The 57,456-nt window shown below is 64.2% G+C and carries 48 protein-coding genes and 2 tRNA genes (1 of these 50 cut by a window edge); 9 read left to right on the forward strand and 41 right to left on the reverse strand.

Going from position 1 to position 57,456, the window contains the following annotated elements; translation table 11 throughout:
• The 17 genes from H6A16_RS01585 to H6A16_RS01665 all read right to left on the reverse strand — a co-directional run.
• Positions 1–52, reverse strand: partial view of an amidohydrolase family protein gene (locus H6A16_RS01585; RefSeq protein ID WP_204615548.1) — the 5' end (the start) only. The gene continues 803 nt to the left of window position 1, outside the view; 52 of the gene's 855 nt are visible here — the first part of the coding sequence; it begins with the start codon at positions 50–52; the stop codon falls past the left edge of the window.
• An 89-nt stretch (positions 53–141) separates the two neighbouring features.
• Positions 142–969, reverse strand: a complete 828-nt coding sequence (gene frlD, locus H6A16_RS01590) for a fructoselysine 6-kinase (protein WP_204615550.1) — start codon at positions 967–969, stop codon at positions 142–144.
• A complete protein-coding gene (locus tag H6A16_RS01595) occupies positions 969–1,832 on the reverse strand; it encodes a PfkB family carbohydrate kinase (RefSeq protein ID WP_204615551.1) in 864 nt (287 codons plus the stop codon). Before H6A16_RS01595 ends, frlD begins: the two co-directional genes overlap by 1 nt.
• 187 nt (positions 1,833–2,019) lie before the next feature.
• Positions 2,020–2,985 (reverse strand): SIS domain-containing protein, encoded by a 966-nt coding sequence (locus H6A16_RS01600; RefSeq protein WP_204615552.1) that lies wholly within the window; start codon positions 2,983–2,985, stop codon positions 2,020–2,022.
• A gap of 62 nt (positions 2,986–3,047) precedes the next feature.
• The gene (locus H6A16_RS01605) at positions 3,048–3,890 is read right to left on the reverse strand and encodes a sugar phosphate isomerase/epimerase family protein (RefSeq protein ID WP_204615553.1); all 843 of its coding nucleotides are present in this window, start codon (positions 3,888–3,890) and stop codon (positions 3,048–3,050) included.
• Between the two features lie 5 nt (positions 3,891–3,895).
• Positions 3,896–4,738, reverse strand: a complete 843-nt coding sequence (locus tag H6A16_RS01610) for a sugar phosphate isomerase/epimerase family protein (RefSeq protein WP_204615554.1) — start codon at positions 4,736–4,738, stop codon at positions 3,896–3,898.
• An 18-nt stretch (positions 4,739–4,756) separates the two neighbouring features.
• Positions 4,757–6,301: an amidohydrolase gene (locus H6A16_RS01615; protein WP_204615555.1), complete on the reverse strand. Its 1,545-nt coding sequence runs from the start codon at positions 6,299–6,301 to the stop codon at positions 4,757–4,759.
• A 226-nt stretch (positions 6,302–6,527) separates the two neighbouring features.
• Positions 6,528–8,840 carry an S-layer homology domain-containing protein gene (locus H6A16_RS01620; protein WP_204615556.1) on the reverse strand — a complete coding sequence of 771 codons (2,313 nt, stop codon included), beginning with the start codon at positions 8,838–8,840 and terminating at the stop codon, positions 6,528–6,530.
• A gap of 274 nt (positions 8,841–9,114) precedes the next feature.
• Positions 9,115–10,647 carry a Mur ligase family protein gene (locus H6A16_RS01625; RefSeq protein WP_204615558.1) on the reverse strand — a complete coding sequence of 511 codons (1,533 nt, stop codon included), beginning with the start codon at positions 10,645–10,647 and terminating at the stop codon, positions 9,115–9,117.
• Between the two features lie 172 nt (positions 10,648–10,819).
• Positions 10,820–11,320 carry a 4Fe-4S binding protein gene (locus H6A16_RS01630; protein WP_204615560.1) on the reverse strand — a complete coding sequence of 167 codons (501 nt, stop codon included), beginning with the start codon at positions 11,318–11,320 and terminating at the stop codon, positions 10,820–10,822.
• Positions 11,321–11,327: 7 nt separating this feature from the next.
• Positions 11,328–12,422: a nickel-dependent hydrogenase large subunit gene (locus tag H6A16_RS01635; protein WP_204615562.1), complete on the reverse strand. Its 1,095-nt coding sequence runs from the start codon at positions 12,420–12,422 to the stop codon at positions 11,328–11,330.
• 2 nt (positions 12,423–12,424) lie between these two features.
• Positions 12,425–13,120, reverse strand: coding sequence for an NADH-quinone oxidoreductase subunit C (locus tag H6A16_RS01640; RefSeq protein WP_204615564.1), 696 nt, complete (start codon positions 13,118–13,120; stop codon positions 12,425–12,427).
• Complete coding sequence (locus H6A16_RS01645; protein ID WP_239458127.1) at positions 13,121–13,633, reverse strand: NADH-quinone oxidoreductase subunit B family protein; 513 nt, start codon at positions 13,631–13,633, stop codon at positions 13,121–13,123.
• 12 nt (positions 13,634–13,645) lie between these two features.
• On the reverse strand, positions 13,646–16,519 hold the full coding sequence (locus tag H6A16_RS01650) for a proton-conducting transporter membrane subunit (protein WP_204615566.1): 2,874 nt from the start codon (positions 16,517–16,519) through the stop codon (positions 13,646–13,648).
• Between the two features lie 389 nt (positions 16,520–16,908).
• Entirely contained in the window at positions 16,909–18,090 is a 1,182-nt protein-coding gene (locus H6A16_RS01655; protein WP_204615568.1) for an FprA family A-type flavoprotein, read from the reverse strand.
• 243 nt (positions 18,091–18,333) lie between these two features.
• Entirely contained in the window at positions 18,334–18,726 is a 393-nt protein-coding gene (locus H6A16_RS01660; protein ID WP_204615570.1) for a helix-turn-helix domain-containing protein, read from the reverse strand.
• A 515-nt stretch (positions 18,727–19,241) separates the two neighbouring features.
• The gene (locus tag H6A16_RS01665; protein WP_204615572.1) at positions 19,242–21,305 is read right to left on the reverse strand and encodes an elongation factor G; all 2,064 of its coding nucleotides are present in this window, start codon (positions 21,303–21,305) and stop codon (positions 19,242–19,244) included.
• A 523-nt stretch (positions 21,306–21,828) separates the two neighbouring features.
• Here H6A16_RS01665 and H6A16_RS01670 point away from each other — a divergent pair.
• The 3 genes from H6A16_RS01670 (at position 21,829) to H6A16_RS10705 (ending at position 25,616) form a co-directional block, all read left to right on the forward strand.
• Complete coding sequence (locus H6A16_RS01670; RefSeq protein WP_204615574.1) at positions 21,829–22,341, forward strand: DUF4430 domain-containing protein; 513 nt, start codon at positions 21,829–21,831, stop codon at positions 22,339–22,341.
• A gap of 78 nt (positions 22,342–22,419) precedes the next feature.
• The gene (locus H6A16_RS01675) at positions 22,420–23,289 is read left to right on the forward strand and encodes an energy-coupling factor transporter transmembrane component T (protein ID WP_204615581.1); all 870 of its coding nucleotides are present in this window, start codon (positions 22,420–22,422) and stop codon (positions 23,287–23,289) included.
• Complete coding sequence (locus H6A16_RS10705; protein ID WP_239458128.1) at positions 23,277–25,616, forward strand: ATP-binding cassette domain-containing protein; 2,340 nt, start codon at positions 23,277–23,279, stop codon at positions 25,614–25,616. Before H6A16_RS01675 ends, H6A16_RS10705 begins: the two co-directional genes overlap by 13 nt.
• 141 nt (positions 25,617–25,757) lie before the next feature.
• Here H6A16_RS10705 and H6A16_RS01690 read toward each other — a convergent pair whose 3' ends face one another.
• The 13 genes from H6A16_RS01690 to H6A16_RS01750 form a co-directional block, all read right to left on the reverse strand.
• A complete protein-coding gene (locus H6A16_RS01690; protein WP_239458129.1) occupies positions 25,758–26,183 on the reverse strand; it encodes a MarR family winged helix-turn-helix transcriptional regulator in 426 nt (141 codons plus the stop codon).
• A 49-nt stretch (positions 26,184–26,232) separates the two neighbouring features.
• Positions 26,233–26,673 carry a 3-hydroxyacyl-ACP dehydratase FabZ gene (fabZ, locus tag H6A16_RS01695; RefSeq protein WP_204615804.1) on the reverse strand — a complete coding sequence of 147 codons (441 nt, stop codon included), beginning with the start codon at positions 26,671–26,673 and terminating at the stop codon, positions 26,233–26,235.
• A gap of 9 nt (positions 26,674–26,682) precedes the next feature.
• Entirely contained in the window at positions 26,683–27,927 is a 1,245-nt protein-coding gene (fabF, locus tag H6A16_RS01700; RefSeq protein WP_204615583.1) for a beta-ketoacyl-ACP synthase II, read from the reverse strand.
• A gap of 243 nt (positions 27,928–28,170) precedes the next feature.
• On the reverse strand, positions 28,171–28,911 hold the full coding sequence (gene fabG / locus H6A16_RS01705; protein ID WP_204615584.1) for a 3-oxoacyl-[acyl-carrier-protein] reductase: 741 nt from the start codon (positions 28,909–28,911) through the stop codon (positions 28,171–28,173).
• Positions 28,912–28,914: 3 nt separating this feature from the next.
• Positions 28,915–29,859 carry an ACP S-malonyltransferase gene (gene fabD / locus H6A16_RS01710; protein WP_204615585.1) on the reverse strand — a complete coding sequence of 315 codons (945 nt, stop codon included), beginning with the start codon at positions 29,857–29,859 and terminating at the stop codon, positions 28,915–28,917.
• A gap of 4 nt (positions 29,860–29,863) precedes the next feature.
• Positions 29,864–30,793 (reverse strand): nitronate monooxygenase, encoded by a 930-nt coding sequence (locus H6A16_RS01715; RefSeq protein ID WP_239458130.1) that lies wholly within the window; start codon positions 30,791–30,793, stop codon positions 29,864–29,866.
• Positions 30,794–30,886: 93 nt separating this feature from the next.
• Positions 30,887–31,843: a beta-ketoacyl-ACP synthase III gene (locus tag H6A16_RS01720; protein ID WP_204615588.1), complete on the reverse strand. Its 957-nt coding sequence runs from the start codon at positions 31,841–31,843 to the stop codon at positions 30,887–30,889.
• Entirely contained in the window at positions 31,840–32,682 is an 843-nt protein-coding gene (locus tag H6A16_RS01725; RefSeq protein WP_204615590.1) for an acetyl-CoA carboxylase carboxyltransferase subunit alpha, read from the reverse strand. Before H6A16_RS01725 ends, H6A16_RS01720 begins: the two co-directional genes overlap by 4 nt.
• Positions 32,672–33,538 (reverse strand): acetyl-CoA carboxylase, carboxyltransferase subunit beta, encoded by an 867-nt coding sequence (gene accD, locus H6A16_RS01730; RefSeq protein WP_204615592.1) that lies wholly within the window; start codon positions 33,536–33,538, stop codon positions 32,672–32,674. Before accD ends, H6A16_RS01725 begins: the two co-directional genes overlap by 11 nt.
• A gap of 3 nt (positions 33,539–33,541) precedes the next feature.
• Entirely contained in the window at positions 33,542–34,942 is a 1,401-nt protein-coding gene (accC, locus tag H6A16_RS01735) for an acetyl-CoA carboxylase biotin carboxylase subunit (protein WP_204615594.1), read from the reverse strand.
• Between the two features lie 12 nt (positions 34,943–34,954).
• Positions 34,955–35,446 (reverse strand): acetyl-CoA carboxylase biotin carboxyl carrier protein, encoded by a 492-nt coding sequence (accB, locus tag H6A16_RS01740; protein ID WP_239458131.1) that lies wholly within the window; start codon positions 35,444–35,446, stop codon positions 34,955–34,957.
• 195 nt (positions 35,447–35,641) lie between these two features.
• Positions 35,642–35,872, reverse strand: coding sequence for an acyl carrier protein (gene acpP / locus H6A16_RS01745; RefSeq protein ID WP_066830438.1), 231 nt, complete (start codon positions 35,870–35,872; stop codon positions 35,642–35,644).
• Between the two features lie 293 nt (positions 35,873–36,165).
• Positions 36,166–38,838, reverse strand: a complete 2,673-nt coding sequence (locus H6A16_RS01750) for an ABC transporter ATP-binding protein/permease (protein ID WP_204615596.1) — start codon at positions 38,836–38,838, stop codon at positions 36,166–36,168.
• A 259-nt stretch (positions 38,839–39,097) separates the two neighbouring features.
• On the opposite strand from H6A16_RS01750, the gene rlmD reads away from it, so the two are divergent.
• Positions 39,098–40,372 carry a 23S rRNA (uracil(1939)-C(5))-methyltransferase RlmD gene (gene rlmD, locus H6A16_RS01755; RefSeq protein WP_204615599.1) on the forward strand — a complete coding sequence of 425 codons (1,275 nt, stop codon included), beginning with the start codon at positions 39,098–39,100 and terminating at the stop codon, positions 40,370–40,372.
• A 42-nt stretch (positions 40,373–40,414) separates the two neighbouring features.
• On the opposite strand, the gene H6A16_RS01760 is transcribed toward rlmD, so the two are convergent.
• From H6A16_RS01760 to tilS, 6 genes are all read right to left on the reverse strand, one after another.
• A complete protein-coding gene (locus tag H6A16_RS01760) occupies positions 40,415–40,993 on the reverse strand; it encodes an FmdE family protein (protein WP_204615602.1) in 579 nt (192 codons plus the stop codon).
• A 160-nt stretch (positions 40,994–41,153) separates the two neighbouring features.
• The gene (locus H6A16_RS01765; RefSeq protein WP_204615604.1) at positions 41,154–41,993 is read right to left on the reverse strand and encodes a phosphatase; all 840 of its coding nucleotides are present in this window, start codon (positions 41,991–41,993) and stop codon (positions 41,154–41,156) included.
• Between the two features lie 69 nt (positions 41,994–42,062).
• Entirely contained in the window at positions 42,063–43,244 is a 1,182-nt protein-coding gene (locus H6A16_RS01770; protein WP_204615605.1) for a pyridoxal phosphate-dependent aminotransferase, read from the reverse strand.
• 166 nt (positions 43,245–43,410) lie between these two features.
• Positions 43,411–45,555 carry an ATP-dependent zinc metalloprotease FtsH gene (ftsH, locus tag H6A16_RS01775; protein ID WP_428830072.1) on the reverse strand — a complete coding sequence of 715 codons (2,145 nt, stop codon included), beginning with the start codon at positions 45,553–45,555 and terminating at the stop codon, positions 43,411–43,413.
• 1 nt (position 45,556) lies between these two features.
• Complete coding sequence (gene hpt, locus H6A16_RS01780) at positions 45,557–46,105, reverse strand: hypoxanthine phosphoribosyltransferase (RefSeq protein WP_204615607.1); 549 nt, start codon at positions 46,103–46,105, stop codon at positions 45,557–45,559.
• 40 nt (positions 46,106–46,145) lie between these two features.
• Entirely contained in the window at positions 46,146–47,726 is a 1,581-nt protein-coding gene (gene tilS / locus H6A16_RS01785) for a tRNA lysidine(34) synthetase TilS (protein ID WP_204615608.1), read from the reverse strand.
• A 123-nt stretch (positions 47,727–47,849) separates the two neighbouring features.
• Here tilS and H6A16_RS01790 point away from each other — a divergent pair, with 123 nt between their 5' ends.
• Positions 47,850–48,716: an MBL fold metallo-hydrolase gene (locus H6A16_RS01790; RefSeq protein ID WP_204615810.1), complete on the forward strand. Its 867-nt coding sequence runs from the start codon at positions 47,850–47,852 to the stop codon at positions 48,714–48,716.
• Here the strand turns inward: H6A16_RS01790 and H6A16_RS01795 are convergent.
• Complete coding sequence (locus H6A16_RS01795) at positions 48,713–49,141, reverse strand: Hsp20/alpha crystallin family protein (RefSeq protein ID WP_204615610.1); 429 nt, start codon at positions 49,139–49,141, stop codon at positions 48,713–48,715. The genes H6A16_RS01790 and H6A16_RS01795 overlap by 4 nt on opposite strands.
• Positions 49,142–49,411: 270 nt before the next feature.
• On the opposite strand from H6A16_RS01795, the gene H6A16_RS01800 reads away from it, so the two are divergent.
• Positions 49,412–49,879: a hypothetical protein gene (locus H6A16_RS01800; RefSeq protein WP_204615613.1), complete on the forward strand. Its 468-nt coding sequence runs from the start codon at positions 49,412–49,414 to the stop codon at positions 49,877–49,879.
• Positions 49,880–49,924: 45 nt separating this feature from the next.
• Positions 49,925–51,160 (forward strand): cysteine desulfurase family protein, encoded by a 1,236-nt coding sequence (locus H6A16_RS01805; RefSeq protein ID WP_204615614.1) that lies wholly within the window; start codon positions 49,925–49,927, stop codon positions 51,158–51,160.
• A 133-nt stretch (positions 51,161–51,293) separates the two neighbouring features.
• Here H6A16_RS01805 and H6A16_RS01810 read toward each other — a convergent pair whose 3' ends face one another.
• A complete protein-coding gene (locus H6A16_RS01810; protein ID WP_204615615.1) occupies positions 51,294–52,988 on the reverse strand; it encodes a phospho-sugar mutase in 1,695 nt (564 codons plus the stop codon).
• 1,646 nt (positions 52,989–54,634) lie between these two features.
• On the opposite strand from H6A16_RS01810, the gene H6A16_RS01815 reads away from it, so the two are divergent.
• Positions 54,635–55,123, forward strand: a complete 489-nt coding sequence (locus tag H6A16_RS01815) for a hypothetical protein (protein WP_204615616.1) — start codon at positions 54,635–54,637, stop codon at positions 55,121–55,123.
• Positions 55,124–55,410: 287 nt separating this feature from the next.
• On the opposite strand, the gene H6A16_RS01820 is transcribed toward H6A16_RS01815, so the two are convergent.
• A tRNA-Ala gene (locus H6A16_RS01820) sits at positions 55,411–55,486 on the reverse strand.
• A gap of 64 nt (positions 55,487–55,550) precedes the next feature.
• A tRNA-Ile gene (locus H6A16_RS01825) sits at positions 55,551–55,627 on the reverse strand.
• Between the two features lie 180 nt (positions 55,628–55,807).
• Between H6A16_RS01825 and H6A16_RS01830 the strand changes: the two genes are divergently transcribed.
• On the forward strand, positions 55,808–56,308 hold the full coding sequence (locus tag H6A16_RS01830) for a bifunctional nuclease family protein (RefSeq protein ID WP_204615617.1): 501 nt from the start codon (positions 55,808–55,810) through the stop codon (positions 56,306–56,308).
• A gap of 102 nt (positions 56,309–56,410) precedes the next feature.
• Here H6A16_RS01830 and H6A16_RS01835 read toward each other — a convergent pair whose 3' ends face one another.
• Positions 56,411–57,040, reverse strand: a complete 630-nt coding sequence (locus H6A16_RS01835) for a helix-turn-helix domain-containing protein (protein ID WP_204615618.1) — start codon at positions 57,038–57,040, stop codon at positions 56,411–56,413.
• Between the last annotated feature and the right edge of the window lie 416 nt (positions 57,041–57,456).

Genomic DNA, 57,456 nt, shown 5'->3' on the forward strand with positions numbered 1-57,456 from the left:
CCTCGGCGATCGCATCGTAGAAAATCGGATGGACATGCATATCGATAAGCATGGAGAGGATCCCTCCTGTAGCTGATGGGCGAAGCGGGGCGCATGGGGCACCACGCGCCCCGCCTACGAGGGCCACGCGGGCCCTCCTGCCTAGTAGGGTTCGAACTTGGAGATGACCTGCGAGGAGAGCGCAGCGCCGCGCGCCATGCACGCGTCGATGTCCTCGCCCGCGAGCAGGCCGTAGGTGAAGCCGGCAATGTAGGAGTCGCCTGCGCCCACGGTGTTCACCACCTCGGTCGGCACGATGCCGCACTCATGCAGGGTCTCGCCGTCGTAGCAGATGGAACCGAGCTCGCCCATCGTGGCGCACACGAGCTTGGGGCCGTAGCCGTGGACTTCCTTGACCCACTGCTCGATATGCTCATCGCGCTTGCCGTCATAGGACATGAACACGTAGTCGACATAGGGGAAGATGTCGCGGCAGTGGTACTCGGGGTCCTCGCTGAACACGGAGAAGTCCATGACGACCTCGACGCCGCGCTCCTTCCATGCGGGAAGGCGATCGAGCACCTCGCCGAACAGGTCGGTGTGGAGCATGTCGTGGCCGGCAACGAACTCGAACTCCTCGTCGGTGATCTGGTAGTCGGCCATGACGCCCTCGATCTCCTCGAGGTGCACGCGGTCGGTGCCGTTCTTGAGGTCCATCATCATCTTGCAGGTGTCACCCGGCTCGGTGCGCAGATGCGTGATGTCGATGCCCTCGGCGGAGAGCGCCTCCTTCATCTTCGCGCCGTAGTCGTCGGTTCCCACGACGGAAACCGCGCTCACCGGCACGCCCATGCGGGCGAGGTGGACACCCCAGTCGATGCCGTTACCCGTCGGGTAGAACACCCCGAGCTTCTCGTAGACGTCAGCGCAGCAGAAGCCGACTGCGCACAGGTGCTTCGAGCGGGCCAGCTCATCGTTCGCGGTGGCCATCAGTACTCCTTCCCGTGACCCCAGCTGCCATCGACCTTGCAGGTGTCGGCAGCGAACCCGGCGGCGAAATCAAGGCAGGTGCGGATGACGTCGGGGCCCGACTCGCCAGCCTTCTTGCTTGCCAGATAGGTGACGAGAAAGGCCGTGAGCAGCGAGTCGCCCGCCGCCATGGCATCCTTGAGCTCGTCGTCGGCAACCGGCTTGATGCCCTGCTCGTAGTAGGTCGTGCCGTCGTAGGCAATCGAGCCCTTGCTGCCGCGCGAGGCGCACACGATCTCGGGGCCGAGGTCGTGCACCCAGGCGAGCTTGGCGCGGATCTCGTCCTCGGGGGCATCGCCGCAGGACATGAAGGCGTAGGTCACGACCGGGGCGATCTGCTCGAAGTACTCGTCGGTCGAGTCGTCGGAGAAGTCGAAGCTGATGGGCACGCCGAGCTCCTTGATCTTGGGCAGCTCGCGCTCGGTGAAGCAGTAGTTGCCGCTGTGCACCAAATCGAAGCCGCGGATGTACTCGGCGGCGAAGCGATCGATCACGCAGCGCATGTCGCCGCGGATGCCGCCCTCGTTGGAGCCGAGGAAGATGCGGTCGCCGGTCTCGTCGACCGTCACGCGGGCGGCACCGTTGGTACCGATGACCTGCTGGCAGTGCGTGAGCTCGACGCCCTCCTCCTGCAGCGAGGTGATGACGTGCTCGGCCTCGGCATCGGAGCCGAAGATGCCCATGTAGGCGCTGCGGTCGACGCCCAGCTTCTTGGCGAACACGGCGAAGTTCACAGCGTTGCCGCCGGGATACATGATGTGCAGGTGCTCGTACTTATCGACGACGTTGTCGCCGAAGCCCAAAACGCTGATGGGATAGGACATGGTTCCTCCAAAAGGGTAGGCTGCGCCCGCGCGGTCGTGCCGGCGCAGCGAGGGGACTCCGCACTTGCACGGAGCCGGGTGGATAGCCACCGGGGCGCGGCGGGAAGGCGGCTGAGAGGGAGTGGGATGCTCGCCGCCCGGAGAGGGATGGACCCGCCGCGCACCCGAGGCTGCGGGGTTTTATGCGTTAGTAGGTCTCGATGCCCATGTAGCGGCGCATATCGGGATCGTGGTCGAACACCTTGCCGCGGGCGGCGCGAAGCTCGACGTTCATCGCGTAGAAGAGCGCCGGCTCAAGGTAGCTGCGCACCGAGGCGTCGACGGCGTCCATGCCGTAGTCCTTAGCGTCGAGCACCATGAGGGTGTCGGTGTGAGTCTTGAGGAACGCGAGGGCGCGCTCGTCGATCGCGCGCGTGGAGCCGGCGGAGAGCTGCAGGAAGTAGAACACGCCGTTCTCGGTGCACTCGAAGGGACCGTGGAAGTACTCGGCCGAGTTGATGTAGGAGCAGTTCTGCCACTGCATCTCCATCAGGCTGCAGATGGCGAAGCCGTAGGTCTGGCAGAAGTTGGGGCCCGAACCCAGGATGTAGAGGAAGTCGTGGTTCTGGCACAGCTCAGCGAAGCGCGCGCCCAGCTCGGCGTTGACCTTCTGCTTGCCGGCCTCGATGATACCGTCCATCTTGGCGATGCCGTCGACGAGCGCGTCATAGGCCTCGAAGCCCTCCTGGGCGCGGATGACCTCGGCGGCGATCATCGGGCAGATGCCCAGCGGCACCTCGGCGGTGGGAACGCCGTCTCCCCAGGGGTACACCCAGACGATGAAGTCGTCCTGATCGATCTTGGAGCCCTTGGAGTCGGTGAGGGCGATCACCGCGGCGCCGCGCTCATGGGCGAGCGTGGCGGCCTCGACGGCCTCGCGGGTGTTGCCGGAGTGGCTGCAGACGACGACCAGGCTGTGCTCGCCCAGGCGCGCCGGCACGTCGCAGGTGAACTCGGCCGCGGTGTGCCAGCCGGACGCGATCTTGCTCTCGCGCAGGACCATGTAGTGCGCGGGATACAGGTCGATCAGGCTGCCGCCGCATGCGACCCAGAAGATGTCGTCGATGTGGCCATGCTCGGCGATGACCTTCTCGATAACCTCGTGTGCGTTCATGATGTTTGCTCCTTTCTCTCCCCGTGCGGGGCTTGGTTCCGTGTTGCTGCCTGCACGACCGGTTAGTCGTCCATATAGCGCTCAAAGTTGCGCATGTTGCGCAGGTCGGCCTTCATGGGGTCATCGAAGTAGCGGCCGTCGGTGATCTCCTGGCCGAGGTAGCCCTCGTAGCCGTACTTGTTCAGGACCTCGATGAACTTACCCAGATGGTGGTTGCCGTCGCCCCAGATGAGGTGGCCGTAGGGGTTGCCGTCGATGAAGTGCATGTGGGCGATCTTGCCATCGTAGGCGGCAAACCACTCCTCGAGGGTCTCGCCCGCCACGCCCATGGCGCAGGTGTCGACCATCGGCTTCAGGTTCTCGCGGCCGACCTCGGCGATCATGCGCTGGTTGGAGGGCAGGTCGATCACGAGCTGGCTCTCCTCCGGGCGCACGGACTCCATGACGAGCTCGACGCCCCGCTCGGCGGCGAAGTCGGCCAGATGGGTGAGCATCTCGACGCTGCGCTTCCACGCCTCGTCGGCATCCTCGTTCCAGTAGCCCCAGCCGGAGTTGACCTCCATGCGCGGGCACTCGAGCTCGGCGGCCAGACGGATGCCGTTCTCGAAGTAGCCCTGGGAGCGCAGGCGATGGTCCTCCTCCTTGGCGGCGAACTGGTAGGGATACGTGCAGTTCTCCGGCGTGACGCAGGCAACGGTGAGGTTGCGGCGGCGGATCTTCTCGGCGATCTCGCGCGCATCGTAGTAATGCATGTGGTCGATCCACACGTGCGGCGCGGAGCACCACAGCTCGATCGTGGTGAACCCGCAGCGCTGCTGCGCGTCGAGGAAGTAGTCGAGGGAGTAGTTGACGTAGTGGATATTCATGCCGGCAACTTGAGACCGACGGATCTTCGGTGTGGTCATCGCGCTTACTCCTCATCCACGAAAAACGGCTCGAACGCTGCGACGTTGCGGACATCCGCCTCCGCCGGCTTGTCGAAATAGCGGCCGTCGGTGATCTCCTGGCCCAGCAGCCCCTCGTACCCGAACTCGTTGAGCACATCGAGGTAGGCCTCGAGCGGGAACAGGCCGTCGCCCCAGATCAGATGCGCGTAAGGACGGCCGTCGATGAAGTGCATGTGAACGATGTCGGAGCCGAGCGCCTCGAACCACTGGCGCGGCGTCTCGCCCGCCACGCCCATGGCGACGGTGTCGAGGCCCGCCTTCACATGGTCGTTGTTCACGTCGGCGAGGATGCGGACGAGCTCGGGCAGCGTGATGCACAGGCGGCTCTCCTCGGGGCGCACCGTCTCGATGGCGAGCGTCACACCGTAATCGCGAGCATAGTCGCCAAGCATCGACAGGCTGCGCACGGCGCGGTCGTAGGTGCGACCGTACTCCTCATCGAAGGGGGCGCCGATGCAGTTGGAGAGCACCTTGGTGGCGCCCATCTTCGAGGCTGCCTCGATGCCGCGCTTGAAGTACTCCATGCTGCGATCGTGAGCGCCGCCCTCCGGCGCGCACATCGTGTACTGATAGACCGCACACTCGGGGGTGAAGCAGCCGATGGTCATGCCGCGCGCCTCGACCTCGGCGCGGATCTTCGCCGGATCCTGGTAGCTGACGTCGTCGATGAGGTAGTGCGGGGCCTGGCCCAGCAGCTCGATGGTCTTGTAGCCGGCTGCAGCCTGGGAGTCGAGCATGTAATCGAGCGGATAGTAGATGTAGTGGATGCCGATGGCGGCAAGTTGCTCTCGCCTGATGTGAGCCATGGATCGGTCTCCTTTCGACTAGTCGAGCTGCTCGTACACGATGCGACCGTCGGAGATGGTGAGGGCCACCCCCATGTCGCGCGCATCCTTGGGGTCGGTGGCGAAGATATCGCCCGCAAGCACCGCGATATCGGCGAGCTTGCCCGCCTCGAGCGTGCCGAGGTCGTCCTCGCGGCAGCAGTTGTAGGCGCCGCCCGCCGTCCAGGCGGTGAGCATCTCGGCGCAGGTGAGCATGTTCTCGCGGTTGATGTACTCGCCGTCGTCGAAGTAACCGCCCACGCCGCTGTAGACCGATTCGCCCAGGCTCGGAAGCAGCAGCGGCAGGTCGGTACCGCAGCTCACGGTGATGCCGGCATCCTCCATGTGGCGGCGGTTCCAGTAGTAGCGCATGCGCTCGAGGCCGAGCTGGCGGTCGACCATGTCGACGATGTCCTGCTTGGCGTCGAGCGACTGGATCTGCGGGTAGATCTCGCAGATGCCGCCGATGGCGCCGAAGCGATCGAGGTCTGCGGGGTTCGAGAACTCGAGGTCGGTGATGGCATGGCGGTTGACCAGCTTGCCGTTCTCGTCCTTCTGCAGGGTGTCGTAGAGGGCGACCGTGTGGCGCACGGCGCCATCTCCCTGGCAGTGCAGCGAATAGCGGAAGCCCTCGGCGTCGACCGCGCGCGTCTCGGCCTCGATGAGGTCCCATTCGACCGGAACGGCGCAAGTCGTGGTCGGGTCGGACTTGTAGGGCTCGATGAGCTCACCGAGCGTGCTGCTGATGCCGCGGTCCGTCATGCGGTTGTAGCCTGAGAAGCGCACGAAATCGCCCTGGAAGCGCTCGCGGGCGGCGCGGCCGTATTCGAGGTCCGCGCCACGGCCGACCGGCTGGCTCATCATGGAGACGCGCACGGTGAGCTCGCCTGCGTCCTCCATGGCGGCCATGGTGTCGGCGAAGCCGTAGTAGTCGTCGAAGCACATCTCCTTGATGGAGGTGACGCCGCGGCTGTTGAGCAGAGCCATGTAGTCGTGGTAGCGCTTGCGCGTATCGGGGTGGTTCAGGCAATACGGCATGAGCTTCCAGATCATCTCGGCGTAGCAGGCGTCCGGCGTGAAGCCGTAGGCCTCGTGGGCGGCCGCGTTCATGAGGCAGCTGCCGCCGTCAGCCGTGAAGGCGACGCAGGGGACTTGGGGCGCCACGGCGTCGAAGGCCTGCTGGGCCTCAGGGGTCGTCAGGTCGGCGGGAAGGTTGTGCCCGATGAGCGGGTCGCCGGCGGCAACCTCCTGCTGCGCGAGCAGATCGGCTGCGTCCTGAACGGTCGTGGCGGCCGACAGGTCCGCGCCGAAGGAGCGGATCATCCAGCCCGTAAAGAACGTGTGCACGTCGACGAGGCCGGGCATGACGGTGCGGGAGCCGAGGTCGATGACGCGCTCGGCGTTGGCGGTGTAGGCCGCCGCCTCCGATGCCGGTCCGACCGCGACGATCTGGTTGCCGCGAATGGCAACAAAGCCCTCATGCGGCTCGGACTCCGTCGAGGTGAAGACGCTCTTCGACAGCAATACCAGCGAACACGTTTCCATATGCACTCCGTTCTCTTTGCCGACAATCTGACCTATGTCGTTATATAACGTTATATGACGACTGGTGATATGGCAGGCTTATCCGGCGAGCGTACGGAAAACGTCGCTAGGCGGTTCGATGGGATGAGGATTGGGGGCATGCCCGCTGCGGTGAGGGGTTCCTATCTGCTGCTACACAAAGACCGGGCCGGCTCTCGCCGACTCGGTCTTGCCGATCGCTCAGGTCTTACTGCAGCGTCCGATAGGCGCCCGTGGCTATTGCCGCCATCTCGGCGCGCGTGATGTTGCGCGTCGCGTCAAGCGTGCGCGAGCCGTCTTCGTGCTCCACGCCGCCGATGACTCCGGCCTCGACTGCCCAAGCCATCGTCGAGCGGGCCCACGGGCCCACCTCGCCCGCATCGGGGAACGCATCGAGCGCCGCAAGGTCCGCCGCATCGACATCAGCGTCCACAGCGCGTGCCGCCATCGCGGCGAACTGCTCGCGCGTGAGCGCATCGCCCACGCCAAAGCGGTCCGCACCCTCGTAGCCGGTCATGATGCCCGCAGCGTATGCCCAGTTCACATAAGGTGCGTACCATGCATCCTGCATGACGTCGGAAAGCGGGGCGGCCTCAGCGGTCCTATTGCCCTCGCCCAGCCAGTTCCACATGACGGTCGCGCCCTGCTCGCGTGCAGCGAGGTCGTTAGGCCCGAACGCTTCGCTTCCGCCGTAGCCGCTCATAAGGCCGAGCGAGACGGCATCCAGAACGCTCTGGTAGTACCAGTCATCCTCCTGCACATCGGCAAAGTAGCTGCCCAGCGGATCGCCATACGCCCTGATGGGGAAGTTGTCGTAATCCAGGCCGTTCGTGTGCTCGTAGTTCTCGCGCCACCCCGCGATTTCCTCGCTCCAGTCGCGCCAGCTTCCGACCTGGAGGAGGTAGCTCTCCCCCGGGTTCACGATGCCCTTTTGGTAGCTCTGCCGGCCATCCGCGGGATGGTTCGCGTCCTGGTTGACGACCAGCTCGTACTCCCCGCTCGGGTTCTGAAGGGTCGCCGAAACGGCATAGCGCTTCCCGGCAGGAATCACGACCGGGCGCTCGAGCTCTTCGCGATGGTAGCCACCGAACTCATACGTGGTAACGGTCGTGGAGACGACCTCTTGCCCCTCGGGACCGTCGGCGTCGTCATCGAGCAAATACACCTCGTAGGTCACCGTGGTACCCGGCGTCCGCGTGATGACCGACACCTCGTGCAGGATCATGTCCTCCGACGCGGTGAAGACATTCGCCACGCTCAGCTTTTCGGATGATGTCATAGGCGTGAGACCCGTCGTCATGGCAAAGGGCATGTAGTCGTACATCGCGGATATCTCGCATGTATGCGCGTCGGAGGCGACATCGAAGTCATACGACACGGGGCTGCTCAGGCTCATGTCGTAGTACGAGAGGTAGAAATAGCCGGTTCCATCGATGCCCCAATCGCCGTGGTTGGGGAAATCCCGATCCGACGCACCGCGGGAGTCCTTGACGATCCAAGCGCCGTCCGCAGGCGGCTGATGGCCCTCGACGAAATTCTCGCGCGCGTAGGTGTCGTCCCAGCCGACGATCTCGACGGCATGGTTGGCGGTCTGGTGCGTGTAGGTGTAGTGGGCCCACGTCTCTTTGTCCAAGTACTGCTCGTCGCTAAACCCCTGCTCGCTGGCGTCCTGGCGCATGCCGATCTGGACGCCGCGCCCCGCGGCGAGCTCCAGCTTGATCGCCGCGGTGCCAGCGGAATCGTAGCCTTCATACACGGGGACCTGCACGCCATCCCCCATCGTGTAGGTTACCTTCGCCGGCGAGGGAAGGACATTGCCGTTCTCGAGCGTGTAGAGCGACGTGAACCGCAGCGACTCGTCCACCGACCAATCGTCGAACAGCGAGTACATCGGACCGGATTCCGACTCCTCGATCGTGGGCTCGCCCGTCTCGGGGTTCACGCCGTGGTAGGGAACCTCGGATTCGAGCACCGGACCTATGCCCGAGGAGAGCGTCGAGAACGCCATGTCGGAGAAGAGGCCCTCCCGCAGGCGGAAGCTGTCCGGCAGGCTGCCCAGGTCGGAGTACATGCCCTCGCCTGCCTGGCTCGGGCAGGCCGCGAAGTCGTCGGGCAGGGCCGTCTTGGTGAACCACGCGAGGTGGAGCTCGGACAGGTCAAGCGGATACTGCTCATACGTGGTTTCGAGTTCGGAGAGGATGGAGGTCTCCACCGCGCCGATGGTGCCGAACGCCCAGCAGGTGCCCCAGGCGCCCTGGTTTTTCACCGGGGTGACGACACCGCGATCGCGCAGGTCAAACTGCGCACCCAGCGAATCGGCGGCCTGAAGCGCAATGTTCGCGTCGGCGTCCTCGTAGGCAAAGGCCTCTGTGGACGAGACGAGCGTGGGTGCGAGGAGCGATTCCGCCGCCTGCGCGCTCGCTGCGAAGGCAGCTCCAGGCGCAAGGACGAGCGCCAGAACGGCGGCGATGCCGCAGGCGAGGGGCATCCGGCGCGTTCTCGAAACGGGATGAAGCCTCATGGCGGATCCTCTCTCGTCGCTCTGTCGACCGGTGTGGGGGTGCGGCTTTATCTAGCGTAAAGCAAAACCCATGAGGTGATAGAGCTGAGAGCGAAAGCGGGTGCATTGGAACCGGTGACGGGTCTGGATTTGCCGTTGCCGGCTCAAGATAAAAACGCCCGGTCCTGGTGGTCGGAACCAGAACCGGGCTTGAATGAAAGTTTGGGGACAGACCCCAAACTTTCACGCTTCGAGGTCAGAGAGCGCTATCCCCGTCCGCAGGCGGGGCAACGGACTAATGAAAGTTTGGGGTCTGTCCCCAAACTTTCAGGGCGCGCTCGAGCAGTACGCCGTCGGCCTCGCAGGGCTCTGGGCCGTCCGCGCGCAGCTGGCGGGTTTCGTGGCCCTTGCCCGACACGATCACCACCGCCGGACGCGTCGTCTCGCGCACGCAGGTGCGGATGGCCTCGGGGCGGTCCAGCACGATCTGCCAGTTGTGGTTGCCCTGCGCCTCGACGGCGTCCGCGATGGCGCGACAGATATCCGCAGGGTCCTCGGGGCCCGGGTCATCCTCAGTGATAACGATGCGGTCGGCGTACTTGCCGGCAGCCTCGCCCATGGTCTCGCGGCGGTCCACTCCCTTGCCACCCGTGGCGCCGAACACGACAGCCAGCTCACGGTCGGGATAGTTCTCGCGCAGGTCGCAGAGCATGGTCTGCAGGCTCATGCCGTTGTGGGCGTAATCGACCACGCCCACGATCGCGCCGGATGCGCTCGGGTAGAGCTCCATGCGGCCGGGCACGCGCAGGCGCTCGAAGCCGTGCACGATGGCCTCCTCGTCGATGCCGAGCGCCTCCGCGCACGCGATGACGCCCAGGGCGTTGGACACGTTGAACTTGACGGGGGTGGCGATGAGGATGTCGCGCGTGAAGCGCGGCGTGCGCACGGTGGCCACCACGCCGCGATCGGTGTGCGCGAGCGCCGTGGCGCAGACGTCGGCGCGCTCATCGGCCACGGCGTAGGTGATGACGCGCTCGCAGGTCGACGCAGCATCGAGCACGCGATCGACGTGGTCCATCTCGAGGTTGACCACGGCGGTGCGGCACTGGGAGAACAGCTTGAGCTTGCTGGCGAAGTAATCCTCGAACGTGGGGTGCTCGATGGGCGAGATGTGATCCTCGCCGATGTTGATGAACGCGCCGACCGAGAACCCGATACAGGCGGTGCGCTGGTACTTGAGCGCCTGGCTCGACGCCTCCATGACCACGTAGCGCTTGCCGGAGTCGGCCGCGTTGGCGAGCTGGCGCTGCAGCTGGAACGACTCGGGGGTCGTCAGCTTGGAGATGCCGCTGTCCACGCCATCGTCGAACTCGATGCTCGAGAACAGTCCCGCCGGCTGGCCACCCGCCGCACGCTCGCATTCATCCAGCACGCTTTTGAGGTAGTAGGCGCAGGTGGTCTTGCCCTTGGTGCCCGTGAACGCGCAGACCTGCAGCCTGCCCGACGGATGGTCGTAGGCAAGGTCGGCCAAAAGACCGAGGGTAAGACGGATGTCGCTCACGAGGATGCAGGGAACATCCACCTCGTAGTCGGTCTCCGACACGTAGGCCACGGCACCAGCCTCGATGGCGCCCAGCAGGTAATCGCGCTTGAAGGCGGCGCCCTTGCACACGAAGAGCGTCTGCGGACAAGCGGCGCGCGAGTCGTCGGTGGCGAAGGCGATCGTAAGGTCGCCGATGCCGTCGGGGGCGCTCACGAGCACGTCGTGCGTGGCGAGCAGCTCGACTGCACGGGATAGCGGATAGGTCTGTTGCGTGGCGCCTGCCATGATGTATCTCCTCGGGTTGCAACCGATGATGGTCCCCATCAGTGTACCTGCAAGTTTGGGGACAGGTCCCAAACTTGCACACGGAACAATTAATACGTATATAAAAAGGCCCCGCGCACTGTGCGCAGGGCATTGGGTGAAAGTTTGGGACCTGTCCCCAAACTTGCAGGGACTACTCTGCGGCCTTGGCGGCCTTCTTTGCGGCAGCGGCCTTGCGGGCCGCCTCGACGCGCGCCTGCTGCTCGGGCGTGAGCTCGCGCTTGGGCTTCGCGGCCGCACCGGCCGCACCAGCGGCACCGGCGACGGGCTTGGTGGGCTTCGCCGGCATGTCCTTGTGCATCGTCACCGTCGTGAGCCGCGTCGTCGGCTCGGTGTTGTACACATCCATGCTCAGGCACTTCTTGGGGCACTCGTGCACGCACGACGAGCACTGGATGCAGCGATACGGGTCGATAGTCCAGTTGCCGGCCTTGCGGTCGACCGTCAGGGCATCAGCCGGGCACACGCGGGCGCACATGCCGCACATGATGCAGTTCTCGACATCGTTCACCACGTGTCCGCGCATGTCGGGGAACAGCGTCGGGATGTCGCGCTTCTCATACGGGTAGCGCACGGTCGCAGGCTTCTTGAACAGCGAGCCCAGCGTCAGCTTTGCCAGTTTGAACGTTCCCATGCGTCGCCTACCTTTCTGTGCAGCTGATGCACGGGTCGATCGTCAGGATGATCATGGGCACGTCGGCCAAATCGACGCCCTGCAGCGCGCGCACCATGCCCGCCAGGTTCTGCGAGGTCGGCGTGCGCAGGCGGAAGCGGTCCAGGTACTTGGTGCCGTTGCCGCTCACGTAGTAGAACGCCTCGCCGCGCGGCTGCTCGATGAGCACGTGGGCGCGGCTGTTCTCGGGCGGCAGGACCTTCGGGCCGGGCTTGCCGCCGATGCCGTCGTGCGGAATCTTGGCAACGAGCTCCTTGATGATGTCGATGGCCTGGTAGACCTCCTCGCAGCGCACCTTGCAGCGGGCGTAGCAGTCGCCCTCGGTGGCGATGATGGGCTGGAAGTGCTCGAGGTCGCCATAGGCGCCGAAGCCGGTCGTGCGCATGTCGTGCTCGATGCCGGAACCCTTGGCGAACGGGCCGACCATCGAGAGCTCAAGGGCGTCCTCGAACGAGATGTAGCCCACGCCGCACAGGCGGTTTTTCACCGAGTTGTCGTTCAGCATGGTGTCGACGATGACCTTGTAGTCGCGCTTCAGCTCGTCGAGCTGCTGGCACACGTCGCGCAGCATGCTGTCATCGATGTCGTGGGCCATGCCGCCCACGATGCAGATGGACAGGATGATGCGGCCGCCACAGGTCTTCTGGAAGATGTCGAGGATGGTCTCGCGCAGGCGCCAGCAGTGGTTGAACAGGCTCTCGAAGCCGAAGCCGTCGGCGAGAAGGCCCAGCCACAGCAGGTGCGAATGGATGCGGGAGAGCTCCTCCAGGATAGCGCGCAGGTAGTCGACGCGGCGCGGGACCTCGATGCCCAGCAGCTTCTCGGTGGCGGCGGCGTAGCCGTAGCCGTGGCCGAAGCTGCAGATGCCGCAGACGCGCTCCGCGACGTAAACGAACTGGTTGTAATCGCGCTTCTGGACGAGCTTCTCCAGGCCGCGATGCACGAAGCCGATCTGCGGGATGGCCTCGATCACGTGCTCGTCCTCGACGACGAGGTCGAGATGAACCGGCTCGGGCAGCACGGGGTGCTGCGGGCCGAACGGGATAACGGTACGAGTCGCCATGCCTACTCACCATCCTTTGCGGTCGCGGCCTTGCCAGCAGCAGCTGCGGCTGCGGCGTCCTTCTTGGCCTTGGCCTCCAGCGCGGCGCGCACTTTGGCGGCCTTCTCGGGGTCCATGGCGGCGAGCTTCGCCTCCATCTGGGCGGCGCGCTCCTCGGCCGTGGGCTTGGCCGGCTTGGGCGCCATCGCGTCCACCGCGGCAACGGCGGCGGCATCGGCGGAAGCGCGGTCCTCGGTGAGCGCGCGGTCGGCGCTCTTGGCCTCGGCGGCCTCGCGGGCGGCCTTGGCCTCCTTCGCGGCCTTGGCGGCGCGCAGCTTGGCGGCCTTCTCGCGCTCGGCCTTCATCTCCGGCGAGATGACCGTCATGGGCGCGGTCTCGGCCAGGTTGAAGAAATGCCCGCCGAAGTCGAGCTTCATGTTGACGAAGTTCACGTCGAACAGGTCGTGCGCCTCGTTCTCGTAGGAGAACGCCGCGAAGTACAGGCCCTGGATCGACGGCACCTCGGCGCCCTCGGGCACCTCCACGCACAGGTTGAGCGCGTTGTCGCAGGTCTCGTCGTAGAAGGTGTACAGCAGGCCGATGCCGCGCTCGGGGAACTCCGCGCACAGCTGGATGAAGCGCATGCCCTGGTGCTTGAGCGTCTGGACGCGCGTGAGCAGCTCGCCCAGCGGCACGTCGACGAATTCAGTGGTGTACATCTAGTCCTCCCTCGCCTTCATGGCCTTGAGGCGGGCGTTCACGGCCTCGTCGTCAAGCAGGTCCTCGGGCTCCTGGAGCACCTCGCCGGCGGCCAAGCGGCGCGCCTTCTCGTCGAGGATCTCGACACCCTTGAGCACGGCCTCGATGATGGTCTCGGGGCGCACGGCGCAGCCGGGGGCGTACACGTCGACCGGGATGGCCTTGTCCACGCCGCCGATCACGTTGTAGCAGTCACGGAACACGCCGCCCGTGCAGGCGCAGATGCCGCAGGCCACGACGACCTTGGGCTCGAGCATCTGGCTGTAGATGTGGCGGACGACGCGGATGTTCTGCGCGTTGATGGAACCCGTCACCAGGAAGATGTCGGCATGCTTGGGGTTGCCCGTGTTGATGATGCCGAAGCGCTCGATGTCGTACAGCGGCATGAGGGAGTCGAGCACCTCGATGTCGCAGCCGTTGCAGCTCGATCCGTCGTAATGGATGAGCCACGGCGATTTAGAGTTATATCCCATGACACTCGCTCCTTAGATAAACGGGGTGATGAGCACGTAGAACAGGTTGACGACGCCCATCACGAGCGCGACGAGCCACGCCAGCTTGAGGCAGGCCTGCCACTTCATGCGCGCGAAGTTGTTGTCGATGGCCACCTCGAGGAACCACGTGACGGCCACGACGGCCACGGCGATGGCGATGGAGATCGGCGAATCCCAGATGAAGAACATGCCTACCCACATGAGGAACAGCACGCTCTCGCACCAGTGCATGATCTCGATCTTGGCGAGCGTGCGGCCGGTCATCTCGGTCGTGATGCCCTTGAGGAGTTCCTGGTGCGCGTGGTGGCTGTACGACAGGTCGAACGGCGACTTGCGCAGCTTGATGGTCAGGATGAACAGCAGGCCGAGGAAGATCGGGCCGAGCGTGACGATGATCGGCTGCTCGACCTCGAACAGACGCGCCACGTCGAAGCTCTGCGTAGCCGTGAAGAAGCCGACCGTCATGATCATGAGCATGGGCTCGTAGGACATGACCTGCAGGCACTCGCGGTCGGCGCCGGCGTCGGCGAACGGCGAGCGCGACGAGTAGGCCGCGATGATCACGAACAGCGTGGCCAGCGTGACCAGGAAGACGCACATCAGCAGGTTGGAGCCGGAGATGAACATGCCGCCGGCGAGGATGGCGAAGATCAGCGCGCAGGTGATATAGGCCTCGTCGATGGCGTTGACGCTCGTCTGCTGCTTGGAAAGCAGCTTGCGCACGTCGTAGTACGGCTGCAGGATCTTCGGACCCACGCGGCCCTGCATGTGCGCGCTCACCTTGCGGTCGAGGCCGTCGAGCAGGCAGCCGACGATGGGCGCGACGATGGCGAAGACCACGACACCCACGCCGATGCCGAGCAGGTTCGGGCCGACGAGCAGGACCTCGCGCTCGACGAAGAACGCGCCGCCGGCGAGAAGCTCGGGGTTGAAGATGAAGCAGGCGGCGAAGGCCATGAGGATGACCGAGGTGCACACGATCAGGCCGACGTTGGTGAGGGTGCCCTCGGGGAAGATGTCGTTAAGGTACCAGTTGCGCTTGGTAGAGCGCATGGTGCGGCCCATCGAGCCCTGGTAGGTACGCGAGTCGGCGTCGATGCAGACGCCGGACAGGTACACGTGCTGGCGCGCCTTGGAGGAGCGGCCCCAGGGGGTCAGCAGCACGATGGCGATGAACACGACGATGGCGACCATGATGATCATGTTGTCGACGTCGATAAGGCGCGGGACCTTGTGGTAGGTGAACTCGAGGTAGGGCCCGATCACGAACTGGGAGATGACCGGGAGCAGCACGCAGCACATGACGAGCAGCGCGGAGATGAAGCCGATGGCCATCCACTCCGTCCTGTGCACGCCGCCCTCGACGTTCTCGGCCTTCTGCGACACGCCGGCGAGCTTGCCGAGCCACTTGGCCCAGAAGAAGAACGTGGCGGCCGAGCCGAAGGCCAGAAGGATCAGGAAGATGACGTTACCCGTCTCGGCGAACGACACGAGCGTCGCCCACTTGGAGATCAGCATGCCGAACGGGGCCACGAACATGCCCATGATGCCGAGCATCATGAAGCGGGTGAGGTGGGGCAGGCGGCTGAAGAGGCCGTCCATGTCCTCGATGTTGCGGCTGCCGATGCGGTGCTCGACGGTACCGACGCACAGGAACAGCACCGACTTGGACACCGTGTGGAAGATGATCAGGAAGACCGCAGCCCACACGGCCTCGGACGTACCGACGCCCGCGCAGGCGGAGATCAGGCCGAGGTTGGCGATCGTCGAGTACGCGAGCACGCGCTTGGCGTTGCTCTGACTGATGGCAAGGAAGCTGCAGAGCACGAAGGTGATGCCGCCGATGCCGACGACCATGGCGGAGGCGACCGGGTACTCAAGATAGAGCGGGGCCATCTTCACGAGCAGGAAGACGCCGGCCTTGACCATCGTCGAGGAGTGCAGCAGAGCGGACGTGGGGGTCGGGGCGACCATGGCGCCGAGCAGCCACTTGTGGAACGGCATCTGCGCAGCCTTGGTGAGGCCGGCGATGGAAAGCAGCATGAGGGGCAGGGTCATGAAAGCAGCCTGCTCGCCGCCGGCGACGTCGACCATGCCGTTGATGGACAGCGGGATGCCCACGACGTGCATGAAGACGAGCGCGATATGGAACGCAAGGCCGCCGATCATGTTGAGGTTGATCTGCAGGATGGCGCTCTTCTTGGCCTCGGGCGTGCGGGTGTAGCCGATCATGAGGAACGAGCACACGGTGGTGATCTCCCAGCCGGCCACGAGCCAGTCCATGTTATCCGAGGTCACGATGATGAACATCGCGGAGAGGAACAGGAACATGAGGGCGATGAACTGATGGCGACGGTCGGGCGCCGTGGTGCCCTTCTTGGCCGCGGCCTCGTTCTCGTGGTGCTGGAAGTCCTTCATGTAGCCCAGCGCGTAGATGCAGATGGCGCTACCCACGAGACCGACGATGAGCACCATGATGACCGACAGGTTGTCGATATACATGGGCTCGGCCATGGCGTCCTCGGGATGGATCGCGAACGAGCCGCACCAGATGGAGATGAGCAGCTGCACGAACGACATCACGAGCATGATGGTGTTGCGATAGCTGATGGCCAGCACGAACACCAGGCCGCACAGGAACAGGTCGACCGCGACGGCAGCGTAGTTGCCCATGAGCGACATCTCGGGCGACATGCCGAATGTCGTCGGGTTGCCCATATAGGAAACGGCGCACAGAACGCTCGAGACCGCAATGACCACGGCAGAGCCGATTACCAGAGGATCGCGCGCGCTGTCGTTGCGAAGCACCATCAACGCGATGGCAACGACCAGGGGAAACGCGATCAAAAAGCCCAGTAAAGCCATAGGCCCCCCTCTTAACATGAAGCTTTTATAATCCCAACTAAACTAGCACGAAACGCACACCCCCGCCACATCTTGTCGGCGGGTAATCCAATCTGCTGCATAAATAGGCAACCCCCTCAGCCGCCCGTGAATACTCAAGCCCACAAAAACAATCGCCCCTGCTCGGGATCAGGCGAAAGCGCTTTGCGCTTTCGCCTGATCCCGAGCAGGGGCGATATATAAAAAGCGCCGGGCCCCGCCCGGCGCACCATATTCCTCCCCGCCCCACGCAGGGAGGCGCGAAGCGAGGGCCCGCCCCGGGTTTCCCCTCGCGCGCAATCCCGCAGCCCTAGGGCGAGGACGCGCGCGTGGGGAAACCCGGGGCGGGCCCGTTCAGTACCGTTACCCGCTTACTCAGCAGCCTCGATCATCTTGCACACAGTCTCCTGCAGCTCCGCCAGGTTCTCCGCAGACGGAATCCACTGCTGCGCCACCACGGGCACTGGCAGCTGGAACTTCGCGTTCTCAAGCTCGGCGTACACCTGCTTGGGACCGAGCGGTGCCCAGCCGTAGGAGCCGAAGGCCAGGCCGATGCGCATGGAGTTATTCGGCGACAGGCCGCGCATGTAGGTGAGGAAGCCCGCCACGGTCGGCATCATGTTGGAGTTGAGCGTCGGCGAACCCACGGCGACGTACTTGGCGTCGCACATCTCGAGGATGATGTCGGAGATGTGGGTGTGCTTCACGTCGATGAGCTCGGCCGGGATGCCCTCCTTGATGAAGGCGTCGGTGATCTCGCGCGCCATAGCCTCGGTGGAGTGCCACATGGAGTCGAACACCACGACGGCCTTGTCCTGCATCTGGTAGGTGGTCCAAGCCTCGTACTTCTCCAGGATCGTGTCGATGTTTGAGCGCCAGATCACGCCGTGGCTCGGGCAGATCATGTTGAGGTCGAGGGTCTTCACCACGTCGAGCGCCTTGTGGGCCTGCATGCCATAGGGCCACACGATGTTGGCGTAGTACTTCTTGGCCTGCTTGTAGACCTCGCACAGGTCGTTCTCGTCGTCGAAGCGCTTGGTCGAGGCGAAGTGCTGACCGAAGGCGTCGTTGGAGAACAGGATCTTGTCGACGTCGGAGTAGGTGACCATGTTGTCGGGCCAGTGGACCATCGGCGTGGTCACGAAGGTGAGCGTGCGCTCGCCGATGTTCAGGGTCTCGCCGGACTTCACGGGCGTGGCCTCGATGCCGAAGTGGGCGCGGACCTCGTTGACGCCGGCGCCGGCCGACGCGTAGATCGTGGCGTTCGGGGCCACCTTGTGGATGGCCGGCAGCGAACCGGAGTGATCCATCTCGACATGGTTGGTGATCACGATGTCGATCTTGGAGGGATCGACGACCTGCGAGATGCGCTGCAGGAACTCATCGGTGAACGTCGCCTTCGCGGTGTCGATGAGGGTGATCTTCTCGTCCATGATGAGGTAGGCGTTGTAGGTGATGCCCTTCTCGGTGGTATAGCCGTGGAACGAGCGCTCGTTCCAGTCGATGCCGCCGACCCACCAGACCTTGGGGGAAATCTCGATTGCGTTGAGCATGCGGAGTCCTTTCTGCCGCGTACCGCCGTCGCCCGTTTGGCGCGGCGCCTCAAAAATCGGCTCAATCATAGCACGTCAACAGGATTGAGTCTCAATATGAGACACTTTGAGTACCCTATTCACGGGTTGCGCACCGCTTTGGCTTTTCCGGCAACGCCGGGCAAGGGCCGCGCTCACGAAAGGGGCGCCGCGGCGGAAAACTCCGCTGCGGCGCCCCTCGACGTGCCTATATAAGAGCGTGCGCTACGAACGCGGCGTCTTGGGCTTGCGGCCGCGCGGCTTGCTCACAAGCGCCTCGGGACCGCCCTCGCGATACTGGCGGCACCAGGTCTTGACCGAGGACTCGCTCGGGACGCCATGCTTGATCATGACCTCACGCACCGACATGCCGTTTTCCAGACGGTCGTGCACGACCGACAGCTTGAGCTCGTAGGGGTAGACCCTATGGGACGCGCCGGCGTTCATGATGGCGGCCTGCCCACCCACTGCGTACGAGCGCGCCCACTGACGCGCCGTGGCCTCGGGAATGCCGAGCTCGACTGCGAGGGCGCGATGACCCACACCCGTCGACAGGATCTTTGCCGCACGCTTGCGCATCTTGGCGTCGTATTTTGCACCATGTTTGAGATCGGTCATTTTTAACCTTATCTACCTGCGAAAACAATACTTGTAAATTGCTTATGCCCAGACAATTTGGATAATAACACGAATATGGACTTATTCCCCTTACATTTACTGGATACTAATCGCGACCTGGGGTTACTCAAGGTACCTGATGCCCGCGCGAGCGGCCGGTAAACTCGCCTTCACCGCTACCACACATATTCCAATATGATAGATAGGTTGTTTTTCGACCCTCAAGCGGCGCCTGATGCAGGTACTGAAAAGTTATGAAGCCCGTTTTCAGCGTTTCTTTTGCGCTCCGCCGCGTAGAGTCGTGAATCTCCGACTATGCGCTCATCAAAACCCCAGCTCAGAAGCTTGGGCACAAACCGTCACGCACCGTATACTCGGCTGATGGTGAAAGAAACGCTGAAAACGGGCTTCATAACTTTCCGGCTCGCTGATCGGACGGCAAAAAGCGCCCGGCCCCGCCGTGATGACGAGACCGGGCGCTGCGAATCGACTGTCGTCGCTCCGTCGAATGGCTGTTACCTACCCTGAGCGCGGCTCTCCTCGTAGAACTCCACGAGATGCTTCTGCACGTCGTAGGGAACCTGCTCGTAGCCGGCGGGCTCCATGGTGAAGTCGCCCGTGCCGCGAGTGAGGGAGCGCAGGCGGGTGGCGTAGTCCACGAGCTCGGCGTAGGGCACGGTGGCGGTGACCACGGTGTTGCCGCGATCATCGGTGTCCATGCCGGTCACGCGGCCGCGGCTGGCGGACACGTCCCCCATCACGGCGCCGGCGTAGCTCTCAGGGATGGTGACGGTGATGTTCTCCATGGGCTCGAGCACCACGGGATCGGCCTCGGAGCAAGCCTTCTTGAGCGCGATGCGCGCGGCGGCGCGGAAGGCCATCTCGTTGGAGTCGACCGGGTGATAAGAACCGTCGTAGCAGGCGACGCGGATGCCCGTGAGCGGGTAGCCGGCGATGACGCCTTCCTTCATGGTCTCCTGGACGCCCTTGTCCACGGCGGGGATGAGGGCACGCGGGATGCGGCCGCCTACGACCTCATCGACAAACTCGTAGTCGCCGTCGGTCAGCGGCTCGACGCGCAGGTAGCAATCGCCGAACTGGCCGGCGCCACCGGTCTGCTTCTTGTGGCGGCCCTGGGCGCTCGCCACGCGGCGGATCGTCTCGCGATACGGGATGCGGATGGGCACGATGTGCGCCTCGACCTTCGTGCGCTCCTCCAGGCGGTTGAGCAGCACGGACACCTGGGCCTCGCCCACGGCGGAGATGATGGTCTGGCCGGTCTCCTCGTCGCGCTCGATCTTCATGGTCGGGTCGGCCTCGCACGCCTTGTCGATGAACGTGAAGAGCTTGTCCTCCTCGCTGCGGTTTACGGCCTCGATGGCGATGCGGTACTGGCTGTTGGGGAACTTGAACGCCGCGGCCTCGACCTTGCCGGAGACGGACAGGGTGTCGCCCGTGTCGGCGGAGATCTTGGTGGTGACGATGATGTCGCCGGCCTCGGCCATACCGACGTCGGTCATGTCGCGGCCGCACATGACGTACAGGTGCGCGAGGCGCTCGCTCTTGCGGGTGCGGGCATTCACGAGCTCGATGCCGGGGGTGAGCGTGCCGGTCAGGACCTTGAGGAAGGAGATGCGGCCCTGCTGGGCGTCGTTCAGGGTCTTGAAGACGAAGGCGACGGGACGATCGTCCTCAGCGGAGATCTTGAGCGTATCGCCGTCCATGAGGGGCATCTCGCCGTAGTCGGTGGGCTTGGGGAAGTAGGTGGCGATGTCGTCCATGACGGAGTGGATGCCGAGCTCCTTGGTGCAGGAGCCGACGAACACGGGGACGAACAGGCGCTCGGCGATGGCCTTGGACAGCAGGCCCTCGACCTCTTCCTGGGTGAGCGGCTCGCCCTCGAGGTACTTCATCATGAGCTCGTCGTCGGCCTCGGCCACAGCCTCGCAGAGCTGCTCGCGGGCGGCCTCGGCGGCTGCCTTGTACTCATCGGGGATGTCGTACTCGGTCTGCGTGGTGCCCTCGCAGTGGCGCGCCTTCATGCGCACGACGTCAATGACGCCCTCGAAGGCCTCACCGGTGCCCCACGGCAGGGTCACGGCGCCCAGACGCATGCCGAAGCGCTCGCGCAGCTGCTCCATGCAGGTGTCGTAATCGGCGGTGTCCTTGTCGATGCGATTGATGAAGACGGCACGGGCAAGGCGCAGGTCCTCGGCCGCGTACCACAGCTTCACGGTCGTGGGCTGCGGGCCCTCAGAAGCGTCGACCACGAAGAGCGCCGTCTCGCTGACGGCCATGGCCGCGTACGCGTCGCCGATGAAGTCGGGGTAGCAGGGGGCGTCAAGCACGTTGATGCGGGTGCCCTTCCAGTCGATCGGCGCGACGGAGGTCGAGATGGAGACGCCGCGCTTGACCTCCTCGGAGTCGTAATCGAGCGTGGGCTTCGTCCCCGCGTGACCGCCCAAGCGGGTGGTCTTGCCTGAAAGATGCAGCATCGATTCTGCCAGGGAGGTCTTTCCTACTCCTCCCTGGCCAACCAAGACGACGTTCCTCACATTGCCGGTTTTCGGTGCACCCATGATGACCATCCTTTCTGCGGCACGTGCCGCCGGGTTCATACGGAGGTGGAAGCGGGGCGTCGCGTGCTTCGCGCGGACCGTGCCGCCCCGAGTCGCAGGGGCTTGCGCGCGGGCGATGACCTCGCTCCCCTTCCGCATAACAGCCGTATGCATCGAGCCTACCCCGGCAGGCGGGTGGACATAACGGCCTTTCGACAGACGGTGCACTGCAGTGCGGCAAAGGGCGAAATCGGAACAGGGGTTTTAAGCGAAGCGACAAGAATGAACCTGGCACCATCCTGTCGCTTTCCGTCGCATGCTACAATCGGCGATGCATTGATATATGGCCAGATGGATGGTGCGGAGACGCACGGCGGCGGCCGAGCCGACGCCAGGGGAACGGGGTGCGATACCCCGGCTGTACCAGCAACCGTGAGTCCAGGACCGCGAGCACGCTCCCGCAGATCGGGCGGGCGCACGCGGCAACGGGGACGAGCCGGATCGCCTCTCCATCGAACAAGGCCCTGGAGAGAAAGGCATACCCATGCTCAACCGAATCGCCCAGCTTCTGCCCTCCCGCTCGTCGCGTCGCGCGCTTGCGACCGTCGGCCTGACGCTCGCCCTTATCGTGGGCGCGCTCGGCGGCTGCACGCAGACCGTCGAGACCACCGACACCGGCTCTGCGGCCGGCTCCGTCGCCGCTGCCGCCCCTGCCGGGTCCGCCACCACGGGTGCCGCGGCGTCCGATGACCAGCAGATCGCCGTCCAGGTGGTCGTCGACTCCAGCGCGGCCGATGGCAGCGTGAGCTACGACGGCACCGTGGAGCTTGCCGAGGGTGCCACCGTTCTGGACGCCATCGAGGCCACCGGCCTTGAGCTCGACGTGCAGGATTCCGAGTACGGCGCGTTCGTGAACGCCATCGGCGGCCTTGCCACCGGCGACGCCGGCGACGCGAGCGGCTGGGGCTACGACCTCAACGGCGAGATGGTCATGGAATCCGCCGACGTGGCGACCGTGGCCGACGGCGACGTCCTCACCTGGACCTACCTGGTCTAGCGGATACACATCGCACGCAGGCGGGCCCGCACGCGGCGCCCGCCTTCTTTTTACCGCCGTCTCACATCGGATCGCAGTATGAACCGCTCGCAGCACAACCCGTTTTCCGCCTACCACCCCGCCGTCGCCCTCACCTACCTGGCGTGCGCGGCCGGGTTCGCCATGGCTGCCATGCAACCGGTGTATGCGGGCTTTTCGCTTGCGGGAGCGCTCGTATGCGCCGCGTGCGTGCGGGGCGCGGAAAGCCTGCGCCGCATGGCGTGGCTGGCGGTTCTCGTTCTGGTGGTCACCGTCGCGAACATGCTGTTCATCAGCGAAGGGGCCACGACGCTGTTCACGCTGGGATCCCGCGCCTTCACCCTGGAGGCCCTGCTGTACGGGCTGTGCTCCGGCATCATGTTCGCAGCCGTGTTCCTGTGGATGGCGAGCTACGCCGCCTGCATGGACAGCGCCGCCACCATGGAGCTGCTGGGACGCGCGATGCCCACTGTTTCCCTGATGATCTCGCAGGTCATGCGGCTGGTTCCGCAGTTTGCACGGCGCGGCCGCACGGTGGCCGCAGCGCTTGCCGCCACGCCCGCCGCGGCTCCGCGGGGAGCGCGCGAGCACACCGCGGGCAGCCTGCGCACGGTTTCGGTCCTTATGGGTTGGGGCCTCGAGGACAGCCTTGTCCGAGCGGACTCCATGCGCGCCCGTGGGTACGCCTGTGGCGCAACCCGAACGACCTACCGGCGCTGCCGTATGCGGCGCGCCGATGCGATCGCGCTCGCGATCGTCATCGTGCTCGCGGCGGTGAACATCCCGCTTGCCGCTCTCGCCTGCTCGCAGTACAGCTTCTACCCCGCCCTCCCGCGCCTCGTGGCATGGTGGGGATACCTGCCATACGCTGCGCTTATGCTGCTACCGGCAGCGCTTGCCCTTCGGGAGTGGTGGCTATGGCGCGCCTAGGGGTCTTCGAACAGCAGCAGGCCACCAGGTGCGGCGCGTCGCCCATCGTGAGCATCCGCGACTTCTCCTTCGCATACCCCGGTAGCGAGGGCGATCCTGTGCTCGACGAGATTTCGCTCGACGTGGCACCGGGTGCGTTCTGCGTCGTCACCGGACCGACCGGCTGCGGCAAGACCACGCTGCTGCGCTGCCTCAAGCCCGAGCTTGCGCCCGCAGGCATCCGCCGTGGCAGCATCGAGGTGCTGGGCTGCGAGCCCACGGTGGGCGGCGGTCAGGCCGGCACCATGGACCCGCGCCGCTCCGCCACCGACATCGGCATCGTCATGCAGGATCCTGCTGCTCAGATCGTGTGCGACACGGTCTGGCACGAACTCGCCTTCGGACTCGAGAGCATCGGCATGCCGCAGCCCGAGATGCGCCGCCGCATCGCGGAGGTCGCTCATTTCTTTGGCATCGAGCCCATCCTGCATGCCTCAACCGACGCCCTTTCCGGCGGCCAGCAGCAGCTCGTGAACCTCGCCGCTGTGCTTGCGCTGCGCCCGCGCCTCATCGTGCTCGACGAGCCGACCGCGCAGCTCGACCCCAACGCACGCCGCCAGTTCCTTTTCCTGCTGGGACGCGTGAACCGCGAGCTCGGCATCACGGTCATCATGTCAACCCATCTTCCCGAGGCGACCGAACCCTATGCCACGCAGGCGCTTGAGCTTGGAGATCCCGTTCCCGCCGCGGAGCGCACGAAGCTTGCCGCACAGCTTGCGCCGCGTTGGAACGCCTGGGAGCAGCGTCATGGGAGCGCTCGGGCCGATGCGGATTTGCTCGCCGTTGCCGCCCGCGACCTGCACCTTCGATACGATCGGGGCGCACCGGAGGTGCTGCGTGGCGTGGACATCGCCATCGAGCGTGGCTGCGTTCATGCGATCGTGGGCGGCAACGGATGTGGCAAGTCGACGCTGCTCAAGGCGCTCGCCGGCATTTTGCGTCCTCAGCGTGGGCGCGTGGATAACGCCTGCGCTGCGCGCCAGGCTTACCTGCCGCAGGACCCCAAGACCCTGCTGGTGTGCGACACCGTTGCCGAGGAGCTGTCCGAATGGCAGGCGCGCGTCGGGTACCGCTCAGACGACGTGCGCCGCTTGACCGCGCGGCTTGGCCTTTCCGGTCTCGACGAGCAGCACCCCCTTGACCTCTCCGGCGGGCAGCAGCAGAAGCTTGCGTTGGCAAAGCTGCTGTTCTGCGACCCCGAGCTGCTCTTTTTGGACGAGCCGACCAAGGGTTTGGACCCTGCCGGCACTGCCGAGGTCATCCACATCCTGCGCAGCCTTGCGGATGAAGGACGTGCCGTGGTTCTCGTGACACACGACCTCGACGTCGCGTTTGCCGTGGCCGATGAGGTATCGCTGCTCTTCGACGGGGAGGTCGCCTGCACGGAGCCGGTGCGCACCTTCTTCGAGCGCAGCCTGCTCTACCGGCCGCACGACCGTGCGCGCCTGTATGGGGAGCTGCTCGAGCGGGGCGACGGGGAGAAGGCCTCGGGTACGCTGGATGGGGACGATTCGCGCCCGTCGCACGGCGCCGAGACGCCGACGGTTCAGCCTGCACCAGACCGTTCCGACACGGTTTGTCCCAAGCCGCAGCGCCGCGGATCCCTCCTCGTGGAGGCGCTGGCGCTGACAGCCGTCCCCATCGCGCTCGTCGCCGCGGGGCTCACCGGGTTCTCCCAAACAGCCCTGCTCTCGTTTGCCGTGGTCATCGCGGCGCTTGCGGTCTTTTTCACCTCGTATGAAAAGGGCGGGGCTCGGCTGCGCGAGGTCATGCCCACCGTGGTGCTTGCGGCGCTTGCTGCCGCCGGCCGCATCCTGTTCGCCGCCGTCCCAAGCGTCAAACCGGTAAGCGCCATCGCCATCATCGCAGGCGTTGCCCTGGGGCGGCGCAGCGGTTTCATGGTCGGCGCGCTGGCGGCTCTGGTCTCGAACTTCTTCTTTGGGCAGGGCCCCTGGACGCCCTGGCAGATGTACGCCTGGGGCCTCGTGGGCTACGGCGCCGGCGCGCTTGCGCAAACGGGGCTGTTTGGAAGCGAGGGCAGCGGCCTTCGCAGCCGCCTGGGAGGCATCGCGCTTCTGGTTTATGGCTTCATCTCGTCGGTCGCCTACGGATGGATCTTGAACGCCTGGTCCGTACTGGGCTTCCTTCACACGGGTCTGGGCTTCAACCTGCTTGCGGTCTACGCCGCGTCGCTTCCCTTCGACATCGCCCACGGTGTGGCGACCGTCGTGTTCCTCGCCGCCCTGTACGTCCCCTGGCGCCGCAAACTCAAGCGCATCCTCGGCTGACAAGAAGGGACCAGGTGCAAACTTGTCGCCCATGGCACCTTCTGGCTACGTCCCCAAAGACGCCAAAGGTGCGAATCCCGGTCGGTTGACGGAATCCACCCCTGGGCGACAAGTTTGCACCTGGCCCCTTCTTGTCGGTTGTCAGACGGTGACCTCGGGCATGAGCTCCTCGCTCATCACCGAGAGCATCTCCTCGAACTTCGCGAGGTCGTCCTCGGAGAAGCGCTCCTTGATGCGCGCCATGACATCGTGGATGTAATGCGAGCTGATGCTGTAGTAGTCGAGGTACTTCTGGGTCGGACGCAGGTGGTACTCGCGGCCGTCGCTTTCCGATTGGACCTTCTCCACATAGCCCTTGCGGATCAGGCTGCCGATCTTGTACGCCGCGTTCGAGGACGAGATGCGCATGAAGTCGGCAAACTCGTGCACGGTGGGCGATCCCAGCGCGTGGATCGCCTCCATCGCGAACGCCTCCACCGTGGTGAGGCTCGCCTCGCGGTTCTGGAACCGGGCGAAGGTCTCCTGGTAGAAGTGGAGTTTGAACTTGTCGTACACGCTCTCGAACATTTCTTCCAACTTTTGATGGTCCTCGGCGGCACTCATCTGAGCGCCTCCGCTACTGGTTGTCGGCGGAGCCCAGCGCGAGCGTCAGCGTCGCGGAGCAGGCCACCTTGCCGTCGACGCGCGCCTCCGCGTCGACGAAGGCGAAGGAGCCGCGGACGCGGGTGATATGGCTCTCGAGCTCAAGCACGTCGCCGGGGCGCACCTGGGAGCGGAACTTGGCGTCCTTGATGGCGGCGAAGAAGCCGAGCTTGCCGCGATTCTCGGGCAGCGACAGCATGGCGACGGCCGCCACCTGGGCCAGCGCCTCGACGATGAGTACGCCGGGTAGCACGTGGTACTGCGGGAAATGGCCGCAGAACACCGGGCTCATATTGCTCACGCACAGGCGGCCGCGGGCCCAGGAGCCCTCCTCGCCGTCCTCGATGCGGTCGATGAGCGCGAACGGATAGCGGTGCGGAAGGATCTCCGCGATCTGATTCGAATCGAGCTGCATGGAAATCACCTAGCCATTCCACTTCTTGAGCAGGACGCACGCGTTGTGGCCGCCGAAGCCGAGCGAATTGGACAGCGCGTACTCGATGTCGGCGGCACGGCCCTCGTTGGGCACGCAGTCGAGGTCGCACGCCGGGTCGGGCTCGACGTAGCCGATGGTCGGCGGCAGGAACTGGTCGCGCAGGGCAAGGGCGGTGAAGATGGCCTCGACCGCACCGGCAGCGCCCAGCATATGGCCGGTCATGGACTTGGTAGAGGAGACGGCCATGTCGTAGGCGTGATCGCCGAAGACGGTCTTGATGGCAGCCGTCTCGCCCTTGTCGTTGAGCGGCGTGGAGGTGCCGTGCGCGTTGATGTAGCCCACGGCCTCGGGCGCGACACCGCCGGCGTCGGACAGGGCCTGGGCCATGGCGCGGGCGCCGCCCTCGCCGTCGGGCGCGGGAGCGGTGATGTGGTACGCGTCGCAGGTCACGCCGTAGCCGACGACCTCGGCGATGATGTTGGCGCCGCGGGCCTGGGCATGCTCAAGCTCCTCGAGCACGAGCATGCCGGCGCCCTCGCCCATCACGAAGCCGCTGCGGCGAGCGTCGAAGGGCATGGAGGCGCAGGTGGGGTCGTCACCCGTGTGCAGGGCGCGCATGGTGGTGAAGCCGCCGATGGACAGCGGGGTGATGGCCGCCTCGGTGCCGCCGGTGAGCATGACGTCGGCATAGCCGTCACGGATGTGGCGGAAGGCATCGCCCACGGCGTTGGAGCCGCCGGCGCAGGCGGTCACCGGGCAGGTGCACATGCCCTTGAAGCCGAACTCGATGGCGACCTCGCCGGCAGCCATGTTGGAGATGCCCATGGGGATGTAGAAGGGCGAGCAGCGATCGAAGCCGCGCTTCAGGCAGCTGGTCTGCTGGTTCTCGGTCTCGCGGACGCCGCCGATGCCGGAGGACACGATGACACCGGCGCGGGTGAGGTCCTCGGCCTCGAGGTCAAGACCGCTCTGGGCGATGGCCTCGCGGGCCGCGACGAGCGCGAACTGGGTGAAGCGGGACTTGTGCTTGGCCTCGGGCGCGCTGAAGTGGTCCTTGGGCTCGAAGTCCTTGACCTCGGCCGCGATCTTGACCTTCTGCGCGCTCGCATCGAACTGCGTGATGGGGGCGATGCCGAGCTTGCCGGCGCGGGCGGCATCCCAGCTCTCGGTCGCGGTGTTGCCGATGGGCGTCAGCGCGCCCAAGCCGGTGATCACAACCCTGCGTTTGCTCATATATCTCATCCTTTCGCCAATATAGGGCGGGTTACGTTTTGGTTCGGCGTGAAATAACCTCTAGGGTTTTTTCACCCTTGTAGGTGGAGTACTCAGTCAGCGAGCGGGCAGCTGGCGAGGCGAGGTGGCCTGAACGAGGAGGGCATAGGCCTTAGGGCCATGCCCAACGAGTGAGGGCCAGATCGCCCGCCAGATGACCGCGCAGCGTCAGGCTATGTAAGGGAAAAGGCAAAGCCTTTTCCCTTACATAGCCATACCGCCGTCGACGGCAAGCACCTGGCCGGTGATGTAGGCAGCCTCGTCGGACACCAGGAAGGCCACGGCGTGCGCCACGTCCTCGGGCTTGCCGGCGCGGGCGGCCGGGATCGCGGAGCACATGGCCTGCTGGGCAGCCTCGGGCATGGCGGCGGTCATATCGGTCTCGATGTAGCCGGGCGCCACGGCGTTCACGCGGATGCCGACGCTCGCGACCTCGCGGGCAACGGACTTCGTCATGCCGATGAGGCCCGCCTTGCTGGCCGCGTAGTTGGCCTGGCCGGCGTTGCCCATGATGCCCACAACGCTCGCCATGTTGACGATGGCGCCGCCCTTGGCGCGCATCATGGGGCGCAGCACGGCCTTGGTCATAAGGAAGGCGCCCTTGAGGTTCGTGGCGATGACGGCGTCGAAGTCCTCCTCGCTCATGCGGGCGGCCAGCTTGTCGCGGGTGATGCCGGCGTTGTTGACGAGGATGTCCACACCGCCGAGCTCCTTGGCGGCCTCGACGAGCTCCTTGGCGGAGTCGGCGGAGGTCACATCGCCCTGGACGGCGCGGGCGGTCGCGCCCGTCTCCTCCACGAGCTTGACGGTCTCCTCGGCAGCGGTGGCGTTGCCAGCGTAGGAAAACACGATGTTGGCGCCGCGGCGGGCGAGCTCAAGGCAGATGGCGCGGCCGATGCCGCGGCTGCCACCGGTAACGATGGCGGTCTTGCCGGTCAGATCCATGGGTTATCCCTCCTGGGTTTCGGTCAGCTTCTGCAGGTCCTCGACGGTCTCGACGGGCGTGCAGGCGATCTCCTTGACGGTCTTGCGCACCAGGCCGGACAGAACCTTGCCCGGGCCGATCTCGACGATGCGGTCGACGCCCAGCTCGGCCAGGCGGCAGATGGTGTCCTCCATGCGAACGGAGGACTGCACCTGGCGCTCGAGCAGGCTCACGATGTCGTCGCCCTCGCCCATCTCGCGGCCGAGCGTGTTGAAGAGCACGGGCACGCGCATCTCGCCCAGCTCAAGGCCGGAAAGGCGGTCGCGCAGGGCGTCGCCGGCGGGCTTGAGCAGCGAGGTATGGAACGGGCCGCTCACCTTCAGCGGGATGCAGCGGCGGGCGCCGGCCTCCTTGGCGGCGGCAGCGGCGGCCTCGACGGGCGCGCGGTCGCCGGCGATGACGATCTGACCGGGGCAGTTGTAGTTGGAGACCTCGACGGTCGTGCCCTCGGCGGCGTCGGCAGCAGCAGCGGCCACAACGGACTCCACGGTCTCGCGGTCAAGGCCCAGGATGGAAATCATCGCGGTATCGCGGCCGGCGGCAGCGCTTGCCATGGCGGCGCCGCGGAAGGCGGCGAGCTTCACGGCCTCGACGGGCTCGAACACGCCGGCGGCAGCCAGCGCGGAGTACTCGCCGAGCGACAGGCCCGCGACGTAATCGGGAGCGATGCCGCACTCGGCAAGCACGGCCGTCATGCCGCAGGCGAAAGCCACCATGCAGGGCTGGGTGTACTCGGTGAGGTTCAGCTGGTCGTCGGGACCCTCGAACATAAGGGTCTTGAGATCGAAGTCCACCGCGGCGTCAGCAGCGTCGATGACCTGCGCGAACGTCGGATGGGCCTCGTACATGTCGCGGCCCATGCCCGCATGCTGCGAGCCCTGGCCGGCGTAGAGGAACGCGGTTGCCATGGATTTACGCCTCCAGTCCGTCGATCACGGTCTTGCAGCCGGCCATCATGTCCTCGAAGATGGCGCGCAGCGGACGGATCTCGTGCACCATGCCGGCCACCTGGCCGCACATGAAGCTGCCGGTGTCGACGTCGCCGTCGAGCACGGCACGGCGCAGGCTGCCGAGCGTCAGGGCCTCAAGCTCGTCGCGCTTGGTGTTCTGCTGCTCGAGTTCGAGATACTTCTTGGTCATCTTGTTCTTGAGGCAGCGGACCGGGGCGCCGGCGGGACGGCCGGTCACGACGGTGTCGTTCACGCCGGCCTTGACGACCTTGTCCTTGTAGTTGGCGTGGATGGGGCACTCCTCGCTCGCGAGCAGGCAGGTGCCCACCTGGACGCCGCAGGCGCCGAGCGCGAAGGCGGCGGCCATGCCACGGCCGTCGGCGATGCCGCCGGCGGCGACCACGGGCAGGTCGACGGTGTCGACCACGGCGGGCACGAGCGCCATCGTGGTGGCCTCGCCCACGTGGCCGCCGGACTCGGTGCCCTCGGCGATGATGCCGTCGATGTCGAGGCGCGCGAGGCGTTTGGCGAGAATCGGCGCGGCGACAACCGGGAAGATGCGGATGCCGGCCTCCTTGAAGGCCTCGACGTACTTGGCGGGGTTGCCGGCGCCGGTGGTGACGACCTGTACGCCCTCCTCCACGACGACCTTGGCGCAGTCGTCGATATGCGGGTTCATGAGCATGAGGTTGACGCCGAAGGGCTTGTCGGTCAGCTCTTTGGCGCGGCGAATCTGGGCGCGCAGGCTCTCGCCGTCAAGACCGCCGCCGGCCACGAGACCGAGCGCGCCGGCGTTGGAGCAGGCCGCGGCGAACTCGCCGGTGGCGATATTGGCCATGCCGCCCTGGATGATGGGGAACTCGGTTCCCAGAATCTCGTTCAGCTTCTTCATATCTTCAAGCATTCCTTTCTTATGACAGTGGGAACCGTCCTAGCTGTCATGGTTGGCATTTCATGACAGCGGGAACCGTCCTAACTGTCAGGTTTAGGCGAATTCGGCGAGGGCGCCGGCCCAGGTGAGGCCTGCGCCGAAGCCTGCCATGAGCACGCGGCTGCCGGAGCCGAGCTTGCCCGCGTGGACCAGCTCGTCAAGCAGGATGGGCACGCTGCCGGCCGACGTGTTGCCGGTGTGGTCGATGTTGCCCTCGCACTTGGCCGGGTCGAGACCGAGCTTTTTCACGGAGTAGTCGACGATGCGCTTGTTGGCCTGGTGGTACACGAAGCGGTCGACCTCATCGGCGGAGATGCCCGCACGCTCGAGCACCTCGGTGGTGCAGCGGGGCATGACCTCGGTGGCGAAGCGGAACACCGCGCGGCCGTCCATATGCAGGTACGACGGGTCGTCGCAGCCCACACCGGGGGCGTACAGCGAGGTGTCGTCGCCACGCGAGCCCCAGACAGCGTGCAGCTCAGGGTAGCCCTCGGCGCGCTCGAGCACCGCCGCGCCCGCGCCGTCGCCAAAGAGCACGCAGGTCGTGCGGTCGGTGAAATCCATGACGCGCGAGAGCGTATCGGCGCCCACGACGAGCGCGTAGGGGCGCGCAGCGCCGGGCAGCAGGCACTCGGCCACATGCAGGCCGTACACGAAGCCGGCGCACGCGGCGTTCAGGTCGAAGCAGAGCGTATCCTCCGGCATGCCCAGATCTGCCTGCAGCAGGCAGGCGGCCGACGGGGTGCACGTATCGGCCGTGAACGTGGCCACGAGGCACACACCGACCTGCGCGGGCTCAATGCCCGCCGCCTCGAGCGCACGCGCAGCGGCGTCGCGCACCAGGGTGCGGTGGCTCTCGCCCACTTCCGCATCGCAGTAGCGCCGCGAACGGATGCCGGTGCGCGTGGAGATCCACTCGTCGGAGGTCTCCACGATCTTGGCCATATCGTCGTTGGTCATCACGCGGCTGGGTACGGCCGACCCGGTGCCGAGGATCTTGACGCCCATCATATGCGGCCTCGCTTCACGGCGGTGGAACCCATGGCGCGGAACTTGCGGTAGCGGTCGTTCACGAGCGCGTTCGGGCTCATCTTGGAAAGTGCTTCCAGCTCGCGGGTGAGCTGGGTGTCGAGCACCTGGAAGAGCGCGGCGGAGTTCTCGTGCGCGCCGCCGGCGGGCTCGGGGATGATGCCGTCGATGACGCCGAGCTCCAGCAGGTCGTCGGCGGTGAGCTTCATGACCTCGCAGGCCTCATCGGCACGGCTCGAGTCCTTCCACAGGATGGACGCGAAGCCCTCGGGCGAAAGCACGGAGTACACGGCGTTCTCGAGCATGATCACGCGGTTGCCCACGGCGAGCGCCAGCGCGCCGCCGGAGCCGCCCTCGCCGCAGATCACGGAGATGACGGGCACGGTGAGCGAGCTCATGAGCTCGATGGAGCGGGCGATGGCCTCGCCCTGGCCGTGCTCCTCGGCCTCCATACCGGGGTAGGCGCCGGAGGTGTCGACAAAGGTGAAGATGGGGCGGCCGAACTTCTCGGCGGCGCGCATGATGCGCTGCGCCTTGCGGTAGCCCTCGGGCGAGGCCATGCCGAAGTTGCAGGCCACGCGCTCCTCGATGTCGGCGCCCTTGCGGTTGCCGATCACGGTGACCGGGCGGCCGTGGAACAGGGCGATGCCGCCCATGATGCTGGGGTCGTCGGTGCTGTTGAGGTCGCCGCGCTGCTCGAAGAAATCGGTGAACAGGGCGTCGACGATCTGCGCCACGCCGGGGCGACCGGGGTGACGGGCGATGGCCACGCGCTGCGCGGCGGTCAGGACGTCAACGGTGACGGACAGGTTATCCGACATGCTCGCTGCCCCCCTTTCCATGAAGCACAAGCAGGCGAATCAGGGTCGAGCGCATGCGGGCGCGCGGCACCACGGCGTCGATGAAGCCGTGCTCGAGCTGGAACTCGGCGCTCTGGAAGCCCTCGGGGAGCTTCTGGCCGATGGTCTGCTCGATCACGCGCGGGCCGGCGAAGCCCACGAGCGCGCCGGGCTCGGCCAGATGGATGTCGCCCAGGCTGGCGAAGCTCGCGGTTACGCCACCCGTCGTGGGGTTGGTGAACACCGAGATGTACAGGCCGCCCTTATCGGAGAAGCGCTGGATAGCCGCGGAGGTCTTGGCCATCTGCATGAGCGAGATGATGCCCTCCTGCATGCGGGCGCCGCCGCTCGCGGAGAACACGATGAGCGGCAGGTGCTGCTTGGTGGCGCGCTCGATGAGGCGGGTGAGCTTCTCGCCCACCACGGCGCCCATGCTCGCCATGAGGAAGCGCGTGTCGAGCGCGGCGATGGCCACGCGCACGCCGCCAATCTTGGCGATGGCGGTCACGATGGCATCGCCCTGATGCGTCTTGGCGCGCAGCTTCGCGAGCTTCTCGGGGTAGTCGGGGAAATCGAGCGGGTCGGTGGAGACCAGCGCGGCGTCGAGCTCGCGGAACTGGCCGTCGTCGACGAGCATCTTGATGCGGTCGCGCGCCGGAACGGCGAAATGATGGCCGCAGTAGGGGCACACGAACTGGTTGTCCGCCAGGTCGCCGTCGTTCAGGGCGCGGCCGCAGCTGGGGCACGTCCGCTCCTCGACAGCAGGCGCCGTGCCCTGCTGGCGCATCTTCTTGAGCGCGAGCAGGCGGTTGCGGCGCTCGGCAAGGATTCCCGCCATGCGTTACGCCTCCTTCGCGGTGTCGGAAGCGGCATCGTCGGCGACGTTCGTCCACGCCAGCAGCGTGTCGAGGTTCTCGTCGATAAACGAGGTGTTGTACGTCGCGCGGATGAAGCCGGGGTGGTACATGATCTGATGGAGGACGTCGATGTTGGTCTTGGGGCCGTCGATGACGAACTCCTCGAGGCAGCGGCGCATGCGGCGCAGCGCCTCGAGGCGCGTGGGCGCCCACACGATGAGCTTCGCGGCGAGCGAGTCGTAGTAGGGCGGCAGCTCGCAGCCCGCGTACAGGCCGGTGTCGACGCGCACGCCGTAGCCGCCGGGGATGTGGACGAAGTCGACCATGCCGGGCGACGGCATGAAGCCGTGCGCCGGGTCCTCCGCGTTGACGCGGCACTCGATGGCGTGGCCGCGCAGCTGGATGTCGTCCTGCGTGAACGAAAGCGAGAGACCGGAAGCCACGCGCAGCTGCTCGCGCACGAGATCGACGCCCGTCACGCACTCGGTGATGGGATGCTCGACCTGGATACGGGTGTTCATCTCAATGAAGTAGAACTCACCGGAGGGATCGAGCACGAACTCGATGGTGCCGGCGTTCACGTAGCCAGCCGCGCGGGCGGCGGCCACGGCGGCCTCTCCCATGCGCTGGCGCAGCTCCGGGGTGAGCACGCGCGAGGGGGTCTCCTCGATCATCTTCTGGCCGCGGCGCTGGATGGAGCAGTCGCGCTCGCCCAGCTGGACCACGTTGCCCTGCGCATCGGCCATGATCTGGAACTCGATGTGATGCGGGTTGAGCACGAGCTTCTCGAGGTACATCTCGTCGTCGTTGAAGCAGGCGCGTGCCTCGGCGCGGGCCTCCTCAAAGAGGTCCTCGAACTGGTTCGGGTCGAAGACCTTGCGCATGCCGCGGCCGCCACCGCCGGCAGCAGCCTTGATGAGCACGGGATAGCCGATCTCGTCGGCGACGCGCTTGGCCTCGGCTACATCCTTCACGGAGCCGTCGGAGCCGGGCACCACGGGCACGCCGGCACCCTTCATGAGCTCGCGCGCGGCGGCCTTGTTGCCCATCGTGCGGATAACGTCGCCCGAGGGGCCGATCCAGGTGATGCCGTTCTTCTCGCACTCATCGGCGAACTCGGCGTTCTCGGACAAAAAGCCGTAGCCGGGGTGGATCGCGTCGCAGTGCGCGGCCTTGGCCACGGTGAGCAGCGCCTTGGTGTCGAGATAGCTCTGCGCGGAGGGCGCGGGGCCGATGCAGTAGGCGTGCTCGGCGAGCTGCACGTGCAGCGCCTCGCGGTCGGCCTCGGAGTACACGACCACCGGCTCGATGTCGAGCTCGCGGCACGCGCGGAAGACGCGCACGGCGATCTCGCCGCGGTTGGCGATAAGGATTCGCTTGAACATGGGGCGCCGCCTTTAAGCCTCGTGGTAGCGGATCAGCGGGGCGCCGAAGGACACGAGCTCGCCGTCGGTGGCCATGATCTCGTCGATCACGCAGTCGCACGGGGCGGTGACCTCGCTCATCATCTTCATAGCCTCGAGCAGGCAGACGGTATCGCCCTTCTTCACGTGGTCGCCGGGCTGGACATAGGGGTCCTTATCGGGCGAGGGGGCGACGTAGAACGTGCCCACGAGCGGAGCGGTGATGCAGGGGCCGTCAGCCGCGGGAGCCTCATCGGCAGCAGGCGCGGCAGCCGGGGCAGCGGCGGCAGCTGCGGGGGCAGCCGGGGCAGCGGCGGGCGCCGGAGCCGCGGCGGCGGGGGCGGTCATCGGCATGGGCGGCACGGGGCCGCAGCCGGGCTTCTCGAGCTCGATGGTTGTATCGCCGCTCGTGATCTTCATGCGGCCGATGCCGCTCGTATCAAAACGACCCATGAGGTCGATGATGTCCTGAGTCTTCATAGCCATGTGCATGAACCTCCTTGTCTACCAGGGAAACACTGGTCGTTTGCCTCTCATGTCCACTTTCAAGACGGAGATGTTTTAGGACATTCGGGAGAGCTGCCCGCGAGAGCCAATCGATCGGTGCTTCCCTCGATGCGTGCTGCATAAAGAGAAGCCGGGCAGGACGCGCGGCCCTGCCCGGCTACTGGCTCGGATGTGTTACTGAGCCTTGTTCTCCAGGTAGTCGGCCAGATCGCCAACGGTCTTGAACTGGTCGAGCTCAGCGTCATCGATCTCGCAGTCGAAGGCCTCCTCGAGGGCCATGACGAGCTCCATGGCGGCCAGGGAGTCGGCGCCCAGATCCTCCTCGAGCTTGGCCTCGCGGGTGACCTTCTCAAGGTCGCAACCGACGGTCTCGGAGATGACCTCGCGCATCTTCTCGAAATCCATGACAACTCCTTTCCGAGTGCGTCATTCGTTCGCACTCGAATCCGAAGCGCGCGCTTTTCGCGCGCCCCTTGCGTGCAAAACTAGCTAAAGCATTTTAGTTAAAAGTTTTGAGATGTTGACGACGCAACATCCCTCCGCAGGAACTGCACAATAGCGCAAAATGGCAGGTCCATTGACAAGGGCGACAAGAAGGGGCCGGGTACAAACTTGTCGCCTAGGGACGGATCCCGTCGACCGAACGAAATCCGCCTAGGCGACAAGTTTGTACCCGGCCCCTTCTTGTCGGCAGTCGGCTACTCCGTGCGCAGGGCGATGACGGGGTCCTTCTTGGCGGCCATGCGGCTGGGGGCCACGCCCGCCACGAGCGAGAGCACGACCGAAATCACCACGAGCGCGATACCCGCGCCCACCGGCACGGCAGCCAGGTTGGCCACGTCCGCAACCTGCTCGATGATCATGTTCACCGGAATGTCCAGCAGCACCGTCACCAGAATGCCCAGCACGCCGGACACCAGGCCTATGATGAAGGTCTCGGCGGTGAAGATGCGGCTCACGTCGCGCTTGCTCGCGCCGATGGAGCGAAGGATGCCGATCTCCTTCGTGCGCTCGAGCACCGAGATGTAGGTGATGATGCCGATCATGATCGAGCTCACCACGAGCGAGATGGCCACGAAGGCGATCAGGATGTAGGTGATGGCGTTCACGATGTCCGTCACGCTCGACATGAGGGTGCCCACGATGTCGGTGTACTGGATCTCGGTCCCCTCGCCCGAGGCTGCGATATCGTCGTTGTACGACTCGATCAGGTTGTCGATATACTCCTTGGCCTCGAAGTCGTTCGGGTAGATGTTGATGGTGAACGGATCGTCCATGCTCGCGACACCCAGCTTCTCGAGGTTACCCTCGTAGGTCGCGTTGTCGGTCTGCTGCGCCATCTGGCGCGAGAACGCGCTGGCGATCTCGTCGTCGGAAAGGCCCTCGGCGCGCAGCTCGTCGATGTAGTCCTGCAGCTGCGACGCCTGGTCGGCGGGCATCTGGGCGATCAGGGCGTCGATGCCCTCCATGGTGAGCTCGTCGCTCGACGAATCGGAGAACGGCATGTCCGTGAAGATGTCGGTGCCCGGGTTGTCCTTCTGGGCGGCCACAGCTGCGCTGTCGTTGACGATCCCCACCAGGTGCTCCATGAGCTCGGGCGTATACAGGACGGCGCCCCAGTTGCTGCCGACGTCGCTATCCTCGCTCGGGCGCACGATGCCCACGACGCGGACTTCCTCCGCACCGTCCACGACATCGCGCAGGTAGTTCTCGTCGTCGGCCATGTCCTTCCACGTGCCGTCGTCCTGCTCGGCGTACTTGGAGCTCTCGGGCACCAGCTTGAACGTGAGGTCCATGAGCTCGTCGTAGGTGTAGCTCGTCTGCTCGACCTCGTCGACCTCCTTGCCGGCGATGACGTCGGCCATCATGCCGCGCAGGTCGGCCTGATCGAGCAGCCCCAGCGCGTAGAGCGTGTAGTCGGAGATGCGATCGTTGCGGTCCACGTAGATCACGACCTCGTCCCAGCTCTCGGGCATGCGGCCGGCGACCACGTCGTAGTCGCGCTCCCACAGGTCGCGGTTGGGAAGCAGCTCCGTCCACACGTCGTAGCTCGACCCGCTCGTTCCGGACATGGTGCTCATCATCTCGGTCTGCGTCGAGCCCATGGAGATACCGAGCGCATCCATGACGGTCGCGGGGTTCACCTGCACCGCGCCCTTCGAGGTGTCGGCCTTGTAGACATTCAGCGGCGTATCGTAGGTGTACTCGATGGACGTCACGTAGTCGTTGATGTCGCCGGGGTTCGAATCGAGCCACTCCTTGATGGCGCGCATGTCGTTCTCGTTGGCGCCGTCGGCGACACCCGTCACCATATCGGTCACAAGATCTTTCGACACGACATCGCCCGACGTGTTCTCCTCGGCGGCCTCCCCCGCCGTGCCCATCATCGAGGTCATCATGCTCGCGATGTCGATCGAGGTCTCCTGGATGGTCAGCGGGTAGTCGCCCATCGTGGATTCCTCGGTTTCGGCGATGTAGTTCTGCGCGCCGTCGGAAAGCGACAGGATGAGCGCGATGCCGATGATGCCGATCGAGCCGGCGAATGCCGTAAGGAAGGTGCGGCCCTTCTTGGTCATGAGGTTCGTGAACGACAGCGAGATGGCCGACAGATAGCTCATACCGCGCTTGCCCTTGCGCGCGTCGGCGACCGCATGGCTTTGGATCTGCTCCTCGGTGAGGAACTCAGTCGCGGGGTCGACCGGGTTGGTGTCGCTCGTGAGCAGGCCGTCTTTGATGCGGACGATGCGGTCGGAATACTCCTCGGCAAGCTGCGGGTTGTGCGTGACCATGATGACAAGGCGGTCGCGCGAGAGCTTCTTCAAGATCTCCATGACCTCGACCGAGGTGTCGGTGTCGAGCGCGCCCGTGGGCTCGTCGGCCAAGATGATCTCGGGATCGTTGACGATGGCACGGGCGATGGCCACGCGCTGCATCTGGCCGCCAGACAGCTGGTTGGGCTTCTTGTTCATCTGCTCGGCGAGCCCCACCTGCGCGAGCGCCTCCTCGGCGCGGCGTCGACGCTCGGCCTTGGGCGCACCGGAGAGCAGCAGGGCCATCTCGACGTTGGCGATGACGCTCTGGTGCGGAATGAGGTTGTAACTCTGGAAGACGAAACCGACCGAATGGTTGCGATAGGTGTCCCAGTCGCGGTCGAGGTAGCTTTTGGTGGAGCGTCCGTTGATGACCAGGTCGCCCCGGGTGTACTGATCCAGGCCGCCGATGATGTTGAGCAGCGTCGTCTTGCCGCAACCTGACTGGCCGAGGATGCTCACGAACTCCTGGTCGCGAAAGGTAACGGAGATTCCCTTGAGCGCGTGAACGACGGTGTCGCCCGACGGGTAGTCCTTGGTGATGTTCTTCAGCTCGAGCATGAATGCTTCCCCACAGCGTGTCTTTCGCGGTTCAATCTCACCTATCCTACCCCGTCCTCACCGGGCTAGTAGCAATTCCATGTATGTGCGCCCCATTATTAAGGTTGCACACGGCGTGCCCGGATGGCAGACTGCAGGTTGAACACGCCCGGATGTCCACTTTCAGGACGGAGATGTTTCCGGACATTCGGCGGCGCGAGCCGAATGTCCGGAAACATCTCCGTCCTGAAAGTGGACATCCTCAACGATTGGAAGCTCTATGGCTAAGCCGCGCGCCGCTGCAAAAAAGAAACGCCCCGTCGCCGACGGACCCTGCCCCGTCGCCGACGGACCCTGCCCCGTCATGCGAGAGTGCGGCGGCTGCACGTGGCTCGGCATGCCCTACCGCAAGCAGCTCGCGCGCAAGCAGCAGGCCATGGACGAGCTGTTCGCCCCGCTCATCGAGCGCTATCGCTGGGATGTCTCCCTCGATCCCGTGCAGGGCATGGGAGGATACGCCGGCGAGGGCTCGCTGCCTGCGCCGCGCGCGTTTCGCTACAAGGCCGTCACGCCGTTCGCCCCCGGCCCGCACGGGGCGGTGCGCTGCGGCTTCTTCGCCCGGGGAACGCACCGCATCGTGCCTGTCCCCGACTGCATCGTCGAGGCTCCGGGCGCGCGAGCCATCCTAAACGGCATCGCCCAGGCCGCCCGAGCCTGCCGCATCCCCGCCTACGACGAGGACGCGCGCCGCGGCCTCCTGCGCTACGCCGTGCTGCGCATGGGTTGGAAAACCGACGAGGCGATGCTCACAATCGTGACGAGCCAGCGCGACCTGCCGCGCTACCACGCGTTTCTCGAGGCGCTGCAGGGTATCGACCCCCGAATCACCACGATCGCCCAGAACGTCAACCCGCGCGTGACCAACGCCATCCTGGGTTCCGAGACGCATGTTCTCGCGGGCGAGGGACGCCTGCGCGACGGCCTTCTCGGCTGCTCGTTCGACATCTCCCCCACCGCCTTCTACCAAACGAATCCCGCCCAGACCGAGGTCCTCTACCAGCTCGCTATCGACGGCATGGCGCTGCACGACGGGGATGTCCTCATGGACGCCTACTGCGGCAGCGGCACCATCGGCCTCTGCGCGGTACGGGCGGCGCTCGACGCCGGGACCACGGTAAGGCTGCTCGGCGTGGAGAAGAACGCGGCGGGCATCGCGGATGCGAAGCGTAACGCCGCTTTGAACGATCTGGATGACGTGGCGAGTTTCGTGGCCGATGACGCGACCGCCTACATGCGGCGCGCGGCCGAGCGGGGCGAGAAGGTCGATGTCCTGTGCTTCGACCCGCCACGCGCAGGCTCCACGCCGGCGTGCCTCGATGCCGCATGCACCCTCGCGCCGCGGAGCATCGTCTACGTGAGCTGCAACCCGGTGACGCAGGTACGCGACATCGACCAACTGGCACGCGGCGGCTACCGCATGGTCCGCCTGACGCCGGTCGACATGTTCCCGCACACCGATCACGTGGAGACCGTCGCGGTGCTGGAGCGCACGTAACGCCCTCGCGCGGGCGGGCAGAAGCGCTCTGCGCCCTCCCGCTTAGAGCTTCACCTCGGGACCGAGCGTATAGTACACGTGCTCGCCGGCACAGCGGCGGCAATACGTATGGCCATCGCGCTCGACGCCGCGCCCATCGTGGACGCGCTCGCCGCACACCTCGCAGATCTGCGTCTTGCGCGGGCGCCCCGGCAGGTCGAACTCCTTGAAATCGGGAAGATCGACCTCATGCACGCAGAACAGCTCGGCATCGGATAGGCCGTTGAAGAACGCGAGCATCTCCTGCTTGTCGTGCGGTGCCTTGGGGACGTCGTTGCGCTGCGTGATGCGGATAGCGCGATCGGCCGCGATGTCGTAGAAGCTCGCCGCCATGATGCCGTAGTCGTACCACTTGAGTCGGCGTCGCCCCAGATGGCAGTTCGCAACCGATATCACGGCATCCGCCAGACAGCGGTCGCATTCGACGAAGGCGATAAGGTCGCGGTAGGTGTCCGCATCCTCGATGCCGAAATACGCCATGGCCAAACGGGCCATGCGCGTGCCGATAACCTGCCCGGCACACATATGGCCATGAAACGCCACGGCCCGCTGCAGGTCTTCCTCAAACGTGCGCTTGAGCATGTATCCTTCTCCTTGTCACGGTCGGATGTCCACTTTCAGGACGGAGATGTTTCCGGACATTCGCCGGGCGCGGGACCGCCGGCCTCTGCGGGGAGGTGGCCGGCGGTCCCGCGCCCGGCGAATGTCCGGAAACATCTCCGTCCTGAAAGTGGACATCGTGCTAGTCGGTGTACTCCGAAAGGCTGGCGAGTTCGGTCAGGTTGCACACGTCTGCGTCGGCAAGCGCGCCCAAAAACGTCGCGCGGTCGCGGTTCATGATGAGCTCCTGCGGAAACCCGATGCTCTCGAGCATATCCTGAGCGTGCGGAAAGCGCCCGATCACCGGCGCGACATGCGCATCGGTCGACACCACGATACCCACGCCCATCTCCGCGCAGCGCTGCGCGATGCGCGAGCACACGGTATGGAACCACCCGCGCGAATCGACCTCGAGGCTATGCTCGTTGATCTCGATGAGCTTATGCTTCTCCTTGGCGACCGTCAGCACCTCGTCGTAATCGAACGGCACGCCGGAGCGGCCCGTGTGCCCCAAGATGAACACCTTGGGGTTCTCGAGTGCCCGCACATACATGCTCGTCGTGCGCGCAAGCGGTGCACCCTTGGTGAAGGCGCCATTATGCACGCTCGCGATGAGGTAGTCGAGCTGCCCGGTCACGCGGTCGAACAGGCTCCCCGCCTCGCGATACGGATTGCCCACGATGGTCTCGGACACGTCGATATCCTGGCCGAACAGCCCGCCATCGAGCGAGACGATATCGACCTCGGCGCCATGCAGGAGCGTCACGCCGTCCCACAAGCGCGGCCAGATGTCCTGATTCTGGAAGTACTGGAAGTTGCGGATATGCTGCTCGGGGAACAACATCTCGCTGAAGTGGTCGGTCGAGCCCAGAAGCTCGATGCCGCGCTCCCGGCAGACCGCCACGTTCTCGGAGATCGTCGAGTACGCATGCCGCGAGAACAACGTATGCGTGTGAACGTCGCAGGCGATCTGATAGGCCATGACTCAACCCCCTTGCCGTGTTGGGTGCCCGAACGTGCGACGCTGCGGAGCGCCGCACGTTTGCAATCCTTATACCCGGTACTCCTCCGCAAGCTGCTTCCAGGCGGGAAGCGAATTCACGATGACATCGTAGTCGATGCAGTAACCCAAGCGGAACCATCCCGTCACGCCGAAGCTGTTGGAGGGAACCGGCAGCAGCTCGTAGGCCTTCGCGCGCTCGCAGAACGCCTCGGCGTCATCCTCCAGTGCCTTGACCCACAGGTAGAACGCGCCATCGGGTTCCACATAGGTATAGCCGTACTCGGAAAGCGCCTGCGTGAGCACCGTGCGGTTGCGCGCATAGGCCTCGACGTCGGAGGGCTCGTCAACGCAATCGGCGACAACACGCTGGAACAGGGCGGGCGCGCACACGAAGCCGAGCGTGCGGGCGGCGCCGGCGATGGCGGGCATCACGCGATCGGCAAGCGAGCAGGTGTTGGGGACGAGCACCCAGCCCACGCGCTCGCCGGGCAGCGAGAGCGACTTGGAGTACGAATAGCACACGATCGTGTGCTCGTAGATGGACGGGACCCACGGGACCTCGGCACCGTAGACGATCTCGCGGTACGGCTCATCGGAGATGAGGAAGATGGGCTGCTCGCGCCCCTCGTTCGCCTGGCGCAGGACCGCAGCGAGGGCCTCGAGGGTCTCGGCGGCATAGACCGCGCCGGTGGGATTATTGGGCGAGTCGATGATCACCGCCGCCGTGCGCGGCGTGATCGCCGCCGCGACGGCCGCAGGGTCAACCTGGAAGGTCTCCTGATCGGCGAGCACCTCGACGCATGCCGCACCGGCCTTTTCGATCCACACGGCATATTCGGGGAAGTACGGCGCGATAACGATAACCTCCTCGCCCGGGGTCGTGATGGCGTGGATGGACATCGACACCGATGCGGCGGCACCTACGGTCATGAAGACATCTCCCTTGGTGTAGGACGTGCCGAATCGGCGGTTGAGCGACGCCGCGACCGCAGCGCGCGCCTCGGGGAGGCCGGGTGCCGGGGTGTAGCCGTGCAGTTGCTCGGCCGGAAGCTCCAGCGAGCGCTCGATGGACGCGCGCACCGCATCGGGCGCGGGAACGCTGGGGTTGCCCAGGGAGTAATCGAACACCTTGTCCGCACCGATCTGCGCCTTGCGCTCGAGACCGTACGAGAAGATCTCGCGAATCTTCGAGCTCTCGGCGCCGCGCGCGTACATCACGTCGTTGATCATGGGAGCCTCGCTTTCGTGTCGTTTGTGCCATTGTACGCGCGAGATGAAGCGAAGCCCCCAAAGTTAACGATTCAAGTTTGGGGACAGGTCCCAAACTTGCATGAAAAAGCCTCCCGGTGGCGCTGACTGCCGGGAGGCTCGCTGATGAAAGTTTGGGACCTGTCCCCTATTTTTCATGTTCGGCGTCGAGGGCCTCCTGCGCATATGCGGTGGCCTCGGCAGCAATCTCCTCGTCGGAGGGCTTGGGCGCCGCAGGGACGGGAGAGGCGGGCGCCTCCTCGCTGTGCTCAGCGAGATACTCGTCCCACGTGTTGTCGAGCAGCGCCGTCACGGCATCGCCCTCGACGGTCTCGCGCTCGAGCAGGACCGTCTTCATGAGCTCGAGCTGTTCGCGGCGCTCGTTCAAAATCCGGTAGGCGCGCTCGTGCGCCTCGCGCATGATGCGCTGGACCTCGGCATCGATGCGGCGCGCCGTCTCCTCGGAGTAATCCTGATGGTCGGCGTAATCGCGACCGAGGAACACCTGGTGCTGTGCCTCGCCGAACACCTGCGTGCCCAGCTCCTGACTCATGCCCAGACGCGTGACCATCTCGCGGGCCATCTTCGTGGCGCGCTCGAGGTCGTTGGAGGCGCCGCTCGTGATGTCGTCGCACATGATCTCCTCGGCCACGCGGCCGCCCAAAAACACGGCGAGCTCGTCGAGCATCTCGTTTTTGGTCTTGAGGTAATGGTCCTCGGTGGGCAGCTGCATGGTGTAGCCCAGCGCCTGACCGCGCGGGATGATCGTGATCTTATGCACCGGGTCGGAGTGCTCCAGCACGTGACCCACCAGCGCATGGCCGCTCTCGTGGTACGCGATGGTCGTGCGCTCCGTCGCGCTCATGACGCGCGCCTTGCGCTCGGGACCGGCGATAACGCGCTCCATGGACTCCTCCACCTCGTTCATGGAGATGGTGGTGCGATGGCGACGCGCAGCAAGCAGCGCGGACTCGTTGAGCAGGTTGGCGAGGTCGGCACCCGTGAAACCGACGGTGAGCTTGGCAAGCTTGTCGAAGCTCACGTCGTCTGCCAGCGGCTTGTTGGCGGCATGCACGCGCAGGATCTGCTCGCGTCCCTTCACATCGGGACGGTCGACCGTGATCTGACGGTCAAAACGGCCGGGGCGCAGCAGCGCGGGATCCAGGATGTCCGGACGGTTGGTCGCGGCAATCAGAATGACGCTCTCGGACTCCTCGAAGCCGTCCATCTCGACCAGCAGCTGGTTCAGCGTCTGCTCGCGCTCGTCGTGGCCGCCGCCCAGGCCGGCACCGCGCTGGCGGCCGACCGCGTCGATCTCGTCGATGAAGATGATGGACGGCGACTGCGACTTCGCCTCCTTGAACAGGTCACGCACACGCGAGGCGCCCACGCCCACGAACATCTCGACGAAGTCGGAACCCGAGATGGAAAAGAACGGCACGCCCGCTTCGCCGGCCACCGCCTTGGCGAGCAGCGTCTTACCGGTGCCCGGAGGGCCGACCAGCAGAACGCCGCGCGGAATCTTGGCGCCAAGCTTGCGGAAGCGCTCGGGATCGGCCAGGAAGTCGCGGACCTCCTTGAGCTCCTCGACGGCCTCGTCGATACCGGCGACGTCGGCGAACTTCACCTTGGGGCGCGTGGCCTCGTTGGTCTTCGCGTTCGTCTTGCCGAACTGCATCGCCTTGCTGTTGGCACCGGTCATCTGGCGCATGAAGTAGATCATGAGGGCGATGAGCGCCACGGTGGGCAGCACGCTCATGAGCACGTTCGCGAGCAGGTTGGGGTCGGAGGTGTCGACGCTGTACAGCGTCTCGGGATGCTTGGCCATGAGCTCGGCCAGCGAGTCGGACCCCACATAGGTGGACACGAACGGCACGGCATCGGCCTTATCTCCGACATCGTCCTTGTTCTGCCAGTAGGTGCCCTCAACGGAGCCGTCGGCCACCGTGTAGACGGCGCTCTCGACACGCCCCTCCTCCACCGCGGTCACAAACGAGCTCGTCGGGATCTCGGTCACGCTGGCGGAGCTGCCGAACAGCCCGCCACCCATATTGAAGAACAGGTACGCGATAAGCACGCACCCGATGAGAAAGTACAGCCAGCCCACGCGCGAGGGAGGACGGTTGCCACCGCCCATTCCCGGGCCGCCGGGCATGCGGCGGCGATCGTCGAGCTTGTCGAACAGGCTCTCGCCCTCAGGCTCCTTGCGCTGCTTGGCAGGGCCGTTCGGATCGTCGCCCGCTGCGCGGAGCACCGTAATCGGACCCTCCGCGCGGTCGTTCCAACATGACATACTACGAATAGACCTCCGGTTTAAGAACACCCACGTAGGGGAGGTTGCGGTAGCGCTCGGCATAGTCGAGACCATAGCCGACCACGAAATCGTCGGGGCAGTGCGTACCCACGTACTTCGGGTTCACAGCGGCCTGCTTGCCCTGCACGTCCTTCCACAGGAAGGTGGCCACCTCGAGCGACGCCGGATGGCGGCTCGAGAGGTTCTTCATGAGGTAGTTGAGCGTCAGGCCGGAATCCAGAACGTCCTCGACGATGAGCACGTTGCGGCCCTTGATGTCGATGTCGAGGTCCTTGACGATGCGGACGATACCCGACGACTTGGCGGCGGCACCGTAGCTCGAAACAGCCATGAAGTCGATGGCGATCGGGAGCTCGATGGAGCGCATGAGGTCGCCCATGAACACGACCGCGCCGCGGAGCACGGCGATCAGCACCAGGTCCTTGCCCTGATAGTCGCGGGTGATCTCGGCACCCATCCGCTTGACGATAGAGGCGATGTTGTCGCGATCGAACAGGATGCGATCGATATCGGGATGCAGGGCTTCCATGGCTGACCTTTCTGCTCGCGGGGACCGGCTGCGGCACACCCTACCCACTGACGCGCATATCGGCGGGGCCGCACGCGCGAATAACCAATTTTACCAGCAGCTTGCTGGCCGCTGTGCACTTGAAGCGTTCGTCGAGGCGAATACCGCCAACCCACACAACGGTTCCGCCGGGCAGCGTGCGCACCACGGGCACGCTCGCGCGCTCCGCCACCGGCACATGGGCGGACCCCAAGACATCGGAAACCTTCCGGGATCGGCCGTTCATGCCCAACGGGCACATGATATCACCCGGAACCGGCGCATCCACCCAGAGGTGGGCGGTGTACACCTCAGCCGGAATCGAGCCGGCCGCATCGGCCAGCCGGTCGAGATCGCGCTCGGCAAACCCGAGGGCAGCTGCATCGACGAAGGCCACAAGCTCGGGATGGTCCGGGCTGTCGGCGGCACGCGCCGTGCGGGCGAACTCGACCGGGTCGGTGCCGTGCGGAACGCGCACGATCTGCGACTCGAGCACCATCTGGTTTGCCAGGTGCATCCGCCCCGGCACGGGAAGCCAGCCTGCGGCGAGCTGCTCACGCGCCTGAGGTGAGCGAAACGAAAGCGTGCCGAACTCCATGCGCGCGTCCACGCCGCCCGGTAGCGAAAGCGACCCCTCGCCCCGCGCGGCGCATGCGAGCACAGCCTCGACATGGCGCATCTCCAGGCGCTCATCGGGGGCCACCCTGCGATACGCCAGCCGCACCATGCGCCGTGCGATGGCGACCTCGGCGGAGCACAGGCGCGGCGCATCGAGCGCCACGAGCCCGTCTGCCTCCCGGCGCATGCAGGCCCGCAGCGCCGTGGCGGCGAGCTGCGACATGAAGGCGTCTTCCTCGCCCAGGATGTCGCATGTCGCGCCGATAGCGCGCTCGAGGTTGGCATTGCGCTCATGAGCAAGCGGAACGACACGATGACGCACGAAGTTGCGCAGGTAGGAGGTGTCGGCGTTCGTTTCGTCCTCACGCCAGGGAATGCCCGCCACCTGCAGGTAGCGGCAGAGCTCCTCGTGCGTGAGATCGATCAGCGGACGCACGATGATGTTGCGGCGGCGCGGGATGCTCGAGAGCCCCGCCGGTCCCGAACCCTTGATGGCGTTCATGAAGAAGGTCTCGGTGCGGTCGCTCGCCGTATGGGCCGTCACGATGCGGGCGGCCGCACGGGGCGCGCCGGACTGCTCACAGAGTTCACGTACGTAGCGGCGGGCGGCGGCATAGCGGACCTCGCGCGCAGCGGCCTCGAGGTTCTGGCCGTCGAGCTCGGAAAACGACGCGTGCTCGACGCAGAGCGGAATGCCGTAGCGGCCGCAGAGGTCGCGCACGAACTGCTCGTCGCCGTCGGATGCGTCACCGCGCAGATGATGGTTGACGTGCAGCACGTGCAGCCGCTCACGCGCGATGCGGGCAGGGCCGCGGCCATCGCGCAGATCGAGCTTCGAGGTGCACGCCATGACGAGCAGCGCCGTCGAGTCCGCGCCACCTGATACCATGAGCACGACCGGGGACGACGGTTCAGATGCGTTATCGGCACCCACGGCACGAACCGGGGCGGTATGTCGCGCGAAGTGCTGGGCGACGGTGGGCATGTGACCTCCTTATATCGGCACTATTGTATCCGTTGGCACAGGCCAGCATGAAGGCATAACGGCCAGGGCGGGGTTCCGGCAGGCCGTTGGAATTGAAAGACGAGGGAGATTCCCGTGAGCGACATGCATTCGCAAGCGCTTCACCTGCATGTTCTGGGAAGCGGCTCCAAGGGCAATTGCGCTCTGGTGGAGGGGCCAGAGGGCCTCATCATGATCGACAACGGCTTCTCGCGCCGTGAGGTGCTCTCGCGCATGCACGACCTGGGGCTCGACGAGCACGACGTTCGGGCGCTACTGCTCACGCACGAGCACACCGACCATGTGAGCGGCATCAGCGTGTGGTGCCGCGCCTTCGATGTGAAACTCTACGCGAGCGTGGGTACGCCCGAGATGCGCAAATACCTTGCCGAGCTGCCGTTTTGCGAGTTCATCCCCGGAACGTCGTTCACCGTGGCCGGCGTCACGGTGGGAACGTTCGGTACGTCGCACGACGTCACCAATCCCGTTGGCTTCCGCTTCAGCTGGAACGACGACGCCATCGGCTACGCCACCGACACCGGCGTGCTGTCCGACCGAGCGCTCGCAGCGCTGACCGACGTGCGCATCCTCGCGCTGGAGAGCAACCACGACGTCCCTATGCTGCGTACCGGCCCCTACCCGCGCTACCTTCAGGATCGCATCATCTCCGAGCGCGGCCATCTGTCGAACGACCAAGCGGCGCGCGCCGTTGAGCAAATCGTTTCCGAGCGCACCGAGCAGGTCGTGGCGATGCATATCTCGCAGGAGAACAACCGACCGAGCCTGGCCGTACGGGCACTTGCCGAGGCACTCGGCGCGCAGCTCGACAACGAGTTGGGATCGTCGGCCACCCTCCATCGCGATGGCGATGCCTGCGACCTGCACATTCGCGCCGCCGAGACGGACGGGACAGCAAAAGGGCCCGAAGCGGGAGGCTTCGGGCCCTTGCCGAGTCTATGCGTTGCTTGCTAGTCGATAGCGATCTTGGTGACGTTGTTCTTCTCGACGATCTTGGGCACGGTGACGGTCAGGACGCCGTCAGCGTAGCGGGCGGAAAGACCCTCGGACGCGGCATCCTTCAGATAAACGCCGCGGGTCGCGCTGTAGGAGGTGAACTCCTTCTGCAGGTAGTTCTTACCCTTATCTTCCTCCTTCTCCTCGACCGTAACGGCGATGGACAGACGGCCCTCGTTGAGCTCAACGTCGATGTCGTCCTTGCTCACGCCGGTGAGATACGCCTTGACCTCGTAGCCGTCGCCCTTGTCCTCGACATCGATGGGGAATGCCTTGGTCGCCAGCGGGGCGTTGGCGAAATCCATCATGTCGTCAAAGGCGTCGAGCAGCGACGTTGCGGGACGAAGACCGAAAACCGAACGATAAGGAACCATGCTTGCCATATCTCTCACTCCTTCAAGTGATGTGCCGCGCTCCTCTTGGGACGCGATGACTTCGTTGTTCGCTCCTAGTTATTCCCGGTGCGCGCTGTCGTATTCAGGCTTTTTCAGATTTCCTAAGCGTCACAATATCATCAAATCTAAGTGCGTTTGACTAAGATATTTGGTGGTTCAACCTACGTTTTCATCGTGGTCATTTTCTTAAATAAACATTGACCCCCTAGATTAAACGTACAATGTGGACAGATTTGATCATCCGTTCTAAGGCGTCGCATGAACGAGCAGATCGGGGAGCATCCCTCCCCCACCGCATATCCCCACCAGCGTATCCAGGCTCCATCGCCCGCTGCGGACAGTCCTTCGCGCGCGCCTTACCCCACCCATGCCGAACATCTCACGCAAGAGCCCATCGACGATGTGCCCACCGAATACGTCACCCGCGAGCGCTACGTGACCCTCGAGCAGCTCAACAAGCCGCGCCATGTGCACATGGGCGTGGCGGAGGGCGATCCCGAATACCTTCCGCATCCTGCACGCGATGGCAAGGGGCAGCGCCCGCAGGCAACCGGTCAAAACGAACGTCAGAAGCTTCACTACGACCGATATCTCGAGCTACCCAAGCAGGGCAAATCGATTTTCACGCGACGTGAGCAGGCGCGAGCGCGCACGCGGCGTATCATTGCAGCCGTAGCGATCCTGATTGTGGTTGCCGTGGTGGTGTGGGTGCTGTTCCTGCGCTAACCCGTATGCGGCGGCGCGACGATCATCCAAAGAGGTGCCCGAACCATGACCGACGAGGCCGAAGCCTATATCTATGCCGACAACGCCGCGACCACTCCCCTGTCGCCCGCAGCGCTTCAGGCGATGATGCCCTATCTGACCACGGAGTTCGGTAATCCCGGCGGCATCCACCGTATAGCTCGGGCGGCTGCAGAGGCGCTTGACGGTGCCCGCGACCGGATGGCGCAGCATCTCGGCGCGACGTCGCACGAAATCTACCTCACGAGCGGCGGTAGCGAATCGGACAACTGGATACTCTGGGGCGCCGTGCGCCGCTACCAAGATCGCTACGGTGCGAACGCTCCGGTCTGCGTCATCACGACCTCCATCGAGCACCATGCCATACTGCACACCTGCCGTGCGCTTGAGCGCGCAGGCGTGACGTCCGTGTTCCTGCCCGTTGACGAGCTCGGCCACGTTCATGTCGACGACCTTTCCCGCGCGCTTGATGATGCCCGCCAGAGGTCACTCGACGCGGGGGTCGACGCTTCTGGCTGCGCGCTCGTATCCGCCATGCTTGCCAACAACGAGGTGGGAACGATTGAGGACATTCCCGCCCTCGCCCGCTGCGCTCACGACCATAACGTGCCCATGCACACCGATGCGGTTCAGGCGGTTGGACATATTCCGGTCGATGTTCGCGCCCTCGGCGTCGACGCCCTGTCTCTATCAGCCCATAAGTTCCATGGACCGCGGGGTATCGGTGCCCTCTACCTGCGTGAAGATTTCTCCATTCCACCTCTTATCGATGGAGGTGCGCAGGAACGCGGCGAACGTGCGGGAACGGAAAACGTCGCAGGTGCCGTAGGTATGGAAGCCGCCCTTGCCGAAGCGCTCGACGGGCTGGATGTACGGCGTGCTCGGGTAGCCCGGCTTCGCGACAGGCTGGTACGCCACGTGCTCGATACCTGCCCCGACGTTCGCTATACCGGAGACCCGAATTCAGATCGCCGCCTGCCGTCGATCGCTTCATTTTTGTGCCATGACGTAGACGGTGAGCTGCTTGTCGTGTTGCTCGACCGCGCGGGTGTCGCCGCTGCAACAGGTTCGGCTTGCTCTACGGGATCGACCGACCCATCGCATGTTGTTCAGGCGCTGGGGTTCGAAGATTCCGCCTGGTCACACGGGTCGCTTCGCCTCTCGCTTGCCGACGATGTGACAGATGCCGACATCGAGCTTTTATGCGATCGCGTGCCGCGCTGCATCAAGCGTGCCCGCCTTCTTTCAGGTATGCGTAACTAAACCCCTTATGCACCATAACCGCGTCGTGACTCAGTCATGAAAGTTTGGGGACAGGTCCCAAACTTTCACGCACGCAAAAAGGGCGCCCGCACCGCGGACGCCCCAGCAAATTCGCTTCGCTTGTTGGCGATGACTAGCTCAGCAGCTCACGACCAGCAGCCTCGATGGCATCGATCTGTGCATCGGCAGCGGCGGCATCGACACCCTTGGCGAAGATGTAGAGCTTGATCTTGGGCTCGGTACCGGACGGACGGACGATGGCCTTGTCGCCACCCTCGAGGTCGAACTCGATGACGTTCGCCTTGGGCAGGCCGTTCACGCCGGTCTCGTAATCCACAACGCCCTCGACCTTGGCGCCGGCGATCTCGGTCGGCGCGGTCTCGCGCAGGCCGGCCATGATGCCAGCCATCTTGGCGGCACCGTCGGCACCCGGGTAGCTCAGCGAGATGGTCTTGTTGTGATAGTAGCCATACTTCTCGTACAGGGCGCGCATGGCCTGGACCAGATTGATGCCCTGCAGCTTGTAGTACTGGGCCATCTGGCAGATAAGCATGGAGGCGTTGACGGCGTCCTTATCGCGCACGTGGTCGCCGGACAGATAGCCGTAGCTCTCCTCGAAACCGAAGATGAAGCGATCGACCTCGCCGGCGTCGGACAGGCCGGTGATGATGTCGCCGATGTACTTGAAGCCGGTCAGGCAACGGCGCAGCTCGAAGCCGTACTCCTCGGCAAGGGCATCGACCATGGCGGAAGACACGATGGTGGTCACGGCAACCTTGTTCTTGAGGTCCTCGCCGCGGGCGGCGCGCATCTTGCAGATGTAGTCGAGCAGCAGGACGCCCATCTCGTTGCCCGTGAGCAGCGTGTAATCGTCACCGTCGGCGCAGGCGACACCCACGCGGTCGGCATCGGGGTCGGTCGCGAGCAGCAGGTCGGGCTTGACCTCCTGGCACAGATCGATGCCCTTCTGCATAGCCTCGCGAATCTCGGGGTTGGGATACGGGCAGGTCGGGAAGTTGCCGTCCGGATCCTTCTGCTCGGGAACGATCGTGATGTCGGTGATGCCGACCTTGTTGAGCACCGTGGTAACCGGGATGAGGCCGGTGCCGTTGAGCGGGGTGTAGACGAGCTTCAGAGGCGCTGCCTCAACCTGCTCGGGAGTCAGGGCACTCACTGACTTATCCACGACGGCATCGTAGTATGCGTCGAGGCACTCGTCGTCGATCCACTTGACCAGACCCTGAGCCACAGCCTCGTCGAAGTCCATCGTCTTGACGTCAGTGAAGGGATTCGTGGCCTCCATAGCGGCGGAAATTGCAGCGGCGGCCTCGCTCGTGATCTGGCAGCCGTCGGGACCATAGGCCTTGTAGCCGTTATAGGGGGCAGGATTGTGGCTCGCGGTCATGCAGATGCCGCCGGAGCACTTGAGGTAGCGCGTCGCCCACGACAGGGTCGGAACCGGGGAGATCTTGGGGTACACGTAAGCGGTCACGCCGTTAGCCGCGAGGATAGCGGCCGTGGTCTTCACGAACAGCTCGCCCTTGTTGCGGCTGTCACGTGCGATGGCGACCGTGGGGTTCTCGAACGTGGCGTTGAGGTAGTTCGCGAAGCCCTGGGTGGCACGACCGACCGTATAGATGTTCATACGGTTGGTACCGGCGCCGATAGTGCCGCGCAGGCCAGCGGTGCCGAACGCGAGGTCCTGGAAGAACGCGTCGGTGATAGCGTTCTCGTCGCCGGATTCCTTCATCTGCGTCAGCTCAGCGAGCAGCTCCTCGTCCTTGACGTTAGCGATCCATGTTTCAAGGAGCTCATGTACGTCAGCCATTGCTTTGAACCTTTCCCTTGCCGTTACGAAACGTTAGTTCACCCCGCTTTCGCGCGGGGCGGGACTGCGAATGCACGCATCACCTCGGATAATACGCCATCTAGGTAAAGTTTATGGCGGCATACCGCCCGACGGACAAAATGGCCGGTAGGCGTTTCCCGTGTCTCCGTTTTGTCTGCACCATCCTCCGCCTCTCCCCCATCGTCGATCGCCCTGGTTTCGCTCGCCGTGATCTGGCTTTGATTTCCAAGCTGTCCAGTCTTGGGCGCTACCGATACTTCTGTTTGCCCTTCACCTGCCTGCGAATTGCCTGATTGCATCCATTTGATTCGGTCATCTGGCGTAATCGTAAGATTCCAATGATTAAGTCGAGCAATCACTTCACAACCGATTCATTGCAATGAATCACACTGAACTATCGATGGTTCGGTTGGTTTTTTGAGTTCCGCACTACTCAATCTCGATTTCCGATAGCCCGGTGGGGGATTCACCTTTGCGTCGGTTGGACTCAGTCCCCCTTCGCTCGACATCACTTGCCGTACCGCACCATTTCGACTGGGCCGCATAATCGATCAAAAATCAGTGCTGCACGAGAGCGCAACGCACCATGACAGTTGGGATGATTGATTGCTTGAAATCTACCTTGTCTGTCTCTGTGACTGAATCCAATTGATTTCATAGTGGTCGTCGCGAGAAGAACGTGATTGCAAGGGCCCATCATGGCCTACTGAACATCTGCGTCACAATCGAACCAGACGTTTGGTTTTCTGATTACCCAGATTCAACTTCGGAGATCTGTGCCTGTAGATCCAGTGTCCCGTTACTAAGCAGTGACGTTTGACCCGCACCCTACATGACTCCTTCCCGTCAGTCGGCTCAGCTCATTAACCTTTACTCGGCCGTGCCACATGGTCTCGTTTTCCCAAAAGGTCCGACTCGTTCGAATCCCTTCTGCGACGAATTCGGTAGAGACACTGTGACACAGCGCGCCCAGCAGTCATCGATCCCATCAGAACCGACCGAACCACATATCGGTCCATTTCAAGTTCTGGGTCAATAGGACTCAATCATTGATCCCGACGCTGAACCCACTCCTCTACAGGAAGCCTCACCGCCCACCCTCATCCATCGTTCACCCCCTGAATCGATTCCTGGAGCACCGCTATTTCGATGGCCCTCCCTTGCGTCCAAAGCGAATCGCGATTCTGAATCAATCAATGGAACCCAACTCAGCGATTGCACCTGACTCAATATGGAAGATGGGCAGACCGAATCAGATCAGAAGTATCGGCAGCACGACAATATCCAATCAGGTCGTGCATCGAATTCATGAACGAATCCCATCAAGCTAACACCACCGATTCATGGTGAAGAGGGGCATGCAAACCAGGTGCGTTTTCATCGATTCGCACCACATATAGATCGCTTCGAACTCCACCTCACGTTGACCGCATCGAGAATTCATATACGACTCATTCATCAATCGCACCAGCTAGCAGTTAGCTTAAACGATGCGAGGATTCAATCCATTCGACCCATTCTTTCTATTGCACTGAGCCATGACGTAGTTATCAGGATATAATCGCAGGAAGAATAGGATTGCGTGATGCAGTCATGACCGTGTCGAGAAGTAGGGTAGGGGAACCGTGCCAACCATCAAAGAGATCGCTGATGCCACTGGACGTGGTAAGTCGACCGTAAGCCGTGCCGTAAAGGAACTGGGGCTTAGGGAGTCTGGACATGCCAAGGCTGATGGAGCGCGCGGCGCGCTGATTATCGATGCTGAGGGTGCATCGATGCTGGCGGATTACCTTACGAAGAATGTCGAAGCAAAACCGCAGGTAGACGATGACGAGCAGGGCTCCCAGCCCCATATCGATATCGAGGCGCTGGTCAGCGTCTACAAGGAGCGCATCTACGACCTGAAGCAACAGATCGAGGGTCTGAACACCCAGCTTGCCGCAAAGGACGAGCAGATCAAAGAGCTCTCCATGGCCTTGGACAATGCGCAGAACGCAGCGAAGGACGCGCAGGAGGAAACCAGGCGTTCTCACGATAGGGTGGTCCTGATGGCGAGCGCTGGAGTTTGGGAGCGCCTCACTGGATTCAAGGGACTTCTTGAGTCAGGCGAGTAAAAAGTGAGGCTCTTAAACGCCGTTTACGACGTTTTGACGACCGATCCTTAGTAAGTAGACTAATAGGCGCTCATATGGCTAAATTCAGCCATATGAGCGCCTTATTTGCGATTTGGCTATATTTCTACGTATTTGCCGCTTTTTAAATCCGCTTGGGCAAGGCACGGTAGGGGAGTAGACCGGAAAGGGCGCCCGCGTTCGCACGCTCCGCACCCCGAGCGGGGTTCGATCCCGCGCACGGTCCCCGTATATGGAAAGACCCCGCCGCAGCGAGGTCATCGAAATCATGGTGGAGGTTAGGGGGATCGAACCCCTGACCTCAGGCTTGCAAAGCCCGCGCTCTCCCAGCTGAGCTAAACCCCCGGTAGCAATAAACACCCCACCGGCGACTCGGCTCTCGGTGGGGTGTTTATTTCAAAAGAAAAAGTGGTGGACCTGACAAGATTCGAACTTGTGACCTCCCGGTTATCAGCCGGACGCTCTAACCAACTGAGCTACAGGTCCATCGCGCGAGGAATATATTAGCGCGGTCACCGAAGTGGAGTCAACAACTTTTTTCAGAAATTTGAAGGCATTGAAAAACCAGCTGTATTTACGCATCAGGGCATCATTTTGGGTACTATATCAATCCAGTTCTTACCAAGAACCAACGACTATCCAGTAGACGCCATTGGAGGTGCCATAATGATTCGCGTTGACATCGAGACCATTATTATGGCCGCCGGTCCCGTTCCGTCCGTTATCGTGCTGCGCGAGCGCGGCGCCGAGGACGCCTCGGACGCTCCGCTTCGCGCCCTTTCCATCCAGACGGGTTCCTACGAGGCGGCTGCCGTCAGCCGTGGTATCGAGGGCTCGGAGGGCGCTCGCCCCATTACCCACGACTTGATGCTGGAAAGCATCAAGCAGCTCGGCGGCAAGCTCGAGCGCGTGGAGATCGACCGTGTTGACGCCCCTGTGTTTTACGCATCGGTTGTTCTCGAAAACGGCGGTGGGGAAGAGCGTCACATCGACGCACGCCCCAGCGACGCCCTCGCGCTCGCCGTGCGCACGAACGCCCCCATCTTCGTCGAGGACGACGTCATGAACCGCGCCGGCAGCATCTCATATCGCACCGAGGACGACAAAGAAAAGGAGCTCGAGCGCTTCGACGAGTTCGCACGTTCCGTGTCGCCCGACGACTTCTAACGAGCCACCATTGAACCACTTGAAGCAGTGGCCCGCTTCGGGTTTTCAGTCACCGAAGCGGGCCACTGCTTTGTGTACACGCTACAGGGAGTCGCGAAGCGCTCATCCCCACAGCATATCGATTGCCCCAGAAACCAATACTCCGAACGCCGCGCCTATAATCAGCGCGACCACCGTCCAGCCAATCGTGCGGAGCGTCTTTACGCGTCGTGGGAGGGCCCGCTCCATACGACCTTTCTCGGTATCGCGATCAACAGGCTTGCCATTCCAATAGGCGAGAACCTCACGATAGGTGATCAGATCATGCTCCTTTTTGATGCGCTCGGCCCATAGCGCCGCAAACATCGCAATACCCCACAAAACGAGAGCGAGCACGATTGTCGGCACGGCCTGCTCGATCGGCCAATCCCACACAGCGACTTGAAAACTGAACCAACCGCAGGCAATCACCGTCAACACGATGAACACCGTCATCACATAACTCAACCGCTTCATGGTGCGAACATCTGAATCAACCGTCTTCGTCATGGCTTCCACGTCTCCTTTGATGAGGCTGTCAACGGTCACATCGAAGATCTCAGAAAGAAGCAGCAGGCTCTGGACGTCGGGGTAGGTCTTGCCGTTTTCCCACGAGCTGATTGTCTGGCGCGACACATACACGCGTGCTGCCAGATCGTCCTGGGACATATGGGCTTCAGCTCGAAGATCCTTAAGACGCTGTCCGACCTCCATGAGCCACTTCCTTACCGCAAGCCTTCGATGGAACCCTTACAGCCCCACCATTCCATGACGCGGCGCATCGTACCATCAAATGAGGCCGACATGAGCCAGCAAGCGAGCGCAAGCATGCGTCAAATGTTCTTGACGCTATGCTTTACCTGCAATGATGCAGATATCTTCCGGGGTATGGATCAATACCGCCAACAGGGAAGCGCCAACATATTGAAACGCGGTAGCGACATGCTATGCGGCACTCGAAACGAATCCTCACACTCTCACTGGATGAAATCGCCACTTATGTACCCGATGGAAATCAAGTGCCCGTCCCTTGGATACCGAAGCGGTCAGAACGCTTCATCAACCGTCGTATATGCTTACGAAATCAACCACGACCGCTTGCAACCGTTCATATCAGGGATACGCCCGCA

It is taken from the genome of Collinsella tanakaei (assembly GCF_016900375.1).
Lineage (GTDB): Bacteria > Actinomycetota > Coriobacteriia > Coriobacteriales > Coriobacteriaceae > Collinsella.

Coding starts and splice junctions, on each gene's coding strand:
- frlD (WP_204615550.1), bottom strand. CDS start 969: ATGGCCACCGCGAACGATGAGCTGGCCCGCTCGAAGCACCTGTGCGCA.
- H6A16_RS01595 (WP_204615551.1), bottom strand. CDS start 1,832: ATGTCCTATCCCATCAGCGTTTTGGGCTTCGGCGACAACGTCGTCGAT.
- H6A16_RS01600 (WP_204615552.1), bottom strand. CDS start 2,985: ATGAACGCACACGAGGTTATCGAGAAGGTCATCGCCGAGCATGGCCAC.
- H6A16_RS01605 (WP_204615553.1), bottom strand. CDS start 3,890: ATGACCACACCGAAGATCCGTCGGTCTCAAGTTGCCGGCATGAATATC.
- H6A16_RS01610 (WP_204615554.1), bottom strand. CDS start 4,738: ATGGCTCACATCAGGCGAGAGCAACTTGCCGCCATCGGCATCCACTAC.
- H6A16_RS01615 (WP_204615555.1), bottom strand. CDS start 6,301: ATGGAAACGTGTTCGCTGGTATTGCTGTCGAAGAGCGTCTTCACCTCG.
- H6A16_RS01620 (WP_204615556.1), bottom strand. CDS start 8,840: ATGAGGCTTCATCCCGTTTCGAGAACGCGCCGGATGCCCCTCGCCTGC.
- H6A16_RS01625 (WP_204615558.1), bottom strand. CDS start 10,647: ATGGCAGGCGCCACGCAACAGACCTATCCGCTATCCCGTGCAGTCGAG.
- H6A16_RS01630 (WP_204615560.1), bottom strand. CDS start 11,320: ATGGGAACGTTCAAACTGGCAAAGCTGACGCTGGGCTCGCTGTTCAAG.
- H6A16_RS01635 (WP_204615562.1), bottom strand. CDS start 12,422: ATGGCGACTCGTACCGTTATCCCGTTCGGCCCGCAGCACCCCGTGCTG.
- H6A16_RS01640 (WP_204615564.1), bottom strand. CDS start 13,120: ATGTACACCACTGAATTCGTCGACGTGCCGCTGGGCGAGCTGCTCACG.
- H6A16_RS01645 (WP_239458127.1), bottom strand. CDS start 13,633: ATGGGATATAACTCTAAATCGCCGTGGCTCATCCATTACGACGGATCG.
- H6A16_RS01650 (WP_204615566.1), bottom strand. CDS start 16,519: ATGGCTTTACTGGGCTTTTTGATCGCGTTTCCCCTGGTCGTTGCCATC.
- H6A16_RS01655 (WP_204615568.1), bottom strand. CDS start 18,090: ATGCTCAACGCAATCGAGATTTCCCCCAAGGTCTGGTGGGTCGGCGGC.
- H6A16_RS01660 (WP_204615570.1), bottom strand. CDS start 18,726: ATGACCGATCTCAAACATGGTGCAAAATACGACGCCAAGATGCGCAAG.
- H6A16_RS01665 (WP_204615572.1), bottom strand. CDS start 21,305: ATGGGTGCACCGAAAACCGGCAATGTGAGGAACGTCGTCTTGGTTGGC.
- H6A16_RS01670 (WP_204615574.1), top strand. CDS start 21,829: ATGCTCAACCGAATCGCCCAGCTTCTGCCCTCCCGCTCGTCGCGTCGC.
- H6A16_RS01675 (WP_204615581.1), top strand. CDS start 22,420: ATGAACCGCTCGCAGCACAACCCGTTTTCCGCCTACCACCCCGCCGTC.
- H6A16_RS10705 (WP_239458128.1), top strand. CDS start 23,277: ATGGCGCGCCTAGGGGTCTTCGAACAGCAGCAGGCCACCAGGTGCGGC.
- H6A16_RS01690 (WP_239458129.1), bottom strand. CDS start 26,183: ATGTTCGAGAGCGTGTACGACAAGTTCAAACTCCACTTCTACCAGGAG.
- fabZ (WP_204615804.1), bottom strand. CDS start 26,673: ATGCAGCTCGATTCGAATCAGATCGCGGAGATCCTTCCGCACCGCTAT.
- fabF (WP_204615583.1), bottom strand. CDS start 27,927: ATGAGCAAACGCAGGGTTGTGATCACCGGCTTGGGCGCGCTGACGCCC.
- fabG (WP_204615584.1), bottom strand. CDS start 28,911: ATGGATCTGACCGGCAAGACCGCCATCGTTACCGGTGGCAGCCGCGGC.
- fabD (WP_204615585.1), bottom strand. CDS start 29,859: ATGGCAACCGCGTTCCTCTACGCCGGCCAGGGCTCGCAGCATGCGGGC.
- H6A16_RS01715 (WP_239458130.1), bottom strand. CDS start 30,793: ATGAAGAAGCTGAACGAGATTCTGGGAACCGAGTTCCCCATCATCCAG.
- H6A16_RS01720 (WP_204615588.1), bottom strand. CDS start 31,843: ATGATGGGCGTCAAGATCCTCGGCACCGGGTCGGCCGTACCCAGCCGC.
- H6A16_RS01725 (WP_204615590.1), bottom strand. CDS start 32,682: ATGTCGGATAACCTGTCCGTCACCGTTGACGTCCTGACCGCCGCGCAG.
- accD (WP_204615592.1), bottom strand. CDS start 33,538: ATGGCGGGAATCCTTGCCGAGCGCCGCAACCGCCTGCTCGCGCTCAAG.
- accC (WP_204615594.1), bottom strand. CDS start 34,942: ATGTTCAAGCGAATCCTTATCGCCAACCGCGGCGAGATCGCCGTGCGC.
- accB (WP_239458131.1), bottom strand. CDS start 35,446: ATGGCTATGAAGACTCAGGACATCATCGACCTCATGGGTCGTTTTGAT.
- acpP (WP_066830438.1), bottom strand. CDS start 35,872: ATGGATTTCGAGAAGATGCGCGAGGTCATCTCCGAGACCGTCGGTTGC.
- H6A16_RS01750 (WP_204615596.1), bottom strand. CDS start 38,838: ATGCTCGAGCTGAAGAACATCACCAAGGACTACCCGTCGGGCGACACC.
- rlmD (WP_204615599.1), top strand. CDS start 39,098: ATGGCTAAGCCGCGCGCCGCTGCAAAAAAGAAACGCCCCGTCGCCGAC.
- H6A16_RS01760 (WP_204615602.1), bottom strand. CDS start 40,993: ATGCTCAAGCGCACGTTTGAGGAAGACCTGCAGCGGGCCGTGGCGTTT.
- H6A16_RS01765 (WP_204615604.1), bottom strand. CDS start 41,993: ATGGCCTATCAGATCGCCTGCGACGTTCACACGCATACGTTGTTCTCG.
- H6A16_RS01770 (WP_204615605.1), bottom strand. CDS start 43,244: ATGATCAACGACGTGATGTACGCGCGCGGCGCCGAGAGCTCGAAGATT.
- ftsH (WP_428830072.1), bottom strand. CDS start 45,555: ATGTCATGTTGGAACGACCGCGCGGAGGGTCCGATTACGGTGCTCCGC.
- hpt (WP_204615607.1), bottom strand. CDS start 46,105: ATGGAAGCCCTGCATCCCGATATCGATCGCATCCTGTTCGATCGCGAC.
- tilS (WP_204615608.1), bottom strand. CDS start 47,726: ATGCCCACCGTCGCCCAGCACTTCGCGCGACATACCGCCCCGGTTCGT.
- H6A16_RS01790 (WP_204615810.1), top strand. CDS start 47,850: ATGCATTCGCAAGCGCTTCACCTGCATGTTCTGGGAAGCGGCTCCAAG.
- H6A16_RS01795 (WP_204615610.1), bottom strand. CDS start 49,141: ATGGCAAGCATGGTTCCTTATCGTTCGGTTTTCGGTCTTCGTCCCGCA.
- H6A16_RS01800 (WP_204615613.1), top strand. CDS start 49,412: ATGAACGAGCAGATCGGGGAGCATCCCTCCCCCACCGCATATCCCCAC.
- H6A16_RS01805 (WP_204615614.1), top strand. CDS start 49,925: ATGACCGACGAGGCCGAAGCCTATATCTATGCCGACAACGCCGCGACC.
- H6A16_RS01810 (WP_204615615.1), bottom strand. CDS start 52,988: ATGGCTGACGTACATGAGCTCCTTGAAACATGGATCGCTAACGTCAAG.
- H6A16_RS01830 (WP_204615617.1), top strand. CDS start 55,808: ATGATTCGCGTTGACATCGAGACCATTATTATGGCCGCCGGTCCCGTT.
- H6A16_RS01835 (WP_204615618.1), bottom strand. CDS start 57,040: ATGGAGGTCGGACAGCGTCTTAAGGATCTTCGAGCTGAAGCCCATATG.